Origin of the sequence: Streptomyces sp. NPDC058685 (assembly GCF_042714725.1) — a bacterium.
Taxonomy (GTDB): Bacteria; Actinomycetota; Actinomycetes; order Streptomycetales; family Streptomycetaceae; genus Streptomyces.
This window is the reverse complement of sequence record NZ_JBHXSL010000056.1, coordinates 1-47,292: the sequence shown is the minus strand read 5'-3', so window position 1 is coordinate 47,292 and position 47,292 is coordinate 1. Positions and strand designations below refer to the sequence as shown.

At 68.6% G+C, this 47,292-nt stretch carries 43 protein-coding genes and 4 pseudogenes; 28 read left to right on the top strand and 19 right to left on the bottom strand.

Annotation, left to right across the window (positions count from 1 at the left end; translation table 11 throughout):
- Positions 1–240, top strand: a pseudogene (locus tag ACFWU3_RS30960) (AraC family transcriptional regulator); the annotation flags it as partial.
- Positions 241–558: 318 nt separating this feature from the next.
- On the opposite strand, the gene ACFWU3_RS30955 reads toward ACFWU3_RS30960, so the two are convergent.
- A complete protein-coding gene (locus ACFWU3_RS30955) occupies positions 559–1,503 on the bottom strand; it encodes an ornithine cyclodeaminase family protein (protein ID WP_384444327.1) in 945 nt (314 codons plus the stop codon).
- Positions 1,504–1,507: 4 nt separating this feature from the next.
- On the bottom strand, positions 1,508–2,020 hold the full coding sequence (locus ACFWU3_RS30950; protein ID WP_384444325.1) for a MarR family winged helix-turn-helix transcriptional regulator: 513 nt from the start codon (positions 2,018–2,020) through the stop codon (positions 1,508–1,510).
- Between the two features lie 138 nt (positions 2,021–2,158).
- Between ACFWU3_RS30950 and ACFWU3_RS30945 the strand changes: the two genes are divergently transcribed.
- From ACFWU3_RS30945 to ACFWU3_RS30930, 4 genes are all read left to right on the top strand, one after another.
- Complete coding sequence (locus ACFWU3_RS30945) at positions 2,159–2,722, top strand: NADPH-dependent FMN reductase (protein WP_384444323.1); 564 nt, start codon at positions 2,159–2,161, stop codon at positions 2,720–2,722.
- A gap of 427 nt (positions 2,723–3,149) precedes the next feature.
- Positions 3,150–4,658 carry an MFS transporter gene (locus ACFWU3_RS30940; protein WP_384444321.1) on the top strand — a complete coding sequence of 503 codons (1,509 nt, stop codon included), beginning with the start codon at positions 3,150–3,152 and terminating at the stop codon, positions 4,656–4,658.
- Between the two features lie 254 nt (positions 4,659–4,912).
- A complete protein-coding gene (gene mca, locus ACFWU3_RS30935; protein ID WP_384444319.1) occupies positions 4,913–5,794 on the top strand; it encodes a mycothiol conjugate amidase Mca in 882 nt (293 codons plus the stop codon).
- 497 nt (positions 5,795–6,291) lie between these two features.
- Positions 6,292–6,792, top strand: coding sequence for a helix-turn-helix domain-containing protein (locus ACFWU3_RS30930; RefSeq protein ID WP_384444317.1), 501 nt, complete (start codon positions 6,292–6,294; stop codon positions 6,790–6,792).
- A gap of 91 nt (positions 6,793–6,883) precedes the next feature.
- Here the strand turns inward: ACFWU3_RS30930 and ACFWU3_RS30925 are convergent, their stop codons facing one another.
- Entirely contained in the window at positions 6,884–7,297 is a 414-nt protein-coding gene (locus ACFWU3_RS30925; RefSeq protein WP_384444315.1) for an arsenate reductase ArsC, read from the bottom strand.
- 91 nt (positions 7,298–7,388) lie between these two features.
- Here ACFWU3_RS30925 and ACFWU3_RS30920 point away from each other — a divergent pair, with 91 nt between their 5' ends.
- From ACFWU3_RS30920 to ACFWU3_RS30910, 3 genes and pseudogenes are all read left to right on the top strand, one after another.
- A complete protein-coding gene (locus ACFWU3_RS30920) occupies positions 7,389–7,697 on the top strand; it encodes an ArsR/SmtB family transcription factor (protein WP_384444313.1) in 309 nt (102 codons plus the stop codon).
- Positions 7,694–8,800 (top strand): ACR3 family arsenite efflux transporter, encoded by a 1,107-nt coding sequence (arsB, locus tag ACFWU3_RS30915; protein WP_384444311.1) that lies wholly within the window; start codon positions 7,694–7,696, stop codon positions 8,798–8,800. Before ACFWU3_RS30920 ends, arsB begins: the two co-directional genes overlap by 4 nt.
- Positions 8,797–9,321, top strand: a pseudogene (locus ACFWU3_RS30910) (NAD(P)-binding protein); the annotation flags it as partial. The gene arsB and the pseudogene ACFWU3_RS30910, both read left to right, overlap by 4 nt.
- A 303-nt stretch (positions 9,322–9,624) precedes the next feature.
- On the opposite strand, the gene ACFWU3_RS30905 reads toward ACFWU3_RS30910, so the two are convergent.
- The gene (locus ACFWU3_RS30905; RefSeq protein WP_384444309.1) at positions 9,625–10,506 is read right to left on the bottom strand and encodes a helix-turn-helix domain-containing protein; all 882 of its coding nucleotides are present in this window, start codon (positions 10,504–10,506) and stop codon (positions 9,625–9,627) included.
- 319 nt (positions 10,507–10,825) lie between these two features.
- Between ACFWU3_RS30905 and ACFWU3_RS30900 the strand changes: the two genes are divergently transcribed.
- The 3 genes from ACFWU3_RS30900 to ACFWU3_RS30890 all read left to right on the top strand — a co-directional run bounded on the left by ACFWU3_RS30900 (position 10,826) and on the right by ACFWU3_RS30890 (position 14,309).
- Positions 10,826–11,863, top strand: a complete 1,038-nt coding sequence (locus ACFWU3_RS30900; protein ID WP_384444331.1) for a ketopantoate reductase family protein — start codon at positions 10,826–10,828, stop codon at positions 11,861–11,863.
- Between the two features lie 436 nt (positions 11,864–12,299).
- Positions 12,300–13,283, top strand: a complete 984-nt coding sequence (locus ACFWU3_RS30895; RefSeq protein ID WP_384444307.1) for an aldo/keto reductase — start codon at positions 12,300–12,302, stop codon at positions 13,281–13,283.
- A gap of 183 nt (positions 13,284–13,466) precedes the next feature.
- Entirely contained in the window at positions 13,467–14,309 is an 843-nt protein-coding gene (locus ACFWU3_RS30890; protein ID WP_384444305.1) for an MBL fold metallo-hydrolase, read from the top strand.
- A 442-nt stretch (positions 14,310–14,751) separates the two neighbouring features.
- Here ACFWU3_RS30890 and ACFWU3_RS30885 read toward each other — a convergent pair whose 3' ends face one another.
- Positions 14,752–16,437, bottom strand: coding sequence for an FAD-dependent oxidoreductase (locus ACFWU3_RS30885; RefSeq protein ID WP_384444303.1), 1,686 nt, complete (start codon positions 16,435–16,437; stop codon positions 14,752–14,754).
- Between the two features lie 486 nt (positions 16,438–16,923).
- Here ACFWU3_RS30885 and ACFWU3_RS30880 point away from each other — a divergent pair, with 486 nt between their 5' ends.
- Positions 16,924–17,742: an alpha/beta fold hydrolase gene (locus ACFWU3_RS30880; protein ID WP_384444301.1), complete on the top strand. Its 819-nt coding sequence runs from the start codon at positions 16,924–16,926 to the stop codon at positions 17,740–17,742.
- Positions 17,743–17,896: 154 nt separating this feature from the next.
- Positions 17,897–18,334 carry a VOC family protein gene (locus ACFWU3_RS30875; protein ID WP_384444299.1) on the top strand — a complete coding sequence of 146 codons (438 nt, stop codon included), beginning with the start codon at positions 17,897–17,899 and terminating at the stop codon, positions 18,332–18,334.
- Positions 18,335–19,079: 745 nt separating this feature from the next.
- Here the strand turns inward: ACFWU3_RS30875 and ACFWU3_RS30870 are convergent.
- The 4 genes from ACFWU3_RS30870 to ACFWU3_RS30855 all read right to left on the bottom strand — a co-directional run bounded on the left by ACFWU3_RS30870 (position 19,080) and on the right by ACFWU3_RS30855 (position 22,305).
- Entirely contained in the window at positions 19,080–19,388 is a 309-nt protein-coding gene (locus ACFWU3_RS30870; protein ID WP_384444297.1) for a hypothetical protein, read from the bottom strand.
- 654 nt (positions 19,389–20,042) lie between these two features.
- Positions 20,043–20,612: an ATP-binding protein gene (locus ACFWU3_RS30865; protein WP_384444295.1), complete on the bottom strand. Its 570-nt coding sequence runs from the start codon at positions 20,610–20,612 to the stop codon at positions 20,043–20,045.
- The gene (locus ACFWU3_RS30860; protein WP_384444293.1) at positions 20,606–20,959 is read right to left on the bottom strand and encodes an STAS domain-containing protein; all 354 of its coding nucleotides are present in this window, start codon (positions 20,957–20,959) and stop codon (positions 20,606–20,608) included. Before ACFWU3_RS30860 ends, ACFWU3_RS30865 begins: the two co-directional genes overlap by 7 nt.
- 122 nt (positions 20,960–21,081) lie before the next feature.
- Positions 21,082–22,305 (bottom strand): phosphatidylserine/phosphatidylglycerophosphate/cardiolipin synthase family protein, encoded by a 1,224-nt coding sequence (locus ACFWU3_RS30855; protein WP_384444291.1) that lies wholly within the window; start codon positions 22,303–22,305, stop codon positions 21,082–21,084.
- Between the two features lie 290 nt (positions 22,306–22,595).
- On the opposite strand from ACFWU3_RS30855, the gene ACFWU3_RS30850 reads away from it, so the two are divergent.
- Both ACFWU3_RS30850 and ACFWU3_RS30845 read left to right on the top strand, forming a co-directional pair.
- Positions 22,596–22,727, top strand: a complete 132-nt coding sequence (locus ACFWU3_RS30850) for a hypothetical protein (RefSeq protein ID WP_384444289.1) — start codon at positions 22,596–22,598, stop codon at positions 22,725–22,727.
- An 875-nt stretch (positions 22,728–23,602) separates the two neighbouring features.
- Positions 23,603–24,292 carry an alpha/beta fold hydrolase gene (locus ACFWU3_RS30845; protein ID WP_384444287.1) on the top strand — a complete coding sequence of 230 codons (690 nt, stop codon included), beginning with the start codon at positions 23,603–23,605 and terminating at the stop codon, positions 24,290–24,292.
- A 998-nt stretch (positions 24,293–25,290) separates the two neighbouring features.
- On the opposite strand, the gene ACFWU3_RS30840 is transcribed toward ACFWU3_RS30845, so the two are convergent.
- Both ACFWU3_RS30840 and ACFWU3_RS30835 read right to left on the bottom strand, forming a co-directional pair.
- The gene (locus ACFWU3_RS30840) at positions 25,291–25,707 is read right to left on the bottom strand and encodes a hypothetical protein (protein WP_384444285.1); all 417 of its coding nucleotides are present in this window, start codon (positions 25,705–25,707) and stop codon (positions 25,291–25,293) included.
- 86 nt (positions 25,708–25,793) lie between these two features.
- A complete protein-coding gene (locus ACFWU3_RS30835) occupies positions 25,794–26,012 on the bottom strand; it encodes a three-helix bundle dimerization domain-containing protein (protein ID WP_384444283.1) in 219 nt (72 codons plus the stop codon).
- 324 nt (positions 26,013–26,336) lie between these two features.
- On the opposite strand from ACFWU3_RS30835, the gene ACFWU3_RS30830 reads away from it, so the two are divergent.
- Both ACFWU3_RS30830 and ACFWU3_RS30825 read left to right on the top strand, forming a co-directional pair.
- The gene (locus ACFWU3_RS30830) at positions 26,337–26,528 is read left to right on the top strand and encodes a hypothetical protein (RefSeq protein WP_384444281.1); all 192 of its coding nucleotides are present in this window, start codon (positions 26,337–26,339) and stop codon (positions 26,526–26,528) included.
- Between the two features lie 84 nt (positions 26,529–26,612).
- A complete protein-coding gene (locus ACFWU3_RS30825) occupies positions 26,613–26,834 on the top strand; it encodes a hypothetical protein (RefSeq protein ID WP_384444279.1) in 222 nt (73 codons plus the stop codon).
- 669 nt (positions 26,835–27,503) lie between these two features.
- Here ACFWU3_RS30825 and ACFWU3_RS30820 read toward each other — a convergent pair.
- Both ACFWU3_RS30820 and ACFWU3_RS30815 read right to left on the bottom strand, forming a co-directional pair.
- A complete protein-coding gene (locus ACFWU3_RS30820) occupies positions 27,504–28,511 on the bottom strand; it encodes a hemolysin family protein (RefSeq protein WP_384444277.1) in 1,008 nt (335 codons plus the stop codon).
- The gene (locus ACFWU3_RS30815) at positions 28,508–29,842 is read right to left on the bottom strand and encodes a hemolysin family protein (protein WP_384444275.1); all 1,335 of its coding nucleotides are present in this window, start codon (positions 29,840–29,842) and stop codon (positions 28,508–28,510) included. The genes ACFWU3_RS30820 and ACFWU3_RS30815 overlap by 4 nt, the downstream gene beginning before the upstream one ends.
- A gap of 889 nt (positions 29,843–30,731) precedes the next feature.
- Here ACFWU3_RS30815 and ACFWU3_RS30810 point away from each other — a divergent pair.
- Both ACFWU3_RS30810 and ACFWU3_RS30805 read left to right on the top strand, forming a co-directional pair.
- A complete protein-coding gene (locus tag ACFWU3_RS30810; RefSeq protein WP_384444273.1) occupies positions 30,732–31,157 on the top strand; it encodes an STAS domain-containing protein in 426 nt (141 codons plus the stop codon).
- Positions 31,154–33,400, top strand: a complete 2,247-nt coding sequence (locus tag ACFWU3_RS30805; RefSeq protein WP_384444271.1) for a GAF domain-containing SpoIIE family protein phosphatase — start codon at positions 31,154–31,156, stop codon at positions 33,398–33,400. Before ACFWU3_RS30810 ends, ACFWU3_RS30805 begins: the two co-directional genes overlap by 4 nt.
- A gap of 78 nt (positions 33,401–33,478) precedes the next feature.
- Here the strand turns inward: ACFWU3_RS30805 and ACFWU3_RS30800 are convergent, their stop codons facing one another.
- Both ACFWU3_RS30800 and ACFWU3_RS30795 read right to left on the bottom strand, forming a co-directional pair.
- Positions 33,479–33,820 carry an STAS domain-containing protein gene (locus tag ACFWU3_RS30800; RefSeq protein WP_384444269.1) on the bottom strand — a complete coding sequence of 114 codons (342 nt, stop codon included), beginning with the start codon at positions 33,818–33,820 and terminating at the stop codon, positions 33,479–33,481.
- A 339-nt stretch (positions 33,821–34,159) separates the two neighbouring features.
- On the bottom strand, positions 34,160–34,618 hold the full coding sequence (locus ACFWU3_RS30795; RefSeq protein WP_384444267.1) for a winged helix-turn-helix transcriptional regulator: 459 nt from the start codon (positions 34,616–34,618) through the stop codon (positions 34,160–34,162).
- Between ACFWU3_RS30795 and ACFWU3_RS30790 the strand changes: the two are divergent.
- Both ACFWU3_RS30790 and ACFWU3_RS30785 read left to right on the top strand, forming a co-directional pair.
- A pseudogene (locus ACFWU3_RS30790) lies at positions 34,512–35,591 on the top strand (SDR family NAD(P)-dependent oxidoreductase). The gene ACFWU3_RS30795 and the pseudogene ACFWU3_RS30790 overlap by 107 nt on opposite strands.
- Before the next feature lie 313 nt (positions 35,592–35,904).
- A complete protein-coding gene (locus tag ACFWU3_RS30785; RefSeq protein ID WP_384444265.1) occupies positions 35,905–36,354 on the top strand; it encodes an HD domain-containing protein in 450 nt (149 codons plus the stop codon).
- A gap of 80 nt (positions 36,355–36,434) precedes the next feature.
- On the opposite strand, the gene ACFWU3_RS30780 is transcribed toward ACFWU3_RS30785, so the two are convergent.
- Positions 36,435–36,638 (bottom strand): three-helix bundle dimerization domain-containing protein, encoded by a 204-nt coding sequence (locus ACFWU3_RS30780; RefSeq protein WP_384444263.1) that lies wholly within the window; start codon positions 36,636–36,638, stop codon positions 36,435–36,437.
- Between the two features lie 338 nt (positions 36,639–36,976).
- On the opposite strand from ACFWU3_RS30780, the gene ACFWU3_RS30775 reads away from it, so the two are divergent.
- The 3 genes from ACFWU3_RS30775 to ACFWU3_RS30765 all read left to right on the top strand — a co-directional run bounded on the left by ACFWU3_RS30775 (position 36,977) and on the right by ACFWU3_RS30765 (position 39,859).
- Positions 36,977–37,183, top strand: coding sequence for a YozE family protein (locus tag ACFWU3_RS30775; RefSeq protein WP_384444261.1), 207 nt, complete (start codon positions 36,977–36,979; stop codon positions 37,181–37,183).
- A 416-nt stretch (positions 37,184–37,599) separates the two neighbouring features.
- Positions 37,600–38,463, top strand: a complete 864-nt coding sequence (locus ACFWU3_RS30770) for an NAD(P)-dependent oxidoreductase (protein WP_384444259.1) — start codon at positions 37,600–37,602, stop codon at positions 38,461–38,463.
- Between the two features lie 545 nt (positions 38,464–39,008).
- A protein-coding gene (locus ACFWU3_RS30765; protein ID WP_384444329.1) for an IS5 family transposase occupies positions 39,009–39,859 on the top strand; the annotation gives its coding sequence in 2 pieces (ribosomal slippage) (positions 39,009–39,350 and positions 39,353–39,859; 849 coding nt in all).
- Positions 39,860–39,873: 14 nt separating this feature from the next.
- Here the strand turns inward: ACFWU3_RS30765 and ACFWU3_RS30760 are convergent.
- Together ACFWU3_RS30760 and ACFWU3_RS30755 are read right to left on the bottom strand one after the other, a co-directional pair.
- A complete protein-coding gene (locus tag ACFWU3_RS30760) occupies positions 39,874–40,224 on the bottom strand; it encodes a hypothetical protein (RefSeq protein ID WP_384444257.1) in 351 nt (116 codons plus the stop codon).
- Between the two features lie 168 nt (positions 40,225–40,392).
- Entirely contained in the window at positions 40,393–40,878 is a 486-nt protein-coding gene (locus ACFWU3_RS30755; RefSeq protein WP_384444255.1) for a winged helix-turn-helix transcriptional regulator, read from the bottom strand.
- Positions 40,879–40,946: 68 nt separating this feature from the next.
- Between ACFWU3_RS30755 and ACFWU3_RS30750 the strand changes: the two genes are divergently transcribed.
- The 4 genes and pseudogenes from ACFWU3_RS30750 to ACFWU3_RS30735 all read left to right on the top strand — a co-directional run bounded on the left by ACFWU3_RS30750 (position 40,947) and on the right by ACFWU3_RS30735 (position 46,552).
- Entirely contained in the window at positions 40,947–42,380 is a 1,434-nt protein-coding gene (locus tag ACFWU3_RS30750) for an MFS transporter (protein WP_384444253.1), read from the top strand.
- A gap of 567 nt (positions 42,381–42,947) precedes the next feature.
- Positions 42,948–44,195, top strand: coding sequence for an alcohol dehydrogenase catalytic domain-containing protein (locus tag ACFWU3_RS30745; RefSeq protein WP_384444251.1), 1,248 nt, complete (start codon positions 42,948–42,950; stop codon positions 44,193–44,195).
- A gap of 107 nt (positions 44,196–44,302) precedes the next feature.
- Positions 44,303–44,958 (top strand): annotated as a pseudogene (locus tag ACFWU3_RS30740) (pyridine nucleotide-disulfide oxidoreductase); the annotation flags it as partial.
- 22 nt (positions 44,959–44,980) lie between these two features.
- The gene (locus ACFWU3_RS30735; RefSeq protein WP_384444249.1) at positions 44,981–46,552 is read left to right on the top strand and encodes an FAD-dependent monooxygenase; all 1,572 of its coding nucleotides are present in this window, start codon (positions 44,981–44,983) and stop codon (positions 46,550–46,552) included.
- A gap of 25 nt (positions 46,553–46,577) precedes the next feature.
- Here ACFWU3_RS30735 and ACFWU3_RS30730 read toward each other — a convergent pair whose 3' ends face one another.
- Positions 46,578–46,754 carry a hypothetical protein gene (locus ACFWU3_RS30730; protein ID WP_384444247.1) on the bottom strand — a complete coding sequence of 59 codons (177 nt, stop codon included), beginning with the start codon at positions 46,752–46,754 and terminating at the stop codon, positions 46,578–46,580.
- Between the last annotated feature and the right edge of the window lie 538 nt (positions 46,755–47,292).

Below are 47,292 nucleotides of genomic sequence, written 5' to 3'. Positions count from 1 at the left end.
CCCTTTGTCGAGGCCCTCGACGTCACCGTGCTGGACACGCCGTTCCACTCCGAGGGGAACATCGCCACGGCGGGCGGCTGCCTGGCGTCCCAGTACCTTGCGACGTGGGTGATGACGCGAACGGTCGGGGAGGACGTGGCACGTGGTGTCCTCGACTATGTGGCCCCGGTCGGCGAGAACCAGGAAACGGTGGAGCGGGCGCTGCGGGCCGTGCACGCGGGCGAGGTGGCGGTGCACTGAGGCTGTCGGGATCGATCTGCTGGAACGTTTTGGGGCTGGCCGGCAGGAGTGCCACATTCTGTCGGCTCGGCTCGGCTCAGCTCGTGGGGGAGTGACGGCCGGGCCGCCCGATCCGTGCTCATCGCTCCGGCGACGTGGGCGGCTCTTTGCCGTTGTGGACTGTTGGCGCCTGCCGGGGTTCCAGAACTGCTCTGGTCTCGGCCGGGCCCGATGGGGTTGAGGGGACCGGAAGGAGGGCTTACGGCGTGGTCAGTCGCTGGGGGAGATCAAGAAGAGGGCGCCTGGTCGCTGACGTCATTTCTGTGCGCTGCGGAGGCGTCAGGAGAGCAGGTCGATTTCCTGTCCGATGTCTTGTTGTTCTGCCTGCTGGTAGGCGAGCCACGCCAGAGCGAGGTCTTGCCAGGGAAGTCCGACCGGCGCGTAGACGGAGCGGTCCGTCGCACTGGTACGTCCCGGATGGTCTCCGCGCAGAACATCACCGAGTGTGGCCTGAGCGGCCGAGGTCGGAAGGCCGGCGGCCGACAGGACACCGGTGGTCGCGGCGAGTTCACGGTCGTCGACGACCAGGAGTGCGGATTCCAGCAGATCGGCGGCGAGTTCCTGCTTGCCGGGCTCATCGGCCCCGAGGCTGGTGATGTGCTGGCCGGGCCGGGTGTCGACCAGGCGCAGCAGCGGTGAGCGTGACCAGGTGGCGAGCAGGACGATGTCAGCGGCTGCGGCGACCTGTGTGGCGGAGGTCAGCAGGCGGCCGTCGTGGCGTGAGGCGAATGCCTTGGCGCGATCCGGATCCGCATCGTGCACGACGATCTCACGATGCCGCCGCAAGGCCGTCAGACCCTGCACCATGAGTTCGGCCTGCGCGCCCGCGCCGATCACTCCCACTGCTGAGCCGTCCGCCGACCCGGGGCTGGCCAGAAGGTGAGTCCCCAGGGCTGCGGCCAGCCCGGTGCGCCATGCGGTGATGGTGGCGGAATCCATCAGGGCGAGGAGCCGGCCGTCGTGACCACTGTGGAGGCAGACAACTCCGCGCAGGGCCGGTCGGGCTCCGGGGAACTTGGCGTTGGCTTTCACCGTGTACGCCTCGATGCCGGGCAGCACACCGGGGATCAGAGCCGTGGCAGTGCCGGGAAACGGCAGGTCCGTACGTACTCGTTGCCCGGCGATCGGGGAGGCGGGGGCGCGGAATCCGTCGCGCAGAGCAGCGATGCAGGACGCCGGGTCCAGCACGGCCTGCAGGTCACTGCGGGTCAGTAGACGGGTCATCCACTCATGATCCCTTGCGGACCCGGCCCTGCTGCTCCCAGCGGTCGATCCGCTCGCTGATCTTCTCGGCGGCGGCGCGCAGGCCCGCCAGCTCGGCGGGGTCGAGAACGTCGAAGACGAGGTCGCGTACCAGGGCGACGTGTCCCGGGGCGGCTTCGGTGAGATGGGCGTAGCCGGCGTCGGTCAGGATCGCCTGGGTGTAGCGGCCGTTGGTGGGGTCGGGTTCGCGGCTGACGAAACCGCGGCGTTCCAGCCTGCTGATCATGTGAGAGAGACGGGACTGCTCGGAGTTGGCGAGGACGGCGAGGTCGCTCATGCGCATTCGGCGTCCCGGCCGGCCGGACAGTCCGGCGAGGACGTAGTACTCGGTGTAACTGAGGTGCGCGTCCTGCTGAAGCTGGGCTTCCAGCGCGGACGGCAGCCGGTGCAGCATCAGGCCGAGTTGCTGCCATGTCTCCTGCTCTGCCGGGGTCAGCCAGCGTGGCTGATCGTTCGGGTGCGGAGGCTGTTCAGGCATGCCCCGGAGTCTAGCTGGCGTGAACGTTCACGAGTCGCGACTCACACTTGAACATTCATGAGTCATTCCGTAAGGTCTGACATGAAGATTCAAGTGAACGGGCCGACTCCGCATGGCGGCCCATCAAGGAGAAGACCCATGAGTGACCTGAAGATCGCCGTCATCCTCGGCAGCACCCGTCCCGGCCGCAACGGCAAGGTTGTCGCGGACTGGGTAGTGGACCGGGCCGCCGCCCGCACCGGCGCCGAGTACGAGCTGGTCGACCTCGCCGACTACCCGCTGCCCCACCTCGACGAGGCCATTCCGCCGGCCATGGGCCAGTACCAGGGTGAGCACACCAAGGCGTGGGCGGCCAAGATCGCCGAGTTCGACGGCTACATCTTCGTGACCCCCGAGTACAACCACTCCACCTCCGGCGTACTCAAGAACGCGATCGACTACCTGTACGGCGAGTGGAACAACAAGGCCGCCGCTTTCGTCTCCTACGGTTCCCTCGGCGGCGCGCGAGCCATCGAGCATCTGCGGGGCGTGGCGAGCGAACTTCAGCTGGCCCACGTGCGTCAGCAGCTGTCCTTCTCACTGTTCACCGACTTCGAGAACTTCTCCGTCTTCAAGCCGGCCGAGCAGCACGACGCTGCGGCGACCACCCTGTTCGACCAGTTGGAGTCCTGGGCCCGCGCCCTCAAGACGGTCCGGGTCTGACGCCCTCGCCCGCCGGAAGACGGGCGACCGCCCCTCAGCGGCGAGTCCCGGAACGGACGGCGTTTCCGTTCCGGGACCGCGCCTGATCACCTCACCAATTTCGCCACCGTGCCCACGACGAGGTCTTCGACCGTGCGCGCCTCGAGTCGCGTCTTGACCCTGCGCACCGCCGCTGTCCGGGGCAACCGGGACGGCGGGGACGAGTCCACATCGTCTCCGGCTGTCGCCACCCCTGCGAACGCGCTCAACGTGTCGGCACTGTCAGCGGCCGTCGCCACCTCCCCCTTGGCAGACGGCCCGCCCAGCGGCGGCTGGTCCTGCGGACGGTCTGCCGCGTGCGGGGCGAGATCCCTGCGAGGCACGTCCTCGGCCATCATCCGCCCGCATTTCCCTCACGCCCTCACGAAGTCTCGAAGTGGATACCCTCATGTCTCGAAAAGCCTTCAAGGCCCACGGCGACGCGCATGCCAACCGCTGGAAGGCGCTCGTCTTCATCGCGCTCGCGCAGTTGATGGTCGTCCTCGACGCCACCATCGTGAACATCGCCCTGCCGTCCGCCCAGCAGGATCTCGGCATCTCCGACGGCGACCGGCAGTGGGTTGTCACGGCGTACGCCCTGGCCTTCGGCGGTCTGCTCCTGTTCGGCGGCCGGGTGGGCGACCTGTGGGGCCGCAAGCGCGCCTTCGTCATCGGTCTCATCGGTTTCGCCGCCGCCTCCGCGCTCGGCGGCGCGGCGACCACCGGCGCAACGATGTTCGGCGCCCGCGCCCTCCAGGGCGTCTTCGGCGCCCTGCTCGCCCCCGCAGCGCTCTCACTGCTCGCCGTCATGTTCACGGACGCAAAGGAGCGCGCCAAGGCATTCGGTATCTACGGGGCGATCGCCGGTGGCGGCAGCGCCGTCGGCTTCATCCTCGGAGGTGTGCTCACCGAATACCTGGACTGGCGCTGGACGTTCTTCGTCAACATCCCTTTCGCCACCGTGGCGGCGGCCGGCGCCTACTTCGTCGTCCGTGAGCCCGAGGGCGGCCGCAACCGCTCGCCACTCGACATCCCCGGCGTCGTCCTGTCCACCCTGGGCCTGGTCTCGCTGGTCTACGGCTTCACCCGCGCCGAGTGCGACGGCTGGGGCGACACCACGACCATCTGCCTGTTCGTCGTGTCGGTGGTCCTGCTGCTCGCCTTCGTTCTCACAGAGGCGAAGGTCAAGGCTCCGCTGCTGCCCCTGCGCGTGGTCACCGACCGCAACCGCGGTGGCGTCTATCTCTCCCTCGGCATCGCGGTCATCGCGATGTTCGGCACCTTCCTGTTCCTGACCTACTACCTACAGGTCGTGAAGGGCTACTCGCCGGTCAGGAGCGGGTTCTCCTTCCTGCCGATGGTCGCGGGCATGATGGTCGGCTCGACCCAGATCGGCACGCGACTGGTCACCCGCGTCCCGCCACGGTTGCTGATGGGCCCGGGCTTCCTCGTGGCCATGGCCGGCATGCTCCTGCTGGCGCAGCTGGAGGTCGGCTCGTCGTACGCCTCCACCGTCCTGCCCGCGCTGCTGCTGCTCGGTCTCGGCATGGGTATGACGTTCACGCCCGCCATGTCCCTGCCCACCCTGGGCATCGAGCCCAGGGACGCCGGTGTCGCCTCCGCGATGGTCAACACCTCGCAGCAGGTGGGCGGAGCGATCGGCACGGCCCTGCTGAACACGATCGCCGCCTCCGCGACGACCGCGTATGTCAGGGGCCACATCGCCGGCGCCGCGACGAAGCCGGAGCAGCAACTCCTCCAGTTGCAGGGCGTGGTGCACGGTTACACCATCGCCATCTGGTTCGCCATCGGCATGCTGTTGATCGCCACCCTGGTCGTCCTGGCCCTGGTCAACGCCGGCCGCGAGGGCAGTGAAAGAAGCGCGGACGAGGTCGCGCTGCCGGTGGTTGCCCACTGAGGCACCGGGCGGCACGCGGATGCCACCGTCACGGTGACCCGGAGAGCCCACGGCTCAGGACACAGTCGGACACACCATGACGTGAGCTCAGATGCTCGCGCCACACCCGAGTTGAGCCACAGCGACGGTGGACCGGTACGCACACCACATCACCGCCATGAAAGCCATGGCAGGCCGCTGAGCGGCCCGCTGTTCGGTGCGGGCCCCGGCCGACTACTCCCGCCCCGCAGCGGGCGATGCGGAAGGAACGTACGTTGACAGAGCAGTTGCGGCTGATGGCGGTCCACGCCCACCCGGACGACGAGTCCAGCAAGGGCGCGGCCAGCATGGCGAAGTACCTCGCCCAGGGCGTGGACGTCCTGGTGGTCACCTGTACCGGGGGCGAGCGTGGTTCCATCCTCAACCCCAAGCTCCGCGGCGACCCCACGATCGAAGCCAACATCCACGAGGTCCGGCGCAGGGAAATGGACGCCGCGCGGGAGATCCTCGGCGTCAAGCAGGAATGGCTCGGCTTTGTCGACTCCGGCCTGCCGGAGGGCGACCCGCTGCCCCCGCTGCCCGAGGGGTGCTTCGCCCTGGAACCGCTGGAGAAGGCCGCGGAGCCGCTGGTGCGGCTCATCCGCGAGTTCCGTCCGCACGTGATCACCACGTACGACGAGACCGGCGGCTACCCGCACCCCGACCACATCATGACCCACACGGTCACGATGGCCGCCTTCGATGCGGCCGGGGACCCCGACGCCTACCCGGACTCCGGTGAGCCCTGGCAGCCGCTGAAGGTGTACTACAACCACGGCTTGTCGATGGCCCGGATCCGCGCCCTCCACGCCTACCTGATGGAGCACGGCCACGAGTCCCCCTACGGCGAGTGGATCGCCGCCTGGGAGCACGAGGGCCTCGAGGATCGCGAGTTCACCACCCGGGTCCATTGCGCCGACTGGTTCGACGTGCGCGAGCGCGCGCTGCTCGCCCACACCACCCAGATCGACCCGGACGGCCCGTGGTTCCTGGTGCCGCTCGACGCCCAGCGTGAAATATGGCCGACGGAGGAGTACGAGCTGGCCCGCTCGCTGATCGACACCTCGCTGCCTGAGGACGATTTGTTCGCCGGCGTCACCGCCGGCGTCACCGTCTGACCTGGCTGCTTCTGGCGGCTCATTCCAACTACCCGCCGGACGGCGCCCGCTGGCCCCCGATCGTCACACCGGGAACAGGCCGCACAGCGGTTGGGGCGGTGCAGTCGGCCAAACCCACGCCTGGCCCACGCGTACGGCCGGGACAACGGCTGCGCATGGTGTCCCTGTGGCCGGCCCCCGCTCCCGGGAAAGACCACCTACACCTACGACGGGCTGGGCCGCCTGAAGACCGTCAAGGACGGACGAGGGGGCGTCACCCTGCACGAGTACGACCACCGCGTCCGGCTCACGAAGGGCGACGCCTCCGACTACGCGACCGTCACCTACTCTTACTCCTACTCCAAGGCGGGACGGCGGCAAGAATCGCGCCAAGACCGATGCGGTCGCCGGGCGAACGACCAGCTACACCTACCGGGGGCCAGCGGGCGCTGGCATAGCCGTCATTCTCCGCATCTTCCCTTCTAGTGGTCGTCGCGCCACCCCAGTTCAGGGGTGCGATGGACTTCAAGATTCGGGAGAACCGGCAGGAGGCTGTAGGCCGTAGAGCCCTGGTCCGTGAGCGAGCGGAATACGTCTGGCTCATGGGCCAGGGCTTCACCAACACACAGGCTTGCCGCATCGTTGGGATCAACCGGCGGACTGGCAAGCGGTGGCGGCACGGCCGCCAGGCCACGGGAGTGACACGGGGCGCTCCACCGGTCCTCAGACCGCTGTCACCCGACAGGCCGTCCTGCTACCTGCGGGAGCCTGAGCGCACGCATAGATTCGCCGCAACGGCATGCCGCTACGCCAGGGCACCTCCCGCTGGGCCTACCAGCCGCACCCCGCGCAGGCCCGCGCCGACGCCCGGCGGCCTCGCCCGAAGCCGGGAAAGATCGGCCAGAACCCCCGAACTGCGCGACTTCATCCAGGACCGCCTTGCACCCGGCTGGAGTCCGGAACAGATCTGCCAGGCGCTCTGCGGACACGCTTCCCCGACCGGCCGGAGATGCACGTGACCCACGAGACGATCCGACCTGAATCAGCTGATGCTCAAGACCGCACAGCCGGAGCCAATGACGATGACGTTGCGTACGTCGGGGGAGACGCTCACCTGGTGGTCTCCGCGTCGATCTCGTCGATCAGGCCCTCGACCAGCTTCTTGATCTCGTCGCGGATCGGGCGGACGGCCTCGACGCCCTGTCCGACCGGGTCTTCCAGCGTCCAGTCGAGGTAGCGCTTGCCTGGGAAGACGGGGCAGGTGTCGCCGCAGCCCATGGTGATGCAGACGTCGGACGCCTTGACCGCGTCGACGGTGAGGATCTTGGGCGTCTCGGCCGTGATGTCGATGCCGACCTCGCGCATCGCCTCGACCGCCGCGGGGTTGACCTGGTCCGCAGGGGCGGAGCCGGCGGAGCGGACCTCGATCCGGTCTCCGGCCAGGTGACTGAGCCAGCCGGCGGCCATCTGGGAACGACCGGCGTTGTGGACACAGACGAACAGCACCGAGGGCTTCTCGGACATCAGGAGGTCTCACTTGTCTCGCGATGATTCAGGCACACGTGACATCAGCACCCGGTGGCGTCAGCTACCACTGATGTGACAGTATCAGCCCATGATGACGTCAGTCGACACTGACCTGATCCGGGTGCTGGCCGACCCGCTCAGGCTTCAGATCGTGACCCTGCTCGCCCGCGAGATGCTCTGCACCACGCACCTGGTCGAGGAGACCGGGGCGCGGCAGACGAATGTCTCCAACCACCTGCGCGTGCTGCGTGAGGCAGGGGTGGTGGAGACCGAGCCGTGCGGGCGCTTCACGTACTACAAGCTGCGGCCGGACGTCATTGCCCAGCTCGCCGGCCAGTTCGCCGATCTGGCCGACTCTGCCCGCAGTGCTGCCGAGAACAAGAGGGCCTGTCCGTGACCCCCACTGAACCGACCACCGCCGCGCCTCTGCAGAGCGGCGAGGAGGCTTCGGTCGTTGCCAAGCTGTCCACTCTCGACCGGTTCCTCGCTGTGTGGATCCTGTTGGCCATGGGCCTCGGGCTCGGGCTGGGCCGGCTCATCCCCGGGATGAACGATGCTTTGGCGAAGGTCGAGATCGGTGGCATCTCGCTGCCCATCGCGGTCGGCCTGTTGATCATGATGTATCCGGTGCTGGCGAAGGTCCGCTACGACAAGCTGGATGCCGTCACCGGCGACAGGAAGCTGATGGTGTCGTCGCTCGTCATCAACTGGATTGCCGGTCCGGCGATCATGTTCGCGCTGGCGTGGATCTTCCTGCCGGACCTGCCCGAGTACCGCACCGGGCTGATCATCGTCGGTCTCGCCCGGTGCATCGCCATGGTCATCATCTGGAACGATCTCGCCTGCGGCGACCGTGAGGCAGCGGCTGTGCTGGTGGCGCTCAACTCGGTGTTCCAGGTCATTGCGTTCGGCCTGTTGGGCTGGCTCTACCTCGACCTCCTGCCCGGCTGGCTGGGTCTGGGTGAGGGGGAGAAGCTCGACATCTCGATGTGGAAGATCGCGCTGAACGTCGTCATCTTCCTCGGAGTGCCGCTGCTGGCAGGCTTCCTGACCCGCCGCATCGGTGAGAAGAAGATGGGGCGCGAGTCCTACGAGGCGAAGTTCCTGCCGAAGATCGGGCCTTGGGCGCTGTACGGCCTGCTGTTCACGATCGTCATCCTCTTCGCCCTGCAGGGGAAGACGATCACCTCGCAGCCGCTGGACGTGGCCCGCATCGCGCTGCCGCTGCTCGTCTACTTCGCGCTGATGTGGTTCGGTACCTTCCTGCTCGGCAAGGCCATCGGACTGAACTACGACCGCACCGCCACGCTCGCGTTCACTGCGGCGGGCAACAACTTCGAACTGGCCATCGCGGTCGCGATCGCCACCTTCGGCGTCACCTCGGGCCAGGCCCTCTCGGGTGTGGTCGGACCGCTGATCGAGGTTCCGGTGCTGGTCGCGCTGGTCTACGTATCCCTGGCGTGGCGCAAGAAGTTCACGGCGCAACAGCTCTCAGCATGACACAGCGCTCCGATGTGGTGGTGGTCGGCGGCGGCCAGTCAGGTCTCGCTGCCGGCTACCACCTCCGCCGCCTCGGGGTGGACTTCGTCATCCTCGATGCGCAGTCCACGCCGGGCGGAGTCCGGCAGCACGTCTGGGACCCACTGCAATCGACTACCTTGCCGACTACGAAAAGCGCTACGACCTGCCGGTCCAGCACGGTGCCCACACCGTCGACTACCGACGCCCTACAGACTTCGCGGGACAGCACGTGATCGTGGTCGGCGGGGCAACTCCGGCGCGCAGATCGCCGCCGACCTCGCCCCGGTCACCGAACTGACCAGGTCACCCAGCGCGAACCGCGTTACCTCGCCGACGACATCGACGGCCGGGCACTGTTCGACGTCGCCACGGTCCGTCGCCGCGCCCTCGACGAAGGACGCACCGACAGCGGCGGCGTCGCCTCCCTCGGCGACATCGTCGCCGTCCCACCCGTCCGGGCGATGCGTGACGTCGGACTCCTCACGGCCCGCCCCGTATGGCGTAGTGGGTTGGGGAGGCACGACTCGCTGCAGTGGACTTTGCCGGCTGCGGAAAGCACCGCGTCGGCGGACTCGTGAATCATGCGGGTTTACTAGTCTGTCGCACCGCGTGCGACGCTGTGGGCTGGCTGCTGCGTGCTCGTCCTCCTCAAGGACCTTCTCGGTCCCCGAATTCTGGGAAGGGCCAGACCCGCAAGAACCTCTGCCCTACCCATAGCGTGCCCGCCTGCATGCTGGGAGAGGGGCCGCCGACGGGATGCTGCAGACGGCGCGCCTCAGCGGCTTGCGGTCTGGGTCAGGTGGTCAGGTGAGGCGTTCGTGGAGGTCGGGTTCGGGCTGTTCCGGGGTGGCGGCCCAAGTGGACAGGAGGTGCAGCGCGTCAGCACTGGGGGAGTTGGGAACAGCGCTGTAGATCACGAGCGTGAGGGCGGGGTCGGAGGCCAGGGACATGGATTCACCGTTCAGGTCCAGGTCCCCGACGGCCGGGTGGTGGAACTTCTTTGCGCTGGCGCGGTGTTGGCGGACGTTATGGTCTGCCCACCGCTTCCGGAAGATCTCGCTGCGGGTGGACAGTTCTCCGATGAGGTCGGTGAGGTCCTTGTCGTAGGGGTTTCGGCCGGCTTCGGCGCGGAGCATTGCGGCGACATCGTCGGCCGCCTTGTCCCAGGCGGGAAGAAATGCGCGGGCGGCCGGCTCGAGGTAGATGAATCTGGCGAGGTTGGCCGGGCGGCGCGGGATCACGAGCAGGGGCGCGTAGAGGGCGCGGGCCAGGTGGTTGACGGCCATCAGGTCATGGTGATCGTTGTGGATGAAGGCGGGCGCATCCCTGATGGCGTCCAGCATGTGCTGCAAGGCGGGCCGTAGGCGCTTGGAAGAGCTGCGGCGGTGGGCTGCGGCGGAGGCGGGGGCGCGGCGGGCGAGGTCGTACAGGTACTGGCGTTCGGCATCATCGAGGTGAAGCGCGCGGGCGACGCGGTCCAGGACGCTGTCGGAGGCTCCCGCCAGGTTTCCCCGTTCCAATCGCACGTAGTAGTCGACCGAGACGCCGGCCAGCATCGCGACCTCCTCGCGGCGCAGCCCTTTGACGCGCCTGTTGCCTCCGTAGACCGGCAGCCCGGCCTGGTCGGGGCTGATACGAGCACGGCGGGAGGCGAGGAACTCCTTGATCTCGGCACGGTCGTCCATGGTGTCCACGGTAGGCGAGGGTCTGGGGATGAGGCAGGTACTGGCGTTACCTGGAAGACCGGGCCCTGCCGCCGACCCGTGGAACTCCGTTCACTGGGGGTGGCCCTTCGGGACGTCTGAGGCGACCTGCTTCAGACGGGCACCCTGAGCAGCCAGGACGACGTGAAGGGAGCCTTTCGGGGACGACAAGATCGGTGACGTCGTCCATTTCGAGGTCGCGAGCCGCGACAATCAAATCCAACACTCAAGAAAAGCGATCATGAAGCTCACGACTGCGGGGGCCTCGGAGGTCTCCCGTATCGATCTGCGGACGGCGGACATGTCGAAACCAGTCGGTACGCGCTACATCATCATCGGAGCCGGGGCGATCGGCGGAACCATCGGGGCGCGCCTGGCTGATGCCGGCCATGAGGTGGTCCTCGTCGCGAGGGGCACGCACTACGAAGTGATGAAGGCGGATGGGTTGCGCTTCCAGGCCCCCGACGGCGAACACGTCCACCGGCTCGCCGTCGTCCAAGGTCCGGACGCACTGGGCGAGTTGCGAGCGGACGACGTGCTCGTGCTGGCCGTCAAGTCCCAAGACAGCGGGGTTGCACTGGATACCTGGGGCGCGGCACCGGTTGCCGGCGGCGGCACTGCCGCGGAAAGGCTGCCAATGGTGTGCGTTCAGAACGGCGTCGAAGGCCAGCGGATCGCTCTGCGCTGCTTCCGCCGCGTGTACGGCGTGTGCGTCTGGCTGCCCGCCGCCTTCGTCGAACCGGGGGTGGTCTCCGCGCCCGGCGCTCCGCTCACCGGCGTTCTGCATATCGGGCGGCACCCCCACGGCGTTGACGACACCGTCCGCAAGATCGCCGCCGACCTGGAGACCGCCTGCTTCGAGGCCCCGGTGGTTGCCGATGTGGCCCGTTGGCAGTACGCCAAGCTACTGGGCAACCTGGCCAATGCGATCAACGCGTTGAGTTGGCCGATCGCCGGGGAGGAGGCGCGGCGGTTGTACGAGCAGGTACGCGCGGAGGGCGAGTCGGTCCTCAGGGCCGCCGGAATCCCCCATGTGAGCGGGCAGGAACAGCAGGAGGCCCACGGCGGCAAGGTGCGTTGGGTCGGAGGGGGCGGTGGTTCCTCCTGGCAGTCCCTCACCCGTGGCACGGGAACGATCGAGGCCGACTACCTCAACGGTGAGATCGTCCTGCTGGGGCGGCTGCACGGCGTCCCAACCCCGCTGAACGAGCTGTTGCAGCGGATGGCCACCACTTTCGCGCGTGAACGGCGGCCGGCTGGGTCGCTGCCGGAGGCGGAGCTGGTGCGACTGGCGGACGAGGCGGTGGCGGCAGCGGGAGCTGGGGGTGTCGCGTTGTGACTCAGCGGGGCATCCCGCGCGTTCCGTGGCGGTCACGGGCGATCCGCGCAAGCGGTTGGAGCCCTTCATCTGCCGATATCGGAGTACAGGCGGGTAGGCAGGCCCGCCTGAGGCCTATGCGGTATTGAGCTCCGCCCCCGATCGGAAGACACGGGCCGTGGGCCGGGGACCGACGGCTTCCGGGGCAGGCGGCATTTCCGGGACGAGGCAGGTACTGGCAGTACCTGGAAGACCAGGCACTGCCACAGGCCGGCGAAACGACGTTCACTGGGGTGGGCGTTCAGGCAGCCGGCGCCACTTAGGGCCCTCTGCTTTGTGCGAGTCATCTGGGCGCCGAAGCGGCGGAGAGGCTGCGCATCGCCGCCGACACTGTCGGTGACATCGTCCCCCCAGCCGCGATCAGCGACGACCACCTCGAACATTCGAAAGAGCGATCATGAAGCACAGCACTCTGGGAGATCTCGAAGTCTCGCGCATCGGCCTGGGCACGATGGGCATGTCTTCCTACTACAGCGGCGCTGGGAGCGACGACGCCGAGTCCGTCCGCACCATTCAGCGAGCGGTCGATCTGGGTGTCACGCTGATCGATACCGCCGAGGTCTACGGACCGTACGTCAATGAGGAACTCGTCGGCAGAGCGCTGTTGGGGCGCCGTGACGAGGTCGTGCTGGCGACCAAGTTCGGCTTGATCGCGCACGCGGACGCGGACGGCGGCATGCATGTCCTCGACAGCAGCCCGGCCAACATCCGCGCCGCGGTCGAAGGCTCCCTGAAGCGGCTCGGGACCGACCACATCGACCTGTATTACCAACACCGCATTGATCCCAATACTCCGATCGAGGCCGTGGCGGGCGCAGTTGCAGAGCTGGTGCAGGAGGGCAAGGTGCGGTATTTCGGCCTGTCTGAGGTCGGCCCGGACACGATCCGCCGGGCCCATGCCGTGCACCCGGTGGCGGCGGTCCAGTCGTCGTACTCGCTGTGGAACCGCGAGGTCGAGGAGCGGGTGCTGCCCACGCTGCGCGCGCTCGGTGTCGGCTTCGTCCCGTACTCACCGCTCGGCCACGGCTTCCTCACCGGCACGCTCCGCTCTCCCGAGCAGTTCGACGAGGGGGACTGGCGCCGGACCAGCCCTCGCTTCCAGGGCGAGAACTTCCGGCGCAACCTGGCCCTCGCTGACGAGATACGGGCCATCGCCGACGAGGCCGGCGCCACGCCGGCCCAGGTAGCTCTGGCCTGGCTGCTGGCCAAGGGCGAGCGGATCGTTCCCATCCCCGGCACCAAGCGGGTCACCCGCGTGGAGGAGAACATCGCCGCCGACACCGTTGAGCTGACCGCTGAGCAGCAGGCCAAGCTAGACAGCCTCCCCCCGGCCGCCGGCTCGGACGAAAGCGAGGAAGCGAGGCAGCGGATCGAGCGCTGACGCGCTCTCTCCCCAGCCACGCAGACTGGGGCCGGCCGGAGGGCCGCGCCGAGTGCGGTCGAGCCCCAGCCGAAGCGAAGTTAGTGTGGAAAACAAGGTCTCCAGACGGGGCGGACGGTCATGGGCCAGTGCCTCGTCCAGCAGTTCGCCCATAGTTGCCAGCCCGAGAACGCGGGAGTCGTCATGACCGCACTCGCCTACTCCGTGTACGTTGCACCATCCAAGCCTGCGGTGTCCGATGATCTTCCGCCGGGCGAGGACCGACGGATGTGGTCGCCCACGGCGTCGACGCTCATTTTCGGTGAGCGCGACGCGGTTCTGGTCGATCCGTTGCTGACCGTGGAGGAATCTCGCCGCCTGGCCGATTGGGTGGATACGCAGGGCAAGAACGTGACCACGGTCTTCGTCACCCACGCACACGGCGACCATTTCTTCGGGGCGCCCGCCCTTCTGGACCGCTTCCCGCAGGCCCGCCTGGTGGCTGCGGCGGACGTCGCGGCGCACGCTGGGGCGCAGTGGGACGCTCCGTGGTTCGACGGATTCTGGCAGCCTCGCTTCCCGGACCAGATCTCCGACCGGCGCGTGGTCCCCGAGCCTCTGCCCGACGGCCGGATCGAGCTGGAGGGGAAAGAACTACGCGGGATCGAACTCGGCCATACCGACACCGATGGCACGAGCGCCCTGTATGCGCCCTCCATCGGATTGGTGGTCGCCGGCGACGCCGTCTACGGCGACGTCCACCTCTACCTCGGCGAGGCGAAAGGACACGGCAAGCAGGACTGGCTGCACGCTCTGGACGTCCTCGCAGAGCTCCGGCCGGCAGCCGTAGTGTCCGGACACAAGCGCGATGGCGACCCGGACAGCCCCGACGACATCGACCGGACCCGCCGCTACATCGAGGACTTCGCCACGGTGGCGGAGAAGGCTGACAACCATGTCGACCTCTACGAGACGATGGTCCGCATGTACCCCGACCGCGTGAACCGCGGTGTGCTGTGGAACTCGGCGAAGTCCGCCCTGCCCTGATCGGATGGTGCCTCCGGCCGTGGGGCATTGGTCGTGACCGGTGAGGGTTCCAGATCGTCAGTGCGAGGACTGCGAGGTTGTGCGGGCGCTGGCGCAGCGTCCGATATCGGAATCTCCGTCGGCCCACGGCCGACGCCTATGCTGCGGCCATCGCCCGACCTGACGTGGCCCGCTCCCACGTGCCTCCGAGGGCGCCGCTGCGTCGTAGCCGTGGGTTGAGAACTTTGCCGCACCCTGGCCGCAAACCGCTGCGCGGCGACCGTGGGCAGATTTTCGGTGAGTTCGTCGCCTCGTGCGCCTGCCCTGTGGTTCCTGCGGACCTCAACGTCATTTGTGCCAGCGGTGGTTGGACCGGAGCAGGGGAACACCACCGGGAATCTGCTGTACGGCAGAACCATGAAGGCCCAAGAGGTGTTCTGCGTGCGATGCGGCAGCGCAGACGTCAGGCGGGTGTGCCGATGGCGGCGTGGACGGAATGGACGGCGCTGGCGCCCTCTCCGACGGCGGCTGCTACGCGCTTCATGGATCCGGAGCGGACGTCGCCGGCGGCGAAGACGCCTGGCTCGCTGGTTTCGAAGGGGAGCGGGCTACGGCCGATGGCGGCCCATACCGGGCTGAGCGGGTAGGGGTCCAGCTGCACGTCGGTTCTCAGGAAGCCATGGGGGTCTGTGGACAGACCGGACAGCCAGTCGGTGGCTGCGGACGCGCCGATGAAGCAGAACAGGCCGCGGCACGGCTGGTCTGCGTGCTCACCGGATGCGCGGTCGGTCAGTGCGATCCCCTCCAGCTCATTTCCGCCGTGCAGTTCGGTGACCTCGGTGGAGGGGCGTACCGTCACCCGCGGATCGGCGCGAAGCCGGTCGAGGAGGTAGGTCGACATGCCCGATGTGACGTCCTCGCCCCGGACTGCCAGCGTGACGCCACAGCCGCGTGAGGCCAGGTACAGCGCTGCCTGCCCGGCGGAGTTGGCGCCCCCCACGACGCAGACCGGCTGACCGGCACACAGCTGGGCTTCGAGGTTGGTGGCCGCATAGTAGATCCCGGCGCCTTCGAACCGGTCCCACGACGCAAGGGGCAATCTGCGGTAGCGGGCACCGGTGGCGATGAGGACGGCGCGGCTGTCGATGCCGGTGCCGTCCGTCAGGACGACGCGCAGGTAGTCGTGGCCGGTCTCCAGAGCCGCCACCTGGCAGGGGCTGGAGAGGCGGGCGCCGAACTTCAGTGCCTGCAAGGTGGCCCGTTGCATGAGATCCCCACCGCTGAGCCCCGAGGGGAAGCCGAGGTAGTTCTCGATCCGCGAGCTGGCCGCCGCCTGGCCCCCCGTTCCGACGCTGTCGAGTACAACGGTGTCCAGTCCCTCGGAGGCGCCGTAGACGGCGGCTGCCAGGCCCGCAGGACCCGCTCCCACCACGGTGAGGTCGACGGCGCCTGCCTCCGCGGCCCGGTAGGAGAGGCCGAGCGTCGAGGCGAGCTGTGCGGGAGTGGCCCGGCGGAGCACCTTGTCGTGGGTGACGACGGCGGGTAGATCAGTCGTGGCGAGCCCTGCCGAGCTCAGGGTTCGTTGACCGGCAGGGCTGCCCGCTTCGGTCCAGAGGTGCGGTAGGCGCTGGCGTGCGGCGTAGGTGCGCAGGGCGAGCCCCTCCGCGGATGCGCTGACGCCGACGATCTCCAGTCTGCGCGCCACGACACTCGCGCGAAGCCGGTCTCGTCGAGCGAGAAAGGCGCGCAACAGGAGGTCGGAGAGATCCGCCTGGTCGGCCATGAGGCGCCGGAACTGGGACGGAGGAATGCGGTAGATGCGCCCTGGCTCCACGACGCGGGCGGCCAGGTCCACCGTCTGCCCGGTCAGCAAGTTGAGTTCGCCGATGAAGCCGCCGCGACCGTATGTCGCGATGACCGCCTCGTCGTCATCCGGGCCCGCGGGCGCCACCAACTCGACGGTCCCGGCCTCGACCACGATGAGGTCATAGGCCGGTTCACCGGCCTGGAAAACTGTTTCTCCGCGCTGCACGTCGTGGCTGCTTCCGTACGAGGCGAGCCGGGCTCGCTGCTCGTCCGTCAGCTGCGGTGAAGCCTCCCCCGCAGAAGAAGGCCGGGGCTTCGGCGACCCGGATTGCGGCTCCTTCATGATTTGCCTCTATTCGTGACAGGTCACGTCAGGCTATGCCTGTCGATCACGTGCCCTCGGCAGCCACCCCGCACGCGCCGCACCTCCAAGGACGAGGGCCGTCCGCACGGCCTGCAGCAGGCGCAGGCGCGCCCGGCGGGGGTCCTGGTGGGGAGTCGCTTGCCGCACTGGGACATCCGCTGCTGAACCGCGAACGCGCGGGGGAGGACCTGAATGGGCGAGTTGATTCCCTCATGTGCCTCACCGCGAGTGCGCGTTCGGCGCACGCCGGACAGGCTGACGTGCATCCCGCCCGTCCTCCGAAGGAGAACAGCTATGACGTCGTCCCCCCTCGCGCGGCCTCGACGGCGACGAATACGCGCGGTCATTCCCGCGCTGGTGACCGCGGCGGCCTTGTCGGCGTCGGTGCCAGCCGCCGCCGACGGCGGGCCCACGGCCCCAGGGAGCGTCACCAGCACAGCCGGCAGCAAACCTACCGTCGTACTGGTGCATGGCGCGTTCGTCGACGGTTCCAGTTGGAACGCCGTTACCGGACGCCTGCTGGCCGACGGCTACCGTGTCATCGTCCCCGCCAATCCGCTGCGCGGTCTGCCCACCGACTCCGCCTACATCGCCAGCGTTCTGCGGAGCGTCGAGGGCCCCATCGTCCTGGTCGGCCAGTCGTACGGTGGGGCAGTGATCACCGAGGCAGCGGCCGGCAACCGCAACGTGAAGGCGCTCGTGTACGTCTCGGCCTTCATGCCCGACAAGGGAGAAGTCCTCGGTCAACTCGCCGCCAAGTTCCCTGGCAGCGAGCTCAACCCCGCCTTGGTGCAGAAGCCCTTCACGAACGCGGACGGCTCCACGGGCACGGATCTCTACGTCTCGCCGGACAAGTTCCGCGCCGTCGCCGCAGCGGACCTCCCACAGACAGCCACGTCGGTGGCGGCGGCAAGCCAACGCCCCATCTCCGCCACGGCCTTCACCGACAAAGTAACGTCCGCCGCATGGCGGACCATCCCCTCATGGGCCGTCGTGGCCACCAACGACAAGGCCATAGCCCCTGACCTGGAGCGCTTCCAAGCCAAGCGCGCCGAGTCCCACACCGTCGAGATCGACTCCTCCCACAGCGTGATGATCTCCCACCCAGACGCTGTCACCGACGTCATCCGCGACGCCGCCCGAGGGCAGTCCTCCACGCCAGCCCTCGCCGAAACAGGACTCACCCCCCTAGGCGTCGCTGGCGCCGCCGCCGCAGGCGGAATGCTCATCATCGGAGCGGGGCTCATGGTGATCAGCCGCAAACGGTCGACCGGTACGCACTGACCGACAGCCCGGCACCCTCCGCTCAGATCCTCACGCGGCGCGTAGAAGTTCCCCGCGCCTATGCAGACGTCTATTGCTCCGCAACCGGTAACGCGCCTGCGGTGCTGCCCGAGGCCGGCACCACCAAGGGAAACTGAAAGGCTTCACCGTGGACATGAAACTCGAAGTCGTAGTACTTCCGGTTGCGGACATCGACCGGTCGAAGAGCTTCTACTCCGCACTGGGGTGGCGGCTGGACGCCGATATCGTCGCCGATGACGGTTTCAGGGTTGTGCAGCTGACACCGCCGGGTTCCTCGTGCTCGGTGATCTTCGGTAGCGGAGTCAGCTCGGCCGCGCCCGGATCCGTCGAAGGCCTACACCTCGTGGTCTCGGACATCGAGGCGGCACGCGCGGAGCTGGCTCACAGCGATGTCGCGGTGAGCGAGATCTTTCACGACGCGGGCGGCGTATTCCACCACGCAGGGACGAAGGACCGGCTCCCCGGCCCGGACCCAGCGCGGGCCAGCTACGGATCGTTCGTTTCGTTCACCGACCCGGACGGCAACAGCTGGACGGTGCAGGAGATCACGGAGCGGCTTCCAGGACGGTGACACCGAGACGGCGGACCAGCCGAGGGCTCGCGATCGCTGCACTCCCGCTTCGAGCACTCATTGCGCGGACACTGCGGCTCGCGTGCCCTGCCGGGACTCGCAGATCAACCGGCCTCACGAACCGACCGCTTCTACGAGAATTCGACGACAGCCCGGCTCCTGCGGCTCGTCGACCTTCCCGAGGTGCGAGTCCGGCACGCATCAGCCGCCCAGCCGCCAATACGGGTGTTCTTGGTACCAAGACGGACCTTGACGGGGACATGCGCTGGCTGAGTCTCTTCGGTAAATGGCTTTGAAGAGCGGGCATGGGTCTTCAGCGCACGTACAGATCGTCGAAGGGGACTGTCTAACGAATCGGTTGGCCGTGTCTCGGTTGGCCGTGTCTCCCCTTCGATGGTGACGGACGCGCTGCTATCCGACAGGGATGACAGCTGTAGCTGCCGGACCTGCGGGAAGCCCTGCGCAGGGGTAGGTCGCCCACGTTGCTCTGCGGCGCAGGCACCCCGCGCCGGGTTCAGCCGTGTCGCCGACACAGCCGAGGGCCTGTTGCTCAGCGCGGGCGCGGAGGGTCGCGAGGCGAAGGGAGTCATTTTCCGGTGTCGATGATGTTGCTGCCGTGGGTGAGACGCTCGACGATGGCCGCGCAGAGGCGTGGTCGGTGAAGGTACGAAGAGGCTGTGTGACATGGTGGCCCGGCCCGTCGGCGGGCGACGTGAGCGCCATGTTTACCGATCGTCTGCCGTCCTCATATAGGTCTGAGCAAACGCATCGCCGGCGCAAGGAGCGTGACCGTCGCTTCTATGTCTCCCAGCTCCTCGGCCCGGTCCAGATACGCGGCCATCGTCTCCAGCAAGGCAGCGAGCGTGAGGGCCGCTCTCGGATCCAGCCCGGCCATGTGGGCTGCCGCTCCGAGCGCCTGCCCGTCCGTCACCCCTGTCGGGCTGTCCCTGGCCAAGGAGGCGACGATGCTCCTGCTCACCGTGCCGTCCGCGGCGATGTCCTTCGGAACGTACGCGGCCAGGAGCAGCCCGCCCTCCTGATCCTGACCCACCATCCACCGTTCCTCGGAGGACTGGACGGCATCTTCAGCTCGAATCCGCAGAAGAGCCGACGCTCCCCGCAACACAACACTCGCCATGCCCCCATGGTCCTCCGGCCTCGCCACCACCGTCTGCGCCCACCAAGGCCGAGCGCACAGCCGCGGTGCGAAGAGCGTCGGGTCGGGCCCTCTGGCGCCCTGCGGGCTGAGGCACGGAGGAAACCCCCAGCGGACCGTGCTGCGCCAGGCGGCCACGCGAGCTCGCCGTCCGCTCACGGGCAGTGAACCACCGGGAGCTGACCGAGAGGGATCGGGAGTGTCGAGGTCGAGGCCCTGACCGGCCGAGCCGTCATCGACATGGGCCGTAAGTGGATCACCCTCGGGCGCGCGATTCGTTCATGATCGCGGCTTTGGCGAGTCTCGGTAACACCGGCCCTGGGAGCGATCCGGGAAGAGGTTCACACTGGCTCGGCTGGGGCTACGCGCACGCCAGAGCACCGACAGGCGACCGGCTACGCAGAGGAGGATGCTGGAAAGGGGGGTCGGCAAGACCTTCCTCTGATTTGGGGGCGGGTTCGGGGGCTGGCGCCGCTGTTGTGGCAGTGATTCCGCCAGTGCGTGCTGGGACATCTCGGGTGGAACGGAACCCTCACTGGCCGGTGTGCGAATTCAGGCGAGGGGAACCAGCGCGGTGATGTGCTTGCCTGTGGAGTGGAGAGTGATCGTGACGTTCTTCGTGAGGCGGCGTACCAGTGGCCAGCCGTAGCCGCCGAGCCGGGGTACTCCCGCTGCTTCGCTGGCGTGGACGAGCGGTGCGCGGGTGCTGGTGTCACCGACGACGACGAGGAGTCCTTCGTCGGTGATGTCGGCGGTGAATTCGGTGAGCCCGCCACCGTGGCGGAAGGCGTTTGTCACCAACTCCGAGGTCACCAGGAGCGCGTCGGCCACCACCACATCCGCCAGGCCTTCCCCTTGCATCCCGCAGAAGCGTGAACTCAGGAGTCTGGTGACCATGTCCCGTGCTGCGGCGGCATTGTGCGGCACCGGGGTTGCGGCGCGCTCCACCTGCCCGGTCATTTGCACGGCAGCCTTCTCGGCCTCGTCCGGTGCGTGTTCCGGATGAGGATTCTGGCCAGACACTTCGGCTTCGATACTCATCGCTTTGTCCGCGTGCCCGGTTGGCCGGGGCACACACCCGCCTGTATGTCCGGAATGCGTCACTGCGGGGACGATCAGCACGTGCGCGCCTGATCGACGCTGCCCGCGAACTGGAAGGCTTCCTGCGTTCCGGTGACCTCGAACAGTCGGAGCACCTTGACGTTCATCGGGCCGACCAGCACCAGCGGTACCCCGTTCGCGGTGTGCTTGCGTTGGCCGTGCAGCAATGCGTGCAGCGCTGTGGAGTCGGCGAACGCCAGCCCGGACAGATCCACCACCGTCCGCCTGCCCTTGCCTTCGGCGGCGCTTGTCAAAGCCTCGACGAGCCGATCGCCGTCCGACCAGCTGTCCAGGCTGCCCCGGACACGGATCAGCACCACACCGTCGGCCGAGGGCTCTACAGCCACCACCAGTTCATCACTCGACATGGGGCATATTTTTACAACACCACGGCGCACCGAGGTGACCCGCCGTCGCTCCCGGCGATCACGCTACCGATCGTCTGGAAGGCGGGCGGTACGGCCGGCCCCGCGGGAAGTGGGGACCGGGGTCAGAGGAACCGGCGGATGGGCTGGACGGCCAGTTCCCGGGCCCGTTGGACGACGGAGCGTCGCTTCCACCGGCCGGCCTGGATCCGTTCGCTGGCTGCCACGTCCGCGTCGAAGTGCTCGTCGAGGGTGGCGGTGAACTCGGGGTCCAGGACGGCGAGCATGACTTCCTCGTCGTGGTCGAGGGAGCGGCGGTTGAAGTTGGTGGAGCCGATGAGTGCGGCGACGTGGTCGACGGTGATGACTTTGGCGTGCATCATCGTCGGCTGGTATTGGTAGATCTTCACGCCGCAGGCGGTGAGGTCCTCGTAGTGGTGCTGGCCGGCCAGTTGGCAGACCCGCTTGTCGGTGTGCGGGCCGGGCAGCACGATCTCCACCTCGACGCCGCGCCGCGCGGTGGCGCAGAGGAGTTCGATGAAGTACGCGTCCGGTGAGAAGTAGGCGGTGGCCAGACGGAAGCGCTCCTCGGCGGACTCCAGCATCACGCGGATCAGGGTCTGCATGTCCTGCCAGCCGAAGCTGGCCGAACCGCGCACCACCTGCACGATCGCGTCGCCCTGCGGGCGGTGCTCGATGAACCGGTCGCGGTCGTCGAAGAGTTCGTCGTGGCACTCGGCCCAGTTCTGCGCGAACGCCGCGGCGATGCCGTCCACCGCCGGACCGCGGACCTCGACGTGGGTGTCGCGCCACTCGTTCTCATTGCGCGCATCACCGCACCACTCCTCGGCGATCCCCACCCCGCCGGTGAACGCGGCCTCCTCGTCGACGACCAGGACTTTGCGGTGACATCGGTGGTTCTGCTTGAGCGGCGAGAGGTACAGCGGCTTGCGGAACCACGCCACATGAACCCCGGCCTGCTCCATCGTTTGAAGCAGTTCCGTCTCGATCAGCCGGCTGCCGAACCCGTCCAGCAGCAGCCGCACCCGCACACCGGCGCGGGCCCGCTCAGCGAGGGCCTGGGCGAACTGGCGGGCGATGTCGCCCTTCCAGTACACGAACGTCATCATGTCCACGGTGTGCTCGGCACGGCGGATCCCGGCCAGCATCGCGGCGAAGATCTCATCCCCGTTCCGCAAGGCGGTGAGCTGGTTGCCCTCGGTCGCCGCGATCCCGATCAGCCGCTCCAGACGTCGCCGTATCCGCGCGACGCGGACGTCCGCAGAGGGAGCGTCCGGCGCTGTGGCGGCCTGCGGTCTCAGCTCGGGCGGTTCTTGCGTACTGGTCATGACATCCCCTGGCCGGCACACGACGAGGAAACCCCGGGCCGCGGCGCCCGGTCCGGCGCGGGCTGAGCGGCCAGCCGACCCTACCGCCAGGGACTCGATTGCGGAGCCCGGCCCCGGGCATGCGCTCGCGGTGACCGATGTGATCGACGCGTTCCGGCAGTCGCCGCAGAAGGCGACGAAGCCGGTCGCCCGCCGCACCACGGCACCGCTGCTGCGCCGGGAAGTGGCCGTCCGGCCACGGGGCGTGGGGCATCTGGGTTGCTGGTCGACCGAGGTTGTGCTGCCGGTCCATGGCGGAGCCGCTCGCGGCCGCCCTCGAGCACCGCAACACCCGGGCCGACCATCACGCCCGCGGCGAGCAGGAGCGCGAGGAGCCGGGGCGGATAAGCCGAGACGCCGCGGCCACGACCAGGAGCCCGTAACCGATGAAGGGTGGGCGGATCGCCCGCTGCCGTGGGCCTGCCCCTCGTGCAGACCCCCACCCGACACCGGGGCAACCATGCTGGAGGGCTACCGGCCCGCGCCGGGCGGGCGGTGCCCGCGGTGTGAGCAGGCCTACCGCGAACTCGCTCAGCGCCGTGAGCAGACCGGTGTCCTGGCCCGGCTGCGCGCCCGCACCGGGAGCGCCTGAAATCGGGGCCTGAAGAGGCGTGACTGACGGGTGTGCCTCGGGTGTGGGCCAGGATCGCTCAGAACTGGTCCACACCCGGCGGGCAAGCCCACAGGAGGGGCCCTGGGCAAGCCCTTCGCTTCCAGCATGCGCCTGCCGCAGTACCGGTGTCGCGGTGGCGTGGCTGCTCCGGGCTGCGGCAGGCGGCATGTGACCTGGGGGATCTGGCGCAGGGCTGGCTGCTGTCGCGTACGCGTTGCTCGACGTGGCCCACGCGATCCGCGAGCACACGGAAGCCACAACACAGTAGCCAGCCCAGGCGGAGGGCTGCGGCTGCCGGCCGCGGGCCACGCGGTCGCTCGTGGGAGTGGTCCCAGCCTGGGTGCCGTGTGCCGGAGCTCCGCCCACAGCCGGTCGTACGCGGCCGCGTCGTCTGTTTCCCATCCGTCCGGCCGGCGAATTTGGCGCAACGGGACCCCTCCCTCGGCCCGCCCTGCCCCTGGCCCGATGGCCGCTCTGAGCACCGTTGCCAGTGCCGGCAGTCAGGCCGCGCGGTGGCAGCATCCCGCAGGCGAGGCCGTCCACCGCAACCTCGCCTGCAACTCGGCCATTTGGCCGAGCCGGAGCGCACGGTGCGGCATAGCGTGTATCTGTCCGGAAGGTTTCCGACCATCAAGGAGCAATCAGATGAGTTCCGTCAAGAACATCGTGCTCGTGCATGGAGGCTTCGTCGACGGCTCCGGCTGGCAGCAGGTGCACCGTCTCCTGACCCGTGACGGCTTCAACGTCAGAGTGGTGCAGAACCCGACCCACTCCCTAGAGGGCGACGTCGCGGTCACGCGGCAGGTCCTCGACGCCCAGGACGGCCCGGCCGTGCTCGTCGGGCATTCCTACGGAGGAGTGGTGATCACCGAGGCGGGTCGGCATGAGGGTGTGGCCGCGCTCGTCTACATCGCGGCCTTCGCGCCGGACAAGGACGAGTCGGTCAGCACCTTGATCGCCGACCCTGCTCCCGGCGCGCCCGTTCCGCCGATCCTGCCGCCCCAGGACGGCTTTCTCTTCCTGGACCGCGAGAAGTTCGCCGCGTCCTTCGCGGGTGATGTGGCGCCTGACGAAGCCCGGTTCATGGCCGACTCGCAGGTTCCCTGGGGCGTGGAGGCGCTCGGCGGAACAGTCACGGAACCCGCCTGGCGCACCAAGCCGAGCTGGTATCTCGTCGCGACCGACGACCGCATGATCCCGCCGCCGGCGCAGCGCGCGATGGCCGGGCGTGCCGGGTCCACGGTCAGTGAGACGGCAGCGAGCCACGCGGTCTACGTCTCCCAGCCGGAGGTCGTGGCGGAGCTGATCAAGCAGGCCGCCGCCCACCGGGCGTAGTCCAGGGTCCGGCGCATGCGCCGGACCCTGCGTGGGCCATCGTGCGTGAACGCTCACGCCTGCCAGCATTCGCGTGCCTTCACGCGAGCAGACGAGCAGAAGGGCGGACAAGACTGGAGCCACAGCGGCGTGAGGCATAGTTGGCGTCGCCGGCCCCGGGCGGTCAATGATCACCGGTGTGGGCATCGGCCACGCGCGTTGGCGGGTGTGGGCCAGGCCGGCTCAGGAACTGGCCCACACCAGGCGGGCAAGCCACGGGCCCGGGAGGGGTAGCCCTGCCTTTCCAGCGTGCGCCTCTCGCTGTCGCGCGCAGCGGTGCCGGGAGTGTTTCCATCGTGATGGGTAGCCGTCACGTGGTGACGTGTAGCGCAGCGGCCGTTCGGATCTGTCACGCTCCCTGTTCGGCGGCGTTGTGGCGCATCCGCCAGGCGCGGGTGCGGCATCTCGGTGAGCAGTAGACCGCATCGGTCCGCTTGCGGGCTGGGACGGATATCCGGCACAGCGGGCACCGGCCCTGTGACCACAGGATCTCGCCCTGGATGAGCTGCAAGCCTTCGTAGACGGCTCGCCGGTAGATCTCGTTGTGCCGTTGGAGGCGTCGCCAGTGGCGGCTGCGGCACGTGGAGTTGCAATACCGCCGGTTGGTGCCGGCGTCCCGGGGCAGCGGCGTCCGGCACTGTTCGCATCGCCGCTGAAGCGTCTTGGGCACCCCACCAGCCTCCCGCCTGTGGGCACCGCCCGGTCGCCGGAGATCATCCCGGGTGTGGGCCGGCGCTCCCACAGTGGATCCGGCCCACACCCGGGGGCCTGTCGCCAGTGGCCGGGGCAGGCCCCATGGTGTGGGCATGCGCCACGGCGCTGCTCCCGGCACCCGCATCAGAGCTGGAACGCTGCCGGCCCTCTGCGCCTGCGAGGGGGAGATGGGGAAGATGTTCTGTGGCCCGGTGCCCGGTGCCCGGGTGCTGTCGGCGGCCGGCCCTGGGCGCCTGCTGGGTGGGTCACGGATCGTCTGTCGTGCGCAGGTAGGTCTGAGCGAAACGCATCGCCGCCGCAAGGAGCGGGGCTGCCGCTTCGGTGTTTCCCGGTTCGTCGGCCCGGTCTGCGTACGCGGCCATCGTGTCCAGCCAGGCGGCGAGCATCAGGGCCGCTTTCGGGTCGAGCCCGGCCATGTGGGATGCCGCCCCGAGCGCCGGCCCGTCCGCCGCCCCGGGCGGGCTGCCCTCATGGGTGAGCGAGGCGACGACGTGACTGTTCACCGTGCCGTCGTCGGCGACGTCCCGCGGCGCGCAGGCGGCCAGGAGCAGGTCGCCGGTCTCGTCCCGGTCCACGATCCACCGCTCTTCGGGGGACTGGACGGCATCTTCTGCTCGAAGCCGCAGAAGGGCAGCCGCTCCCCGCAGCACGACACTCGCCATGCCCCCTATGATCCTCCGGCCTCGGCCCCGCCGCCTGAGCTCACCAAGGCCGGCGCGGGCTGGCGCTCGGTTGCGTGTCCGGGGTGTCAGGTACGGCGTTGTGTCTGTTCGTCGGTGGCCAGCAGGTCCTTGGCTCTGCGTTCCATCAGAACGGGCAGGTAGGTGCGGACACGGGCGTATCGGAGCTCTTCGTACGCGATGCGTACCGAGGTGCGTACCAGGTGGGTGTCCAGCTGAGGGTGTGCTGCTGTCAGGCGTGCGGTCACGTGGCCGATGGCCACGGCGTCCTCTGATTCCGCTTTCATCGGCCTCGGCCTTCTTCCGGGAATCGCGTGTGCTCAGTTTCGCGGTGCGGCTTTCCGTGGGGAAGTCGATCTTTCGCCGCTTCGGGCGGCGGTCGGCAGAACCCGACCGGCTGGAATGCGCCGGGGATGTGCCGATCGTGGCGGGCGGCGCGGGACACGTGGTCATGGCGCAGATGCACCAAGACCCCGGGTTTCCACTCCCGGGGCCCTGGTGTTGTGCGGAACCGGGTTGTTCAACGACCGGCCGATCGCGCCGTCACTCCCTCTCCAGGGGTTCGGTCGCAAGCTGATGCGACCGTGCAGTGCTGTGGAAGGGTTGGGGGCATGCCGAGCAGCCGTCCCGAGATCCGTGTGTGTTCACCTGCCGAGTGCGTGCTGCCCATGAGCCATGCGCGCGCCGGCTGCCCTTTCACCAGCAAGGAAGCCGAGGTGGAGGAGATGAAGGCAGAGATCTCCAGACATCGGGCGAAGGACCTGGTGAAGGAGTGGACGATCGTCGGCGAGTGGGTGCACTGACCTTCATCGGGCTGTGCCGCGTGCCCGCTGTCCCACTGGATACGGAGCGCGGCAGCCTGTCAGCCGCAGGAGCACACTGGAAGGGTGAGCCAGCCAATCGTCGTTCATCAAGCTTCTTCGAAGCCGGGTCGCAGAGTGACCTGCCTCCGATATGGCCGCGACAACTTCCTGGGTACGGCGTACTCCGATCACGACCTGGTGGTCATCCTGGAGGGGGCTGGGTGGATCGACCCCGAGCAGATCATTGATGATCCGACGTGGGTCGAATGGCGCGGCGGCCGCGCCCATCTCTGGCACGTGATCTGAGCGATGCCCGCCGCTGTTCGGCACGGCCGGTCACTGTTCCTCGCTTGGCCCATGCCAGGCCGAGGTCGGCGAACTGCTGGAGTTGGTCGGTGGTGAGCTTCGCGTGCCGGGCCCTGGCGTTCGAGGAACACTCCGAGTCTGACCTCGGTGCCGTCGTCCAGCTGCTCGACGTGGGGCTCTGGGGACAGTCACGGAGCCGGTGCGGGCCGTGTACTGCGCCAAGGTCGGCGGTGATGACGTCGAGCCCTGTGGTGTCGGTGGTGGTGAGGTCGAGTTTCTGGCTGAGGCGCGACACCAATCAATGCCGAGGGGCTGCGCGCGTAGTGGCGGTGCTCCGACCGGCGCACGGTTGATGTTTCAACAGTGCCGACCACGCGGCGCGGCAGAATGACTCGACCGGAATCTGACCCTCACTGCGTGACGCTGATTTCGGCGCCATGGGTGAACGCTGCGCGCGGTATGAAGGCCAGAGAGCGGCGACGCGGGCTTGTCCCTGTGCTGCATCGGATCGCGGGATCGGGCAGTCGGCGTCGTGGTCAATTGCGCTGCGCGGTCAAGCCAAGGCCCGATCAGAGGTGAACGGTTCGTACGCTCTGTCCAGTGGACTGGTGGTTGGTGCATGCCGGTGGCCGGCACCCCTGAGTGGGTGCCGGCCTTTGCTGCCTCGCCTCAGGCGCCGACGAGTTCTTCCAGGACGTCTTCCATGGTGACGAAGCCGAGGACGGTGCCCTTGGTGCCGGTGACGGCGGCGAGGTGGGTGCCTGCTGCGCGCATGGCGGTCATGGTGTCGTCGAGCGGGGTGTCGAGGGCGACTTTGGTGATCGGGTGGAAGGCATTGCGCGGGATCGGCGCTGTGCGGTCGGTGAGGCCGAGGGCGTCCTTGATGTGGAGGTAGCCGAGGATCTCCTCGCCGGGTCCGGTGACGGGCAGGCGGGAGAATCCGTGGGCGGCGGCCGCGCGTTCGAGGCCCTGGGGTGTGATGTCGTGTTCGACGGTGACCACCCGGTCGAGGGGGACCATGACTTCGCCGGCGGGGCGGGTGCCGAGTTCGAGGGCGTCTTGGAGGCGTTCGCCGTCTTCGGGGCTGAGAAGGCCGGCGGCGCTGGAGTCCTTGATCAGGCGGGTGAGTTCGTCGTCGGTGAAGACGGAGCTGACCTCGTCCTTGGGTTCGACCTTCATCAGCCGCAGCAGGGTGTTGGCGAAGGCGTTGATGCCGAAGACGAACGGGCGCAGGCCGCGGGTGAGGGTGACCAGGGGCGGGCCGAGGAGCAGTGCGGTCGGCGCGGGGGCGGCGAGTGCGATGTTCTTGGGAACCATCTCGCCGATCAGCATGTGGAGGTACGTCGCCAGGGTGAGGGCGATGACGAACGCGATGGGGTGGATCAGCGCCTCGGGCACGCCGACCGCGTGGAAGGGGGGTTCCAGCAGGTGGGCGATGGCAGGTTCGGCGACGGCGCCGAGGACGAGGGAGGAGACGGTGATGCCGAGCTGGGCGGTGGCCATCATCGCGGAGAGATGTTCGATGCCCCACAGGACCGTCTTGGCCCGGCGGTTGCCGTTCAGGGCGGCTGGTTCGATCTGGCTGCGGCGTACGGAGATCAGGGCGAACTCGGCGCCGACGAAGAAGGCATTGGTGACAAGGGTGAAGGCGCCGATCAGCAGTTGGATGGCGGTCACTTGCTCTTCTCCTGTCGGCGGGCGGACGTGGCGGCCGGTGCGGTGAGTGCGACGCGGTCGGCGCGGTGGTGCTCGATGTCGAGGACGGACAGTTCCCAGCCGTCGACGGTGAGGGTGTCGCCCTGACGGGGGATGCGTTCGAGGCGGGTGGCGATCAGGCCGGCGAGGGTCTCGTAGGGGCCCTCGGGTGCGGTGAGGCCGATCTCTTCCAGCTCGTCGAGGCGGACGCTTCCGTCGGCTTCCCACACGGGGCGGCCGTGCTGGTCCGGGACCTGGATGAGGTCGGGGACCTCCATCGGGTCGTGTTCGTCGCGGACCTCGCCGACGACTTCTTCGACGATGTCCTCGACGGTCGCGACGCCGGCCGTGCCGCCGTACTCGTCGATGACAAGGGCCATGGTGCGGGCCTTGCGCAGTCGTCCGAGGAGGGTGTCCACGGGCAGCGAGTGCGGCACCAGCAGCGGTTCGCTCATAAGGTCGGTGACCGCAGTGAGCGGTCGCTTGCCCTCCTCCAGTGCGAGGACATCGCGGATGTGGACAGTGCCGATGACCTGGTCCAAAGCGTCGCGGAACACGGGGAAGCGGGAGAGGCCAGTGGCCAGGGTCAGATTCGCGGCGTCCGCGGCGGTGGCGTGGGCCTCCAGGGCCTGGACGTCGATCCGCGGGGTCATGACGTTTTCCGCGGTCAGTTCCGTGAGGTGCAGGGTCTTGACGAACAGCTCGGCGGAGTCCGCCTCGATCGCGCCCTGGCGGGCCGAGTGCTGTACGAGCGCGACCAGTTCCTCGGGGGTACGCGCGGAGGCCAGCTCCTCGGCGGGCTCCAGGCCGAAGCGGCGCACCAGGCGGTTCGCGGTGCTGTTCAGGTGCCGGATCAGCGGCCCGAACGCCGCGGTGAAGGCGCGCTGCGGGCCGGCGACGACCTTCGCGACGGCCAGGGGCCGGGAGATCGCCCAGTTCTTCGGCACCAGCTCGCCGACGACCATCAGCACGACGGTCGAGATCGCCACGCCGAGCAGGGTCGCGGTGGTCGACACCGCGCCTGTCGGCAGGCCGACGGCCTCCAGCGGTCCGCGCAGCAAGGCGGAGACGGAGGGCTCGGCGAGCATGCCGATCACCAGCGAGGTCACCGTGATGCCCAACTGGGCGCCGGACAACTGGAAGGTCAGTCGCTTGGCGGCCTTCAGGGCGCCCTCGGCGCCCCGCTCACCCGCCGCGGCGGCCCGTTCGAGCTCACTGCGTTCGACGGTGGTGAGAGAGAACTCGGCGGCTACGAACACCGCGCAGGCCAGCGTCAGGGCGAAGGCGAGGAGCAGCAGCAGGACTTCGGTCACCGTGCCACCCCCGCTCCCGGCACAAGTTCTTGCGGGCAAGGCGTGGCACGGCTCGTACTGGGAGGTTCACCCATTGCGGGTCTGCTGCTCCTTCTACACTCGCTCGGACCGCATCCCGGTCCGGAGGTCTGGGCGGACAAGTATCCGTACAACAATCGTAAAGGGTCAGTAAAGACCCTGGCCAGGTGGATGCGCACGAGACGCGGCAGCACTTCGATATCGCGCCCCGCCTGCCGCCCGGCAACCGCATGGCATGCGAGAGGACGCTGTACTCCGGCAGCTGAGATGCGGACACATAGACGCGCAGGGCCCGCAGTCGGGACGCGAGTGTTACACCCACGGTCGTCCGCACCGTTGCCTGCACAGGTGCACCCGCGGTTGCTCCGGGGGGCGCCTGCCGAAGGTGTGTACCCTCATTACGCGATCAGCCGGTTCCGCAGGTCGGAACCCGTGGGCAAGCCCGCTCTAGGCACCCGCATTCGTTGTACGCGATGGCCGTACACAGAGGTGAGCGACCGGGCCGGCCGCAGGCGCGGTGGGAAGACATGACTGTGGTGCGACGGCAGAAGGCCCCGGCGGATGCCCGGGGCCTTGACGCCGCCAACCTCATCCAACCCCTGGCCGACACCCACAACCACCTGACGGCCGGTCACCCCGACCTCGCCGCCCGCGTCGACAGCGTCACCCGCCACACCGACCAACTCCGCAAAACGCACCACAGACAGCAGAACAGCCGAGAGGCTGAGGTCGCGTCGGCTGCACTTCGGGCCCGGCCCAATGGGAGCCCTGTCAACGGGAGCCCCGCGAACGGGATGAGAGGCCTCCGCCCCGTGCCCTGCGGCGGGGGAGCCGCTCTCTACCATGAGGGGCTGTCGGTATGGGGCCTCACATGGAGGACGTCAGGGTGTTCGCGGTGGATGTCAGCCACGATGGGCGGGGTGTGGTGTTCGGGCTGCGCGGGGAGCTCGACTTCGACAGCACGGTGCAGCTGCACGAGGCGGGGGAGAAGGAGCTGGTCCGCGGCCGGGACGCGGGTCCCGTGGTAGCCGACTGTTCCGCTCTGACGTTTTGCGACTCTTCCGGGATCAGCGCTCTGCTGCGACTGTTTCGGCAGCTGGCCGAGCAGGACCGTGTGCTGCGGCTTGCGGCCGTGCCGGATTCGGTGGCGCGTCTGTTCGCGCTGACAGGGCTGGACCGGGTTTTTGCCGTGCACGGTGACGTGTCCGAGGCGCTGGCGGCGGATGCGGGTAGGCGTGACATGGTGGCTGCCGGCGCTGACGATTCGGCTCAGCCGGATGAGGGGGAGCGTGCATGAGTGGCGTACCGCAGGAGGAGCCGCGCCAAAGTCCTGGTGCGGCGGTCACGCGTGCTGCCGCCGAGGACGGTGCGGAGGAGGATCTGCGGGCGCTGTTCGGACAGTCCTCCGCCGTATTCGCCTACCTGGCGGGGCCGGCGCACATGCTGGAGACGGCGAACGCGGCGTTCTTCGCCGCGATTGGCGGCGGGGAGCGCACCCGTACCGGTCTGCCGATCGGCCAGTTGATGCCGGAACTGGTCGAGCAGGGCTTCATCGCTGTCCTGGACGGGGTCTACCGCACCGGCAAGCCATACACCGCCCGGGATGCCCGGGTGCTGCTGGGTGAGGGAGACAGGACGCGGGAGGCGTTCTTCGACTTCACCTACGAACCGCGTCTGGACGCCGGCGGTAATACCATCGGCGTGCGGGTGATCGGGGTGGAGACGACCCAGGTCAAGCACGCCCAGCGGTTGACGGCCGAGCACCGGGTGCTGCTGGAGCAGATCGCCCGCCAGGCGCCCTTGGCCGACGTGCTGGACGGCATGGCCCGCGCGATCGAGGACCTGGCACCGGAGGAGGTGCTGGTCTCGGTGCTGCTGGCCGACGCCGACGGCAAGCATCTGCGCCACGGCGCGGCGCCGAGCCTGCCCGGCTTCTACAACGAGGCCATCGACGGCATCGCCACGGGTGAGGGGGTCGGCTCCTGCGGCACCGCAGCGCACCGGCGCCAGCCGGTGATCGTCACCGACATCGGCACCGACACGTTCTGGGACGACTTCCGTGATCTGGCGGACAAGGCGGGGGTGGCTGCCTGCTGGTCCACCCCGATCCTGGCCCGGGACGGCTCGCTGCTGGGCACCTTCGCGATGTACCACCGCACCCCGCGAGCGCCGCAGGAGGCGGACCTGGCGCTGGCCCGGGTCTTCGCGGACACCGCCGCCCTGGCCATCGAACGCCACCAGGCTGAAGAGGCACGGCAGGCCGCCGAAGCCCGGGAGAAGGCCGCCCGTGACGACCTCGCCTTCCTGCTGAACGCCAGTACTTCCCTGACCAGCGACCTGGACGCCGTCCAGACCCTGCAGCGGCTGGCCGGCTCCTGCACCCCCCACCTGGCACCGCTGTGCGCTATCGATATTGTCGAGGGCGGGAGGGTGCAGCGCGTTGCCGCCGCCGCTCCCACCGAGCGGCAGCAGACTCTGCTGGCCTCCCACATTCCGGTCTACGACGCTGCCGACGACGCCGTCGCCCGCGTTCTGGCCTCCGGCATCAGTGAGGTCGCACGCCGCACCCCTACCGGGTCCGGCCCCTGGCAGGAGCTGGATGTCACCGGCTACCTGTGCGTTCCCCTGTTGGACCGCGGCACCGCGTTCGGCACGGTGACGCTGCTGTCCATGGGTGAGCACACCTTCGACGGCCACACCGTGGCCCTGGCCGAGGAACTCGCCCGGCGCGCCGCATCGGCGGCCCGTAACGCCCGCCAGTACACCCACCGCGTCACTCTCGCCCGCGACCTGCAAGCCGGCCTGCTCCTGCCTCACCTTCCCGAGGTGCCCGGCACCGACGTCGCCACCTTCTACCACCCCGCCGGCGAAGGCCTTGACATCGGCGGCGACTTCTACGACGTCTTCCCCCTGGACGACGGCCGGTGGGCGTTCCTGCTCGGCGACGTCTGCGGACGCGGCGCGCTGGCCGCCACCACCACCGCCCTGGTCCGCCACACCGCCCGCGCCGTCGCCCCCCTCCTGCCCGGCACGGAAGCCGTCGTTCAAGCCGTCAACCGGGCCCTGATCAACCGGCCCGCCGGCCACGGCACCGGCTTCGTCACCCTCGTCTACGGCCAGCTCACCCCCACCGCCGACGGCCTGGACATCGAACTGGTACGCGCCGGCCACACCCTGCCCCTCCACCTCGACACGCACCACACAGCCCACACCATCGACGCATTCGGTCTCCTGCTGGGCATCGCCCCCGACCCCCACGTCACCCCCCACCGCCTCCAGCTCCGACCCCACGAAAGCCTGCTGCTCTACACCGACGGCATCACCGAAGCCCGCAGCCCAGACGGCCGGCAGTTCGGCGAGCAACGCCTGGCCGACGCCCTGACCAGCGCACCGCCTCAGCCGGCCGCCCGTCACGTCATCGACGCCCTCACCCAGGCAGTGCACGCCTTCACCGGCGGCCACGACATCGACGACGACCAGGCTGTTCTCGTCCTGACCGCCACCGAGCCCCGCCAGATCCCGGCAACACCGCCGATTTAGAGCAGACCGCTGGGGCCATCGGCGCGCTTTCACGACGCGGATTTCGCGCGCCGCGGGGGCACGTGGCCAGCTTCGCGCCTATGTGGCGCTGATGGTGGCCCTGTCGCCGAGGCCGACGTGCCGCAGGGTTCGTTCCACGGTGTGCCTCGGTCCGTGGATGGTGACGGCTGGGATGTCGGTCCGTGTGGTGGTGGCGCGCAGGAGTGCGTAGGCGCAGGCGAGGTCGAGGTAGGTGACGTCGTGCATGTCGATGCGCCATTCGCTGGCCGTGCTCAGAGGACGGGTGCTGAGGGCTGTTTCCAGTTCCGGCAGGGCGTCGATCCTGATCTCCCCGGCCAGGACCAGGTCGGCCCGCTGACCGGCCGCGTACACGGCGATGTCCCGGGCGGTCGAGGGGGTGGATGGGTGATGGGTTGCCACGGTGGCCTCCTCTCGCGCGTACGGCGCTTGCTGTCTTCCTGGTCACCCGCACGCGAGGGCCCGTGCTGGTCGGGCGAACTCGGCAGGGGCTGAGGGCCGGCGCCGCTGGCAAAACGGGCCCACACCCGCCGGGCCCGCCTCCCAGTGGCCCGGCAAGCCCGTGTCTCCAGCATGCGGCGCGGTGGGAGTGCTGGCATCCGGCGCCGGGTGTCCCACCTGCCGGCCGTTTGTCTGGTGTGCAGGCGTCTTTCCGCCTGCCGTTGGGCAAGCCGTCCAGGCCTGATCCGGGGCGGCGAGGGTTGTTGCGGCGGTGCGAATCGGCGCTGCTCGCCCCGGTCATCACTCTGGCATTGCAGGCGTCTGGTGGCGTGCGGTGCTGCTGTCGTATGTGTCCTGGTGGCGCCGGACTTCGGTGTGGTGCTCGGTGGACCAGTCGGCGAGCGGGTCGATGGCGGAGAGCAGTGAGGCGCCGAGTCTGGTGAGGGAGTATTCGACGCGGGGCGGAACTTCCGGGTAGGAGGTCCGGTCGACCAGGCCGCTGCGCTGCAGGCGCTTGAGGGTGAGGGTGAGCATGCGGCGGGAGATGGCGGGGATCGTCGTGTCGAGGTCCGAGTAGCGGGCGTCGCCGGCGGCCAGGGCGCCCACGACCAGCATGCTCCATTTGTCGCCGACCAGGTCGAGGATCTCGCGGATGAAGTCCGCGTCCCGCTCGTCCCAGCGGGAGCACGGGCCGGCGAGTCGCAGCACGTTCGCCCGCGCCGCGTCGGGGCGGGTTGCCCGGCCCTCGTTGTTGCTCACGGTTGACGCCTCTCCGGTGCTCCTCAGGAACATGAAGGTTCCTTTTGTAACCCCTGTTCCGCTCGTGCACAGTGAGCTGCCTACCAGGCGTCACGCACTGGTCGAAGCGGTTGTGCTGCGTGCACAGGTCGGCAACCACGGGCCAGGTCAGGCGTATTCCCGCCTCGTCGGGCTCTCACGAGCTGAGAGGATGTGCTCGGTCGTGGACGGGCTCAAGGACAAGGTTTTCATCGTTACCGGCGGCGGTTCGGGTATCGGGGCGGCCACCGTGCGGCGGCTGCTCGCCGAGGGCGCCCGGGTGGCCGCGGCCAGCAGCAATCCCGACAAGCTCGCACGGACCCGTGAGCAGGCCGCGGATGCGGCCGACCGGCTGCTCACGGTCCAGTTCGACCTCCGGGATGAGGCTTCCATAGCCTCTCTGGTGGCCCGGACCACCGAGCACTTCGGCCGGCTCGACGGCGTTGCCAACGTGGCTGCCGCCGTCAGCCCGGACCTGTCTGCCCGAGATCAGGGCGTCGACACGATGGATCCCGCGGTGTGGGCCGAGATGATGAGGATCAACGTGATTGGCACCGGGCTCGTGATCCGTGAGAGTCTCCCCGCGCTGGTCGCCGCGGGCGGCGGCTCGGTCATCAACGTGTCCTCCCTGGCGGCCTGGCAGCGGGAGGAGTGACTGACCGCGTACGCCTCGTCCAAGATTGCCCTGCACGCGCTCACCCGCCACACCGCGCACACGTGGGGCAAGAAGAACATCCGGGTCAACGCCGTCGCACCCGGCGTCGTCCTCACCGAGAATGTTCGCACCGGCACGCCCCCCGAGATCCGCGAGGCCCTGCTGGCCAAGACCGCACTCCCGCGGCTGGGGGAGCCCGAGGACCTCGCATCCATGATCGTCTTCCTGCTGTCCGAGGAAGGCAGCTGGATCACCGGCCAGATCCTGTCGGTGGACGGCGGCGTGACCATGCGCGAGTAACACGGCCCGCTACGGCAGAATCGATAGGCAGTTCGGCCGCGCTGGGCGTTGAGGAGATCGTGGGGGAAGTCGTGCGGATCGAACGCGGCGGGGCTCATGGTGCGGAGCCTGGATCGAGCGAGGGGCAACACCCGGGAAGAGGGTTGCACCCGCAGGCTCGCGCTCTGGCCGCACTGTTCGGGGGTGGCGGTCGCGTCGGTACACCGGTGACACGCCTCTCCACGACCAGCGGCTGAGCACTGCGTCACCGGCCACCGTTCCTTGCCCATTCCAGGCCCAGGCAGCTGAAGGCGGTAGGCGTAGGGTCGTGTGTATGCCTGAGCTAACGCTCGACCAGGTCGAGGCGATCGCCCGGGATGCTCACGCGAGCGACGTGGATGACACGGGACGGCCGTATATCGAGCACGTGCAGGCGGTCGTCGACGGTGTTCGGGCGCGGAATGGCTCCAAGGATCAGATGGCCGCTGCTTGGCTGCACGACACGATTGAGAACGACGTGCTCACACGCGAATGGCTCAACTCGGCCGAACTCCCTCACGACGTGAAAAGCCTGGTCGATGCCATGACCAGGCGGCCCGGCGAGAGTGATAAGTCCTATTCGCGCCGCATCCTCGCGACCACGGGTGCTCTCCTCATCAAGGACGCTGACCTGGCCCACAACGCTGACCCGGACCGGCTCGCGATGATCGACGAGCCCACCCGCACCCACCTCAGCGAGAAGTACACGACGCTGCGTCGGTTGCTCGGTCTCACCGGCGGATAGTGCTCAGGGCGCGGCTGGACCTGTGGGCGGCAAGACTGTTCGGGCGGGCGTCAGGCAGCGTGTCCCCGTGTCCACCGGGCTCAGGGACGGCTTTGCACCTGCTCGTCGGAGGGCAGCAGGTCCCTGGCCCTGCGTTCCATCAGCACCGGCAGGTAGGTGCGTACGCGTGCGTACCGGAGCTCTTCATACGCTGTTTGTACTGAACTCTGCACCAGTCTGGCGTCCAGCTTCGGGTGAGCCTTGATCAGCCGCTCGGTCACGTGGTCGATGGTCACGGCATCCACTGGTTCCGCCTTCATGCGCCTCAGCCCTCTTCCAGGGGTTCGCCTATGCTCAGTTTCGCGCCGGGGCTTGCAGTCGGGAAGTCGATCTTCCGCCGTTTTGAGTGGCGGCCGGCAGGACTGACCGGCTGGAATCCGGCCGCCGTTTCGATGAACAACGCTACCTTCGGCAGCGGCCGCGGGCCTGTCATCCCCGGGTCGGGCTGACACCTGGCTGTAACGGCGGCAGCCGATCTTCACCGCTGGCCCCCCCCGCGAGGCAATCACCGGACACCGACGCGCGGTTGCCCGGTAGCGTGAGCTGAGCTGGAGCCGGTGATCTCGAAGACGGGACGGATTGGGTGGGCGGGTTCACAGCGTGGCTGGCTCTTCACGTGACGGATCAGGACGCCGTCGGTGAGCTCGCCAGGAGGGCCGCAGCCGATCCGGACTGGCCCGAAGGCCCGGACCGGCTGGCGACGTTCACCGACCATCTGGAGAGCGGAGGTGCCACCCCAACCGCACTCCAGAGCCTCACGGACGCCTGGATCCGCTACGCCTCCCGCTGATGCTCAGCATCGACCCGCACGGGCTCGGACAGTGCGGGACCCCTGGGCCCCAGCCCGGGGCTCACCGGTCTCCGTCGGCGCAGCCGCTGCCGACAGCATGACCAAGCAGAGATCCCGAGGGGCCCGCATGCCTGACCCGGATCCATGTCCGAGGCGATCTGGACCGGACGGATCGCGCGGCCCGCCGGAAGAGGTCCTGTTGCCTCGGACGCGCCGATGTCATCGAGGCGGAAGCGGCGCAGCCCTGCTGCGACCAGGCGGGCGGTTGTCAGGGTGCCGTCGATCCTGCGATCGCCGGCACCCGGTAAGTGATCGATCATCGACGTGCTACCCGTGAGGGCGCTGCGCTCCTTTCGGGGGGAGAAAGTTGGCTTGCCGGTGGAACATGGATAGGGGAGATACGTAAGGGGTTCTCCATGGCTCACGCTTCCACCGTCGCGGTTCTCGGAGCAGGCGCACTGGGTGCCGCTATGGCAACGCGGCTCGGAGATACTGGCCACGAGGTAAGGCTGTGGAACCGTACGGCGGAGAGAGCCCGTGCGGTGGCGGACGACGCTGCCGGGGTCACAGCAGTGAGCGCGGTAGGCGATACGGTCTCCGGGGCGTCCGTCGTCATGACTGTGCTCCGTGACGGCGCTGCTGTCGCAGAGGTCATGTCAGACGCCATCGACCGGCTCGACGGAGATGCCGTCTGGGTGCAGGCGAGCACGGTGGGGCCGCGGAGCGCTGGCGCCCTTGCCGGTCTGGCGAGTGATCACGGTGTCGCCTACCTCGATGCGCCGGTTTCGGGAAGTACCGCGCCCGCTCTGCAGGGCAAACTCGTCTGGCTGGCTGCCGGCACCGAGGACACCCTCACGCGGGCGCGTCCCGTACTTGACGATCTTGGCTCGTCCGTGCTGCATGTCGGGACGGGGACCGAAGGCAGCGCCGTCAAGTTGGCGGTCAACGCCTGGATGGCTGCCTCGACGGTCGCGATGAGCGACGTCCTTGCAGTGTGCGACGCTCTCGGCGTCGACCACGCGACCTTTATCCGGGTGCTGGAGGCGGGCCCGCTCGCGATGCCCTACGAGGTGCAGAAGGTGGGATTGATGGACAGCGCCTCGTACGCACCTGGTTTCGCGGTGCAACTCGCCCTCAAGGACATCGACCTGGCCGCGGCAGTTGCCGCCCCGAGCCCGCTGCTCCAGGTCGTCCGGGACCGCTTGGAAGCAACTGTCGAAGCGGGATACGACAACGAAGACCTCGCTGCCGTCGACTACCTGCGGAAGCCGCCGGCGTAGTCCGCCTGCGGGTCCTCGCTCGCCGAGGCCCGTTGAGGAAGGCACCGCCTGCGCAAACTGCTGCAGCTCTGGGCCTGGCACTGCTCCTGCTCGTTGCCGCCGCTGTCCGGGCGGCAGTCGAGGAGTTCTGGCGCACGGGCAGGGTGACCGGCCGGAGGCCGAGCGGTGGGCGCCGGGCCACATGAACGGGCAGCGCCTCGACCGGGAGCCCGTGGCCGGCATCGTGGAGAACGCCGACCCTTTCGCGCAAGGGCTGTTCCTCGGCCCTGTCGCTGGTCGCCGTTGGCTGCCCCTTGCAGTCCGAGGTCGGCCGCGATGGCGGCGGTCTTCTCACTCACTGCTCAGCTTCGTTCTAGGACGGCGATGTGGAAGGCACCCCGCAGGCTCTCGGCGAGGTGGAAGCCGTCATCGACGTCCTGAAAGGGATACACGCCCTGCGCGTTGCCATCGGAGATCGGCAGGAGGACTGACTCATCCAACAGGCCGCGTCCGGCGCTGTGGCCTGGCCCCCTAGGGCGTTTCTTTCCGATCATCGGATCGTTGGTCTGTCCGTGCCGTTGACTGACGCGCAGTGGGCGCGGATAGAGCCGTTGTTGCCTGATCGGACGCCGAGGCGGGGCGGGCGGTGGCGAGATCACCGACAGGTGATCGATGCGATCGCCTGGAAGTTCCGGACCGGGTCTCAGTGGGTGCACCTGCCCGCCGAGTACGGCTCGTGGAAGGGCGTGTATACGCGCCTGAGGAACTGGGCGATCGATGGCACTTGGGAGCGTGTGTTCACCGTGCTGCTCGCCCAGGCCGATGCCGACGGCGACCTGAACTGGGTCGTCTCGGTTGGCTCCACGATCGTGCGGGTTCACCAGCACGCGGCCGGGGCTCGCAAAAGGGGGCTCCGGCCGGGGAGCCTGGCGACCATGGCATCCGCCGCTCCCGCGGCGGGCTGACCACGAAGATTCACCTCGCCGCCGACGGCAACTGTCGGCCGCTGGCCTTCGTGCTCACCGCCGGACAGGCCGGTGACGCACCAGCCTTCGTAGAGGTGATGGGCTGCCTGCGTGTCCCGCGCCGGCACGGAAGACCTCGCACCAGGCCGGATGTGGTCCTGGCCGATAAGGCGTACTCCTCACGCGCCATTCGTGACCACTTGAGCAAGCGCGGCATCCGGGCGGTGATTCCGGTTCCGGCGGACCAGCGGGGCCACCGCCTGCGTCAAGGCAGCCTCGGCGGTCGGCCACCCGCCTTCGACCGTGAGGCGTACAAGCAACGCAATACGGTGGAGCGGTGCATCAACCGGCTGAAGCAGTGGCGCGGCATCGCCACCCGTTACGAGAAGACCGCCACGGTCTACCGCGCCGGCCTCCTCATCGCGGGCATCTTCCTCTGGTCTGCCCGCTGAACCAAACAAGCAGATCAGGGCCGGAGGCATTCTCCCTGTGGATCGAAGCAGATGAGTCCGTGCTCGCGAGCCAGCGTAGCGGCGTACTCGGACACTTCTTCTGCCTTGCCATAGGACATGAGCAAGTACACGATCGGGCCCGATGCCTCCTCGATGACCGGCGGGGACACCCATACGACACTGCGCTCGACGTCGTCTGGATATCGCGCGACGAGCGCTTCTACATACGCCACCATGCGCGGCGCCGGAGGCACGACGACATCGTCCGACTCCAGGTAGCGCTCGTAGAGTTCGTCGTAGGTCAAGCCCGCTTGGCGGTCGTCGAGTGGCCGGTCGCCGTCCCACACCGCAAGGTCGTAACTCACGAGCACATCGTCGCAGGCAGCAGTCCCGCCAGCGCCAGCGGGCCCGGAGATCGAACCCCCGCCAAGTGATCCGTAAGAGAGCGCCTAGACCCTTCACGCCAGCTGATCGGCGCCCAGTGCTCTGGCGCGCTGATGTTCATCCGGCTTGGGGCTGCTGAGCGGCGAACTTCACATTTCTGGGCTCTCTAGCGACCCTGACTGATTCCAGCCGGGGGTCAGCTCGTCGCGGTGGACATCCTTGCCGTGGACCTGCTCGCCGCAGGTCTTGCAGACGGTGTGGGCGACCAGTTCGTGGTCACGGTGACGGATGCGGCTGGGCGGATCGGTGACGACCCAGCGGTCGCCCCAGCCGATGAGCTCACGAGTGATGGCCCCCAGATCGCGCCCCGCCGCGGTCAGGTAGTAACCGCTGTAGCGAGCGTCGTCCGGTAGCGGGCGCCGTTCGAGAATGCCGCTCTCCACCAGCGCCTTCAGGCGTGCCGCCAGGCGGTCCGTGGGTGCGCCGGTGTTCCTGGCGATCTGCCGGAACCGGTGGTTGCCGAGCATGACCTCGCGGATCGCAGGCAGCGCCCATCGGTCGCCGACGATCTGGAGGGCAGCCGAGAGCGAGCAGGGGCGTCCGGGCACGTCCTGGGGGTCGATGCGCGTGGTCACTGTTTCAGTATCACCCGGCAGGGTTTGATTTCCAAACCACTCTGTGTTTGCCTTGCGCCATGGCCACCATGCTTCGATTTTCAAAGCACCCTCGCACGTCCACCGCAGTCGTCCTCGTGGCCGTCTTCATGACCAACCTGGATCTCTTGATCGTCAACGTCGCGCTTCCCGCGATGGGACGGGACTTCTCCGGCGGCGGGGGCCCGGCCCTTGGTTCGCTGTCCTGGGTCCTGAACGCCTACGCGATCACCTTCGCCGCACTGCTGGTGGTGGCCGGGCGTGCCGGTGACCGCATAGGCCAGCGGCCGGTCTTCCTGACCGGGATCGCCGTGTTCACCCTCGCGTCGCTGGGCTGCGCCCTGGCCCCGAACCTGGGGACCCTCGTCGTGGCCCGTGTGGTGCAGGCCGTCGGGGCGTCCGCCCAGATTCCGACGTCCCTGGCCCTGCTCCTGGCGACGGTGCCGGCCGACCGCCGTACGCAGGCCACCCGGAGTTGGGCCGCGATCGGCGGACTCGCCGCGGCCGCCGGGCCCGTCGCCGGCGGGCTCCTGACCCAGTTGGACTGGAGGTGGGTCTTCGCGGTCAACCTGCCCATCGGCGTCGCCGCGCTCGTCGCCGGCCGGTCGGCCCTGCCTAAACCGGCCGCCCGGGAGGCCGGCCCGCTGCCCGACCTCCTCGGCGCCCTGCTGGTCATCGCCTCGGTCGCGATGCTCTCCGGAGCACTGGTGCAGGCGCCCGACTGGGGCTGGCGGAGCGGCAGCACCGTGCTGCTCCTGGGTGTTGCCGTGATCAGCGGGGCCGCGTTCGTCGTCAGGTCCCTGCGGCACCCCCGCCCGCTGTTCGAGCTGGACCTCTTGCGGCTGCCGCGCTTCGGAGCGGCGAACGCGGGCAGTTTCGTGTTCGGCGTCGCCTTCGCGATCATGCTCCTGTCGACCGTGCTGTGGTGTCAGGAGGTGTGGCACTGGAGCGCATTGCGCACCGGTCTCGCGCTGGCCCCCGGTCCCGCCCTCGTGCCGATCGTCACCGTCCTGACCGCCCGCACCGCCCAGCGCTTCGGCCACGGCCCACTGGTGGCCGCGGGCGGGTTGCTGTTCGCCGGCGGCATGGCCTGGCTCCCGTACTCCACCCTCGGCACGCCCAACTACGCCGGTTCCCTGCTGCCCAGTCAGTTGCTGACCGGTGCGGGTGTCGGTCTGGCCCTGGGAACTCTGGTGGCGGCTGGTGTGCAAGCCGTTCCGGGGCACCGTGCGGCGACCGGGTCGGCGCTGGTCAACTCCGTCCGCCAGATCTCGACCACGGTCGGCGTCGCTGTCCTGGTCGCGGTGATCGGCTCCCACGTCGGTGCCGCTTCACTTCACGACTTCCGGATCGTCTGGTGCACAGCGGCCGTGCTGGGCCTGGCGACGTCGGCGTTCGGCGTGCACCTCAGCCGTGGAAGCCCGTCGAGCAGGCCGGCGTCCGCAGCGCCGAATCACGATCTACGAAACCACGACAGCCGATAGCGCGATGGGCACAGTGAGTACGCCTCCAAGTCCCGGCGAGCGTCCAGTCACGGTGACAGGTCTCTGCGCCTGCACGGCGTCGCGGGTAGGCGCATCCTGGAGGGGTGGCGATATGTAAGGAGCAGGTGATGCCAGTCCTGCGATTCCACATGGACTCCTCGATGAGTCCGTCAGAGGTTATGGGTGTGCTGACCGACTTCAGTCCGGCGCGGGCAAAGACGTGGCCGACGATTGATTCGGAGCATTTCAAGGTCCACGAGCGAGGCGATACCGGGGCCAAGGTGACTGAGGGCACGGAAAGCAGCTGGGAGTGCGCCCGCTACGAGTGGGGCCCGGCTGGAGACACGGTCACGAAACTCGATTCGAAGGTCTTTGGTCCCGGGGCGGCTGGGTGTTCCACGTGGCTCCGGAGGACCAGGGCACCCGTGCTGACATCCAGCTCGAACGGGAGCACCCGACCACCTTCAAGGGCGAGATGCTTGGCGTGATCCTCCCCTTCGCAGGACCGGTTTTCAAGAAGTCCTTCAGGGAACCCCTCAAAAGCGCTCGGTAAGGCCTGCCGAGGCGATGCTGTCGAAGCCCGCTGCAGCGCTTTGCTGCAGCGGAGGATCTTGTCAGGGCCTGGAGCTCAGCCTCAGCGCCCATTGCGCCGACGCGACTACCGGCGTGCGCCTGACCAGGCACCCTTTGCTCCGCATCGCGCAGAACAGCCGACGTCTGGCTGAGGCGGGCGATGTCGATCAAAGCCTGGATTGGGCGTTGCTGTGCGGGCGTCCACCAATCTCCCCCAGCAGGAAAGGAGCGTCTGCCATGACAAACTATAAGGTCGTCGAGGTCGACCCGGAGGGCTCACTGCAGTCGGCGGAACGGGAACTGGTCGAGCCTCCTGCGGGACAAGTGCGCATCCGAGTCGAGGCGTGCGGGGTCTGTCACTCCGACAGCTTCACCGTGCAGCCGCACGATCCCGAAAAGACGCCTGCGATTCCAGGGCACGAAATCGTCGGGGTGGTCGACGCATCGGGGCCCGGCGTGGAGGGCTGGGCGACTGGGCAACGCGTCGGAGTCGGATTCCTCGGCGGTCACTGCGGTGTGTGCCAGTCCTGTCGGATGGGGAATTTCGTCGCGTGCACCAACCAGCCGCAGACGGGCATGGATGTGGACGGTGGCTACGCGGAAGTCGTCTTCGCCCGGCCGTCCGGTCTGGTCGCGGTCCCAGATGACCTGACGTCGGCTGAGGCAGCGCCGCTCCTATGCGCGGGCTTTACGACGTTCAACGCACTCCTGAAGGCGCACACCCAGCCCGACGACCTGGTGGCCATCCAGGGCATCGGCGGCCTCGGGCACCTGGGTATCCAGTACGCGGCCAAGATGGGCCTGCGGGTCGTCGCCGTCGCCCGCGGCACCGCCAAAGAGGAGCTGGCCCGCGAGCTCGGCGCACATCACTACATCGACTCGACCGCGACGGACCCCGGCGAGGCACTCAGCAAGCTCGGCGGTGCGCAGGCCGTCATCGCAACAGCTGCCGCCGGCGACATCTCCCCTCTGCTCAACGGCCTTGCCACCGGGGGGCGCCTCGTGGTCGTGGGAGCGTCCGATGAACCGGTAAAGGTTACCCCGGTGCAGCTCGTCTTCGGCGACGTCCGGATTATGGGCTCCCTCACTGGAAGCGCCAGCCAGAACGAGAACAACCTCCGATTCGCCACGGACCAACGAATCCGGGCGATGATCGAGACCCGGCCAATGAGCGAAGCGAGCGAGGCGTACGAGCGGATGTCCAGCGGCGGCGCCCGCTTCCGCATGGTGCTCACCATGTGACCGGGACGATGGCATACCCCCTATGGCTGGGCGCCGCGTCGGCGATCAGCTTGAGGACCGGGCGTGGCGGCGCGAACTTCCCGAGCTCCAGCGTGGCTTCGCGCTCCCTGCCCGCCGTCCCCGGCCGTGGGGTGTTCACCGGCACGCAGCTCCACACCGTCGACTACCGGCGCCCTACGGATTTCGGACAGCACGTGATCGTGGTCGGCGGGGCAACTCCGGCGCGCAGATCGCCGCCGACCTCGCCCCGGTCACCGAACTGACCTGGGTCACCCAGCGCGAACCGCGTTACCTCGCCGACGACGTCGACGGCCGGGCACTGTTCACGTTCGCCACTGTCCGTCGCCGCGCCCCCGACGAAGGACGCACCGACAGCGGCGGCGTCGCCTCCCTCGGCGACATCGTCGCCGTCCCACCCGTCAGGGCGATGCGCGACGCCGGACTCCTCACGGCCCACCCGATGTTCGAGAAGCTCACCACCGACGGCGTGCGCTGGAGCGACAGCACAACAGCCCGCGCAGAAACGGTGATCTGGTGCACCGGCTTCCGGCCCGCTCTCTCCCACCTCGCACCGCTGGGCCTGCGCGGCACACGCGGTCACATCTCCACTAACGGCACCCGCGCGGTCGACGAACCCCGGTTGCGCCTGCTCGGCTACGGCGACTGGACGGGGCCCGCATCAGCCACTCTCATCGGCGTCGGCCGCCCGGCCCGCGACGCCGCCGCCGCGATTGCGGAGCTGCTGGACGGCCGCACTCCCTGACGCGCAGAGGCACACTGCTGTCATGACTGCGAGTGAGCCGCTTGACGTCCTGGTCGTCGGCGCGGGGCCGACCGGGCTGGCGCTCGCGGCCCAGCTGCAGGCGTACGGCGTGCGTTTCCGGATCGTCGACCGGCACCTGGACCGGGCCCGAGAGTCACGTGCGCTGGCCATTCAGCCGAGAACGCTGGAGGCTCTCGCCCCGTACGGAGTGACGCAGACGCTGGTGGAGCGCGGGAACCCGGGCGTACAGGTGCACATGCATCTGTCTGGCCGTACCGTGCGGCTGCCGCTGTTCGATATCGGCGTCGCCGACACCCCGTTTCCTTTCCTGCTGTTCCTGTCCCAATCCGAGACGGAAAGGGTGCTCGGTGACCATCTTGCCGAGTCCGGCACGGCCGTCGAACGGGGCACCGAACTGCTGGAGCTGACCTCGGAAGCCGCCTACGTGACGTGCCGCCTGAGGCGCCGCGACGGCACCGAAGAGTCCCTGGCCGCGCGCTATGTGGTCGGCTGCGACGGGGCCCGCAGCACGGTGCGCGGTCAGGCCGGAATCGGCTTCGAGGGGCACGCCTACCCGCAGACCTTTGTCCTCGCGGACCTGGAGGTCGACGGTCTCGAGCCCGGGGCCGCCCACGCCTACATGACTGATATCGGGGTGGTGTTCTTCTTCCCGCTGGGCTCGCCGGCGAGCTGGCGGATGCTCGCGATCCGTTCGCCCGACGTGACAGACGACGAAGGACCGGTAAACCTGGCCCTGTTGCAGGCGCTCGTCGACCGCTACCTCAGCGACCCGCTGCATCTGCGGGATCCGGTGTGGATGACCGACTTCAAGATTCACAACCTCGGCGCTGAGCGCTACCGCGCGGGTCGCTTCTTCCTGGCAGGAGACGCTGCCCATATCCACAGCCCGGCTGGCGCTCAGGGCATGAACACCGGCATACAGGACGCCCTCAACCTCGGCTGGAAGCTCGCCCTCGTCAGCCAGGGCGCCGCACCGAAAGCCTTGCTGGACACCTATGAGCCTGAGCGTGCCCCGGTGGGACGGAACGTGCTGCGCTTCACCGACCGCGCCTTCAGGGTCGCGACCAGCCGCAACCCGCTGCTGCGGCTGGCCCGTACCCATGGCGCGCCCCGCATCGCGCCGCTGGCTGTGCGCCTTCCCGCACTGCGCTCCGTCGCCTTCCGCACCATCTCCCAACTGGCCATCCACTACCGCCATAGCCCCGCCGCGACTGACGGGCCCCGCCCGTCCAGACATCGCCCACGAGCGGGGGATCGACTCCCCGACACCCCAGGCAACCTCCACGCGCTGACCAAAGCACCCGGATATCACCTGCTCCTCGCCGGCCCTCGCGAGTTGTGGGAGACCGACCAGATCCCGGCCGCCACCCACGGCCGCGACCACCTCGTCCACCTCCACACGCTGGCTGCCGACCGCCTCTGGCGCGGCATCACGCACTGCCTGGTCCGACCGGACGGCTACATCGCCTACCGCGCCGGAGGTAGGGACCTGGCCGGGTGCACCGGGTACCTGGACCGCTGGCTGCCTCGTCCCGCAGACTCCTTGGTCCCGGGACGTTGCGTCCAGCAGTAGGCGTCCTTCTACCGGGTCCGGCGACTCACCCGGGTGAGGACGTGCCCGGCATCGCGACCCACGCCGCGCAGGTCTTGAAGGAGAAGCTGCGCTGGAACTCCATGCCGACGAAGCCGAGACTGGGCACGGCTGTGGCGATGCCGCCGCGGTGCAGGGGCCGTCCGTCGGCGTTCAGGGCTCCGCTGCCTTCTGCGTCTGTCACGGGATGGGGCGCGACGCGTGAGCGTCACAGGTACCGGGTGCGTGGCGATGTGTTCCCACGCTTGGGTTCTCGGCTTTCGTTCGGGCGTTAGAGGGGCAGGTCCGGTCCGGCTGGCTCGCGGTCGGCTTCTCGATCCCGGTCGCTTTCAGCCTTGTCCTGGTTGAGCGCCGGCGGGAGATGGCGAGCCTGTGCGGATGCTCGTGGTTGTGCAGGTGTGCATGTTCGGTGGGTGTTGGGTGTGCAGGTTTGCTGTGGCGGGGGGTGGTGGGGGTGGGTCATGGTCTGGCGGACAGAGTTGAGTTCGCGGTGGATGTCCTCGAGTCCGGGGCTGGCGCGCCCCTCGGCAGTCTTGTCTGCCTGTTCGCATGCCGGTTGGGGTTGGGGGCGGGAGGTGTTGATGTTCGGGTTGTCCGTTCGGGGTGTGGTGTGGTGAGTTCGGGTGTGGGGGTGCGGCGTGGGTTGGTGGGGTCGGTTCCGTTTACGCGGGTGTCGAATGCGTTGTTTCGGGATGGGCGGATCAGTTTCAAGGCGAAGGGCT

Bases quoted from the DNA above. Each gene is read 5' to 3' on its own strand.
- ACFWU3_RS30835 (WP_384444283.1), bottom strand. From the start codon at position 26,012: ATGAAAGCGGAATCAGAGGACGCCGTGGCCATCGGCCACGTGACCGCA.
- ACFWU3_RS30830 (WP_384444281.1), top strand. From the start codon at position 26,337: ATGCCGAGCAGCCGTCCCGAGATCCGTGTGTGTTCACCTGCCGAGTGC.
- ACFWU3_RS30860 (WP_384444293.1), bottom strand. From the start codon at position 20,959: ATGTCGAGTGATGAACTGGTGGTGGCTGTAGAGCCCTCGGCCGACGGT.
- ACFWU3_RS30920 (WP_384444313.1), top strand. From the start codon at position 7,389: ATGATGACGTCAGTCGACACTGACCTGATCCGGGTGCTGGCCGACCCG.
- ACFWU3_RS30925 (WP_384444315.1), bottom strand. From the start codon at position 7,297: ATGTCCGAGAAGCCCTCGGTGCTGTTCGTCTGTGTCCACAACGCCGGT.
- ACFWU3_RS30810 (WP_384444273.1), top strand. From the start codon at position 30,732: ATGGAGGACGTCAGGGTGTTCGCGGTGGATGTCAGCCACGATGGGCGG.
- ACFWU3_RS30955 (WP_384444327.1), bottom strand. From the start codon at position 1,503: ATGACCCGTCTACTGACCCGCAGTGACCTGCAGGCCGTGCTGGACCCG.
- ACFWU3_RS30895 (WP_384444307.1), top strand. From the start codon at position 12,300: ATGAAGCACAGCACTCTGGGAGATCTCGAAGTCTCGCGCATCGGCCTG.
- ACFWU3_RS30750 (WP_384444253.1), top strand. From the start codon at position 40,947: ATGCTTCGATTTTCAAAGCACCCTCGCACGTCCACCGCAGTCGTCCTC.
- ACFWU3_RS30940 (WP_384444321.1), top strand. From the start codon at position 3,150: ATGTCTCGAAAAGCCTTCAAGGCCCACGGCGACGCGCATGCCAACCGC.
- ACFWU3_RS30950 (WP_384444325.1), bottom strand. From the start codon at position 2,020: ATGCCTGAACAGCCTCCGCACCCGAACGATCAGCCACGCTGGCTGACC.
- ACFWU3_RS30885 (WP_384444303.1), bottom strand. From the start codon at position 16,437: ATGAAGGAGCCGCAATCCGGGTCGCCGAAGCCCCGGCCTTCTTCTGCG.
- ACFWU3_RS30900 (WP_384444331.1), top strand. From the start codon at position 10,826: ATGTCGAAACCAGTCGGTACGCGCTACATCATCATCGGAGCCGGGGCG.
- ACFWU3_RS30850 (WP_384444289.1), top strand. From the start codon at position 22,596: ATGGCGGAGCCGCTCGCGGCCGCCCTCGAGCACCGCAACACCCGGGCC.
- ACFWU3_RS30945 (WP_384444323.1), top strand. From the start codon at position 2,159: ATGAGTGACCTGAAGATCGCCGTCATCCTCGGCAGCACCCGTCCCGGC.
- ACFWU3_RS30870 (WP_384444297.1), bottom strand. From the start codon at position 19,388: ATGGTGGGTCAGGATCAGGAGGGCGGGCTGCTCCTGGCCGCGTACGTT.
- ACFWU3_RS30805 (WP_384444271.1), top strand. From the start codon at position 31,154: ATGAGTGGCGTACCGCAGGAGGAGCCGCGCCAAAGTCCTGGTGCGGCG.
- ACFWU3_RS30905 (WP_384444309.1), bottom strand. From the start codon at position 10,506: ATGGACGACCGTGCCGAGATCAAGGAGTTCCTCGCCTCCCGCCGTGCT.
- ACFWU3_RS30930 (WP_384444317.1), top strand. From the start codon at position 6,292: ATGGACTTCAAGATTCGGGAGAACCGGCAGGAGGCTGTAGGCCGTAGA.
- ACFWU3_RS30745 (WP_384444251.1), top strand. From the start codon at position 42,948: ATGCTGTCGAAGCCCGCTGCAGCGCTTTGCTGCAGCGGAGGATCTTGT.
- ACFWU3_RS30855 (WP_384444291.1), bottom strand. From the start codon at position 22,305: ATGACCAGTACGCAAGAACCGCCCGAGCTGAGACCGCAGGCCGCCACA.
- ACFWU3_RS30875 (WP_384444299.1), top strand. From the start codon at position 17,897: ATGAAACTCGAAGTCGTAGTACTTCCGGTTGCGGACATCGACCGGTCG.
- ACFWU3_RS30785 (WP_384444265.1), top strand. From the start codon at position 35,905: ATGCCTGAGCTAACGCTCGACCAGGTCGAGGCGATCGCCCGGGATGCT.
- ACFWU3_RS30845 (WP_384444287.1), top strand. From the start codon at position 23,603: ATGAGTTCCGTCAAGAACATCGTGCTCGTGCATGGAGGCTTCGTCGAC.
- ACFWU3_RS30890 (WP_384444305.1), top strand. From the start codon at position 13,467: ATGACCGCACTCGCCTACTCCGTGTACGTTGCACCATCCAAGCCTGCG.
- ACFWU3_RS30735 (WP_384444249.1), top strand. From the start codon at position 44,981: ATGACTGCGAGTGAGCCGCTTGACGTCCTGGTCGTCGGCGCGGGGCCG.
- ACFWU3_RS30770 (WP_384444259.1), top strand. From the start codon at position 37,600: ATGGCTCACGCTTCCACCGTCGCGGTTCTCGGAGCAGGCGCACTGGGT.
- ACFWU3_RS30840 (WP_384444285.1), bottom strand. From the start codon at position 25,707: ATGGCGAGTGTCGTGCTGCGGGGAGCGGCTGCCCTTCTGCGGCTTCGA.